At 45.2% G+C, this 57,529-nt stretch carries 60 protein-coding genes, 1 tRNA gene and 3 pseudogenes (1 of these 64 cut by a window edge); 37 read left to right on the top strand and 27 right to left on the bottom strand.

Annotated features, from left to right (window positions below; genetic code table 11):
• A partial coding sequence (locus DXE44_RS00005) for a porin (protein WP_114651631.1) occupies positions 1-468 on the top strand: 468 nt, incomplete at its 5' end.
• An 80-nt stretch (positions 469-548) separates the two neighbouring features.
• Here the strand turns inward: DXE44_RS00005 and DXE44_RS00010 are convergent.
• From DXE44_RS00010 to DXE44_RS00025, 4 genes are all read right to left on the bottom strand, one after another.
• Positions 549-1,172, bottom strand: coding sequence for a site-specific integrase (locus tag DXE44_RS00010; protein WP_114651633.1), 624 nt, complete (start codon positions 1,170-1,172; stop codon positions 549-551).
• A gap of 40 nt (positions 1,173-1,212) precedes the next feature.
• Positions 1,213-1,647: a phage integrase SAM-like domain-containing protein gene (locus tag DXE44_RS00015; RefSeq protein WP_231970503.1), complete on the bottom strand. Its 435-nt coding sequence runs from the start codon at positions 1,645-1,647 to the stop codon at positions 1,213-1,215.
• 239 nt (positions 1,648-1,886) lie between these two features.
• Complete coding sequence (locus DXE44_RS00020) at positions 1,887-3,317, bottom strand: porin (protein WP_114651637.1); 1,431 nt, start codon at positions 3,315-3,317, stop codon at positions 1,887-1,889.
• Between the two features lie 70 nt (positions 3,318-3,387).
• Positions 3,388-3,927, bottom strand: coding sequence for a hypothetical protein (locus DXE44_RS00025; RefSeq protein ID WP_114651639.1), 540 nt, complete (start codon positions 3,925-3,927; stop codon positions 3,388-3,390).
• A gap of 149 nt (positions 3,928-4,076) precedes the next feature.
• Here DXE44_RS00025 and DXE44_RS00030 point away from each other — a divergent pair, with 149 nt between their 5' ends.
• Positions 4,077-4,436, top strand: coding sequence for a hypothetical protein (locus DXE44_RS00030; protein WP_114651641.1), 360 nt, complete (start codon positions 4,077-4,079; stop codon positions 4,434-4,436).
• 19 nt (positions 4,437-4,455) lie between these two features.
• Here the strand turns inward: DXE44_RS00030 and mscL are convergent, their stop codons facing one another.
• Positions 4,456-4,878: a large conductance mechanosensitive channel protein MscL gene (gene mscL / locus DXE44_RS00035; protein WP_114654275.1), complete on the bottom strand. Its 423-nt coding sequence runs from the start codon at positions 4,876-4,878 to the stop codon at positions 4,456-4,458.
• A 137-nt stretch (positions 4,879-5,015) separates the two neighbouring features.
• Here mscL and petA point away from each other — a divergent pair, with 137 nt between their 5' ends.
• The 12 genes from petA (at position 5,016) to DXE44_RS00100 (ending at position 13,817) form a co-directional block, all read left to right on the top strand.
• The gene (gene petA / locus DXE44_RS00040; RefSeq protein WP_114651644.1) at positions 5,016-5,618 is read left to right on the top strand and encodes a ubiquinol-cytochrome c reductase iron-sulfur subunit; all 603 of its coding nucleotides are present in this window, start codon (positions 5,016-5,018) and stop codon (positions 5,616-5,618) included.
• Positions 5,619-5,628: 10 nt separating this feature from the next.
• Positions 5,629-7,029, top strand: coding sequence for a cytochrome b (locus tag DXE44_RS00045; protein WP_114651646.1), 1,401 nt, complete (start codon positions 5,629-5,631; stop codon positions 7,027-7,029).
• Positions 7,030-7,058: 29 nt separating this feature from the next.
• Positions 7,059-7,832, top strand: a complete 774-nt coding sequence (locus tag DXE44_RS00050) for a cytochrome c1 (RefSeq protein ID WP_114651648.1) — start codon at positions 7,059-7,061, stop codon at positions 7,830-7,832.
• Positions 7,833-7,910: 78 nt separating this feature from the next.
• Positions 7,911-8,522, top strand: a complete 612-nt coding sequence (locus tag DXE44_RS00055; protein WP_114651650.1) for a glutathione S-transferase N-terminal domain-containing protein — start codon at positions 7,911-7,913, stop codon at positions 8,520-8,522.
• Between the two features lie 31 nt (positions 8,523-8,553).
• Positions 8,554-8,955 (top strand): ClpXP protease specificity-enhancing factor, encoded by a 402-nt coding sequence (locus DXE44_RS00060; RefSeq protein ID WP_114651652.1) that lies wholly within the window; start codon positions 8,554-8,556, stop codon positions 8,953-8,955.
• An 18-nt stretch (positions 8,956-8,973) separates the two neighbouring features.
• A tRNA-Thr gene (locus DXE44_RS00065) sits at positions 8,974-9,049 on the top strand.
• Between the two features lie 80 nt (positions 9,050-9,129).
• Positions 9,130-10,611, top strand: a complete 1,482-nt coding sequence (locus DXE44_RS00070) for a tetratricopeptide repeat protein (RefSeq protein ID WP_162785819.1) — start codon at positions 9,130-9,132, stop codon at positions 10,609-10,611.
• Positions 10,601-11,281 carry a glycosyltransferase gene (locus DXE44_RS00075; protein WP_114651656.1) on the top strand — a complete coding sequence of 227 codons (681 nt, stop codon included), beginning with the start codon at positions 10,601-10,603 and terminating at the stop codon, positions 11,279-11,281. Before DXE44_RS00070 ends, DXE44_RS00075 begins: the two co-directional genes overlap by 11 nt.
• Positions 11,282-11,313: 32 nt before the next feature.
• Positions 11,314-11,613, top strand: coding sequence for a hypothetical protein (locus DXE44_RS10440; protein WP_114651658.1), 300 nt, complete (start codon positions 11,314-11,316; stop codon positions 11,611-11,613).
• Between the two features lie 2 nt (positions 11,614-11,615).
• Positions 11,616-12,041 carry a methyltransferase domain-containing protein gene (locus tag DXE44_RS11260; protein WP_415065498.1) on the top strand — a complete coding sequence of 142 codons (426 nt, stop codon included), beginning with the start codon at positions 11,616-11,618 and terminating at the stop codon, positions 12,039-12,041.
• A complete protein-coding gene (locus DXE44_RS00090; protein ID WP_114651662.1) occupies positions 12,034-12,723 on the top strand; it encodes a hypothetical protein in 690 nt (229 codons plus the stop codon). Before DXE44_RS11260 ends, DXE44_RS00090 begins: the two co-directional genes overlap by 8 nt.
• A gap of 455 nt (positions 12,724-13,178) precedes the next feature.
• Positions 13,179-13,817 (top strand): hypothetical protein, encoded by a 639-nt coding sequence (locus DXE44_RS00100; RefSeq protein WP_114651666.1) that lies wholly within the window; start codon positions 13,179-13,181, stop codon positions 13,815-13,817.
• Here DXE44_RS00100 and DXE44_RS00105 read toward each other — a convergent pair.
• The 6 genes from DXE44_RS00105 to hemA all read right to left on the bottom strand — a co-directional run bounded on the left by DXE44_RS00105 (position 13,741) and on the right by hemA (position 20,042).
• Complete coding sequence (locus DXE44_RS00105) at positions 13,741-15,057, bottom strand: MFS transporter (RefSeq protein ID WP_114651668.1); 1,317 nt, start codon at positions 15,055-15,057, stop codon at positions 13,741-13,743. The genes DXE44_RS00100 and DXE44_RS00105 overlap by 77 nt on opposite strands.
• A gap of 14 nt (positions 15,058-15,071) precedes the next feature.
• A complete protein-coding gene (locus DXE44_RS00110) occupies positions 15,072-16,346 on the bottom strand; it encodes a DNA recombination protein RmuC (protein ID WP_114651670.1) in 1,275 nt (424 codons plus the stop codon).
• Between the two features lie 27 nt (positions 16,347-16,373).
• On the bottom strand, positions 16,374-16,682 hold the full coding sequence (gene grxD / locus DXE44_RS00115) for a Grx4 family monothiol glutaredoxin (RefSeq protein WP_114651672.1): 309 nt from the start codon (positions 16,680-16,682) through the stop codon (positions 16,374-16,376).
• A 104-nt stretch (positions 16,683-16,786) separates the two neighbouring features.
• Positions 16,787-17,635: a peptide chain release factor N(5)-glutamine methyltransferase gene (gene prmC / locus DXE44_RS00120; RefSeq protein WP_114651674.1), complete on the bottom strand. Its 849-nt coding sequence runs from the start codon at positions 17,633-17,635 to the stop codon at positions 16,787-16,789.
• Between the two features lie 10 nt (positions 17,636-17,645).
• On the bottom strand, positions 17,646-18,725 hold the full coding sequence (prfA, locus tag DXE44_RS00125) for a peptide chain release factor 1 (RefSeq protein WP_114651676.1): 1,080 nt from the start codon (positions 18,723-18,725) through the stop codon (positions 17,646-17,648).
• Positions 18,726-20,042 (bottom strand): glutamyl-tRNA reductase, encoded by a 1,317-nt coding sequence (gene hemA / locus DXE44_RS00130; protein WP_114651678.1) that lies wholly within the window; start codon positions 20,040-20,042, stop codon positions 18,726-18,728.
• Here hemA and DXE44_RS00135 point away from each other — a divergent pair.
• Positions 20,013-20,342, top strand: a complete 330-nt coding sequence (locus DXE44_RS00135; RefSeq protein WP_231970504.1) for a hypothetical protein — start codon at positions 20,013-20,015, stop codon at positions 20,340-20,342. The genes hemA and DXE44_RS00135 overlap by 30 nt on opposite strands.
• Before the next feature lie 44 nt (positions 20,343-20,386).
• Here DXE44_RS00135 and DXE44_RS00140 read toward each other — a convergent pair whose 3' ends face one another.
• From DXE44_RS00140 to DXE44_RS00155, 5 genes and pseudogenes are all read right to left on the bottom strand, one after another.
• Complete coding sequence (locus DXE44_RS00140) at positions 20,387-21,115, bottom strand: uracil-DNA glycosylase (protein ID WP_114651682.1); 729 nt, start codon at positions 21,113-21,115, stop codon at positions 20,387-20,389.
• Positions 21,115-22,899, bottom strand: coding sequence for a M61 family metallopeptidase (locus DXE44_RS00145; RefSeq protein ID WP_114651684.1), 1,785 nt, complete (start codon positions 22,897-22,899; stop codon positions 21,115-21,117). Before DXE44_RS00145 ends, DXE44_RS00140 begins: the two co-directional genes overlap by 1 nt.
• A gap of 18 nt (positions 22,900-22,917) precedes the next feature.
• Complete coding sequence (locus DXE44_RS10860; RefSeq protein ID WP_269460658.1) at positions 22,918-23,043, bottom strand: thioredoxin fold domain-containing protein; 126 nt, start codon at positions 23,041-23,043, stop codon at positions 22,918-22,920.
• A 131-nt stretch (positions 23,044-23,174) separates the two neighbouring features.
• Positions 23,175-23,648: pseudogene (locus DXE44_RS10865) on the bottom strand (DsbC family protein); the annotation flags it as partial.
• Complete coding sequence (locus tag DXE44_RS00155; protein WP_114651686.1) at positions 23,632-24,906, bottom strand: FAD-dependent monooxygenase; 1,275 nt, start codon at positions 24,904-24,906, stop codon at positions 23,632-23,634. The pseudogene DXE44_RS10865 and the gene DXE44_RS00155, both read right to left, overlap by 17 nt.
• 39 nt (positions 24,907-24,945) lie before the next feature.
• Here DXE44_RS00155 and ychF point away from each other — a divergent pair, with 39 nt between their 5' ends.
• Positions 24,946-26,040 (top strand): redox-regulated ATPase YchF, encoded by a 1,095-nt coding sequence (ychF, locus tag DXE44_RS00160; protein WP_114651688.1) that lies wholly within the window; start codon positions 24,946-24,948, stop codon positions 26,038-26,040.
• Positions 26,041-26,105: 65 nt separating this feature from the next.
• Here the strand turns inward: ychF and DXE44_RS00165 are convergent, their stop codons facing one another.
• Entirely contained in the window at positions 26,106-26,456 is a 351-nt protein-coding gene (locus DXE44_RS00165) for a hypothetical protein (protein WP_114651690.1), read from the bottom strand.
• Positions 26,457-26,587: 131 nt separating this feature from the next.
• On the opposite strand from DXE44_RS00165, the gene DXE44_RS00170 reads away from it, so the two are divergent.
• Complete coding sequence (locus tag DXE44_RS00170; RefSeq protein ID WP_114654276.1) at positions 26,588-27,142, top strand: hypothetical protein; 555 nt, start codon at positions 26,588-26,590, stop codon at positions 27,140-27,142.
• On the opposite strand, the gene trpC is transcribed toward DXE44_RS00170, so the two are convergent.
• The 5 genes from trpC to rpe are packed head-to-tail and all read right to left on the bottom strand — an operon-like array spanning position 27,139 to position 31,781.
• The gene (gene trpC / locus DXE44_RS00175; RefSeq protein ID WP_114651692.1) at positions 27,139-27,942 is read right to left on the bottom strand and encodes an indole-3-glycerol phosphate synthase TrpC; all 804 of its coding nucleotides are present in this window, start codon (positions 27,940-27,942) and stop codon (positions 27,139-27,141) included. The two genes, DXE44_RS00170 and trpC, sit on opposite strands and share 4 nt — an antisense overlap.
• Before the next feature lie 11 nt (positions 27,943-27,953).
• Complete coding sequence (gene trpD, locus DXE44_RS00180) at positions 27,954-28,976, bottom strand: anthranilate phosphoribosyltransferase (protein ID WP_114651694.1); 1,023 nt, start codon at positions 28,974-28,976, stop codon at positions 27,954-27,956.
• A gap of 24 nt (positions 28,977-29,000) precedes the next feature.
• Positions 29,001-29,567, bottom strand: coding sequence for an aminodeoxychorismate/anthranilate synthase component II (locus DXE44_RS00185; RefSeq protein WP_114651696.1), 567 nt, complete (start codon positions 29,565-29,567; stop codon positions 29,001-29,003).
• Positions 29,551-31,056, bottom strand: a complete 1,506-nt coding sequence (trpE, locus tag DXE44_RS00190; RefSeq protein WP_114651698.1) for an anthranilate synthase component I — start codon at positions 31,054-31,056, stop codon at positions 29,551-29,553. Before trpE ends, DXE44_RS00185 begins: the two co-directional genes overlap by 17 nt.
• Positions 31,056-31,781: a ribulose-phosphate 3-epimerase gene (gene rpe, locus DXE44_RS00195; protein ID WP_114651700.1), complete on the bottom strand. Its 726-nt coding sequence runs from the start codon at positions 31,779-31,781 to the stop codon at positions 31,056-31,058. The genes trpE and rpe overlap by 1 nt, the downstream gene beginning before the upstream one ends.
• A gap of 49 nt (positions 31,782-31,830) precedes the next feature.
• Here rpe and apaG point away from each other — a divergent pair, with 49 nt between their 5' ends.
• From apaG to DXE44_RS00210, 3 genes are all read left to right on the top strand, one after another.
• Positions 31,831-32,205 (top strand): Co2+/Mg2+ efflux protein ApaG, encoded by a 375-nt coding sequence (gene apaG, locus DXE44_RS00200; protein WP_114654277.1) that lies wholly within the window; start codon positions 31,831-31,833, stop codon positions 32,203-32,205.
• A 126-nt stretch (positions 32,206-32,331) separates the two neighbouring features.
• Complete coding sequence (mltA, locus tag DXE44_RS00205) at positions 32,332-33,486, top strand: murein transglycosylase A (protein ID WP_114651702.1); 1,155 nt, start codon at positions 32,332-32,334, stop codon at positions 33,484-33,486.
• Between the two features lie 24 nt (positions 33,487-33,510).
• A complete protein-coding gene (locus DXE44_RS00210; RefSeq protein ID WP_114651704.1) occupies positions 33,511-34,287 on the top strand; it encodes an enoyl-CoA hydratase in 777 nt (258 codons plus the stop codon).
• Positions 34,288-34,309: 22 nt separating this feature from the next.
• Here the strand turns inward: DXE44_RS00210 and DXE44_RS00215 are convergent, their stop codons facing one another.
• From DXE44_RS00215 to bioA, 5 genes and pseudogenes are all read right to left on the bottom strand, one after another.
• Positions 34,310-35,503: a M20 aminoacylase family protein gene (locus DXE44_RS00215; RefSeq protein ID WP_114651706.1), complete on the bottom strand. Its 1,194-nt coding sequence runs from the start codon at positions 35,501-35,503 to the stop codon at positions 34,310-34,312.
• Between the two features lie 19 nt (positions 35,504-35,522).
• Complete coding sequence (bioD, locus tag DXE44_RS00220) at positions 35,523-36,245, bottom strand: dethiobiotin synthase (protein WP_114651708.1); 723 nt, start codon at positions 36,243-36,245, stop codon at positions 35,523-35,525.
• Complete coding sequence (locus DXE44_RS00225; protein ID WP_331851849.1) at positions 36,242-37,057, bottom strand: aminotransferase class I/II-fold pyridoxal phosphate-dependent enzyme; 816 nt, start codon at positions 37,055-37,057, stop codon at positions 36,242-36,244. The genes bioD and DXE44_RS00225 overlap by 4 nt, the downstream gene beginning before the upstream one ends.
• 20 nt (positions 37,058-37,077) lie before the next feature.
• Entirely contained in the window at positions 37,078-37,368 is a 291-nt protein-coding gene (locus DXE44_RS11115; RefSeq protein ID WP_331851818.1) for a hypothetical protein, read from the bottom strand.
• Positions 37,365-38,702 (bottom strand): annotated as a pseudogene (bioA, locus tag DXE44_RS11265) (adenosylmethionine--8-amino-7-oxononanoate transaminase). The gene DXE44_RS11115 and the pseudogene bioA overlap by 4 nt, the downstream one beginning before the upstream one ends.
• A gap of 89 nt (positions 38,703-38,791) precedes the next feature.
• On the opposite strand from bioA, the gene bioB reads away from it, so the two are divergent.
• The 17 genes and pseudogenes from bioB to ftsZ form a co-directional block, all read left to right on the top strand.
• Positions 38,792-39,829 (top strand): biotin synthase BioB, encoded by a 1,038-nt coding sequence (gene bioB / locus DXE44_RS00235; protein WP_114651710.1) that lies wholly within the window; start codon positions 38,792-38,794, stop codon positions 39,827-39,829.
• 14 nt (positions 39,830-39,843) lie between these two features.
• Positions 39,844-40,473 (top strand): 2-polyprenyl-3-methyl-6-methoxy-1,4-benzoquinone monooxygenase, encoded by a 630-nt coding sequence (gene coq7 / locus DXE44_RS00240; protein WP_114651712.1) that lies wholly within the window; start codon positions 39,844-39,846, stop codon positions 40,471-40,473.
• Positions 40,474-40,747: 274 nt separating this feature from the next.
• On the top strand, positions 40,748-41,176 hold the full coding sequence (mraZ, locus tag DXE44_RS00245; RefSeq protein WP_114654278.1) for a division/cell wall cluster transcriptional repressor MraZ: 429 nt from the start codon (positions 40,748-40,750) through the stop codon (positions 41,174-41,176).
• Between the two features lie 12 nt (positions 41,177-41,188).
• A complete protein-coding gene (gene rsmH, locus DXE44_RS00250; RefSeq protein ID WP_114651714.1) occupies positions 41,189-42,139 on the top strand; it encodes a 16S rRNA (cytosine(1402)-N(4))-methyltransferase RsmH in 951 nt (316 codons plus the stop codon).
• Positions 42,136-42,402, top strand: a complete 267-nt coding sequence (ftsL, locus tag DXE44_RS00255) for a cell division protein FtsL (RefSeq protein WP_114651716.1) — start codon at positions 42,136-42,138, stop codon at positions 42,400-42,402. The genes rsmH and ftsL overlap by 4 nt, the downstream gene beginning before the upstream one ends.
• Positions 42,399-44,172: pseudogene (locus DXE44_RS00260) on the top strand (peptidoglycan D,D-transpeptidase FtsI family protein). The gene ftsL and the pseudogene DXE44_RS00260 overlap by 4 nt, the downstream one beginning before the upstream one ends.
• Positions 44,169-45,722: a UDP-N-acetylmuramoyl-L-alanyl-D-glutamate--2,6-diaminopimelate ligase gene (locus tag DXE44_RS00265; RefSeq protein ID WP_197712778.1), complete on the top strand. Its 1,554-nt coding sequence runs from the start codon at positions 44,169-44,171 to the stop codon at positions 45,720-45,722. The pseudogene DXE44_RS00260 and the gene DXE44_RS00265 overlap by 4 nt, the downstream one beginning before the upstream one ends.
• The gene (locus tag DXE44_RS00270) at positions 45,719-47,167 is read left to right on the top strand and encodes a UDP-N-acetylmuramoyl-tripeptide--D-alanyl-D-alanine ligase (protein WP_231970506.1); all 1,449 of its coding nucleotides are present in this window, start codon (positions 45,719-45,721) and stop codon (positions 47,165-47,167) included. The genes DXE44_RS00265 and DXE44_RS00270 overlap by 4 nt, the downstream gene beginning before the upstream one ends.
• Positions 47,158-48,327 carry a phospho-N-acetylmuramoyl-pentapeptide-transferase gene (gene mraY / locus DXE44_RS00275; RefSeq protein WP_114651718.1) on the top strand — a complete coding sequence of 390 codons (1,170 nt, stop codon included), beginning with the start codon at positions 47,158-47,160 and terminating at the stop codon, positions 48,325-48,327. Before DXE44_RS00270 ends, mraY begins: the two co-directional genes overlap by 10 nt.
• 10 nt (positions 48,328-48,337) lie before the next feature.
• A complete protein-coding gene (gene murD, locus DXE44_RS00280; RefSeq protein ID WP_114651720.1) occupies positions 48,338-49,957 on the top strand; it encodes a UDP-N-acetylmuramoyl-L-alanine--D-glutamate ligase in 1,620 nt (539 codons plus the stop codon).
• Positions 49,954-51,225: a putative lipid II flippase FtsW gene (gene ftsW, locus DXE44_RS00285; RefSeq protein WP_114651722.1), complete on the top strand. Its 1,272-nt coding sequence runs from the start codon at positions 49,954-49,956 to the stop codon at positions 51,223-51,225. Before murD ends, ftsW begins: the two co-directional genes overlap by 4 nt.
• Complete coding sequence (murG, locus tag DXE44_RS00290; RefSeq protein ID WP_114651724.1) at positions 51,222-52,295, top strand: undecaprenyldiphospho-muramoylpentapeptide beta-N-acetylglucosaminyltransferase; 1,074 nt, start codon at positions 51,222-51,224, stop codon at positions 52,293-52,295. The genes ftsW and murG overlap by 4 nt, the downstream gene beginning before the upstream one ends.
• Positions 52,292-53,728: a UDP-N-acetylmuramate--L-alanine ligase gene (gene murC, locus DXE44_RS00295; RefSeq protein WP_114651726.1), complete on the top strand. Its 1,437-nt coding sequence runs from the start codon at positions 52,292-52,294 to the stop codon at positions 53,726-53,728. The genes murG and murC overlap by 4 nt, the downstream gene beginning before the upstream one ends.
• Positions 53,721-54,734: a D-alanine--D-alanine ligase gene (locus DXE44_RS00300; RefSeq protein ID WP_114651728.1), complete on the top strand. Its 1,014-nt coding sequence runs from the start codon at positions 53,721-53,723 to the stop codon at positions 54,732-54,734. The genes murC and DXE44_RS00300 overlap by 8 nt, the downstream gene beginning before the upstream one ends.
• A 5-nt stretch (positions 54,735-54,739) precedes the next feature.
• Complete coding sequence (locus DXE44_RS00305) at positions 54,740-55,597, top strand: cell division protein FtsQ/DivIB (RefSeq protein WP_197712779.1); 858 nt, start codon at positions 54,740-54,742, stop codon at positions 55,595-55,597.
• Between the two features lie 9 nt (positions 55,598-55,606).
• A complete protein-coding gene (gene ftsA, locus DXE44_RS00310) occupies positions 55,607-56,836 on the top strand; it encodes a cell division protein FtsA (RefSeq protein ID WP_114651732.1) in 1,230 nt (409 codons plus the stop codon).
• A 45-nt stretch (positions 56,837-56,881) separates the two neighbouring features.
• A protein-coding gene (gene ftsZ, locus DXE44_RS00315) for a cell division protein FtsZ (protein WP_114651734.1) crosses the window boundary here: on the top strand, positions 56,882-57,529 show its start. 693 nt of this gene lie beyond the right edge of the window; the window shows 648 of its 1,341 coding nt (coding positions 1-648); its start codon is at positions 56,882-56,884; the stop codon falls past the right edge of the window.

Raw genomic sequence — 57,529 nt, forward strand, 5'->3', positions numbered from 1 at the left:
TCATTCAAGAATGAAACTGACTCTGTATTAACTGCTTCAGCAACTTCATCACAGACAGCGGGCTCTGTAAATTCAACAGATAACCAAATGTATTTTGGTGCTACCTATGATTTTGGCATTCTCAAAGCATACGCTCAGTACATAAACAAAAAAGTAACAAGCAACTTGAACAGCAATCAATACCTCAGCCGCTCTGCACAGCAGATTGGTGTWCGTAGCTTCATTACACCAAAAATCGAAGGTTGGGCAAGTGCTGGTACAGGTCGTTACCAAGCTTTTGGTACAGGCCAGCCAACAGCAAATATCGTTGGCTTCCAACTTGGTTCTAACTACTGGCTGAGCAAGCGTACTAACCTGTACGCAATTTATGGCCAAAATGCAACAAGCAGTACAACTACATCTGTAGGTGGTGTGAATCCTTCATACAACGCCAATAACTACGGTGTGGGCGTACGTCACACCTTCTAATTTAATGCTAGCGTAAGCTAGTTAAGAATTAGTTTGGCTTTAAATTAACCCACTGTGGCAACATGGTGGGTTTTTCTTGCCTACTGTTTATATGTAGCTATGGCTCTTTTGGATTGCAGCATCTCAATATTCATTTCAGCAGTTAAGTTGGATGAATAAAAGCGCTCAATCATTTCAACAGAAGTTCTTGAATTTCTTGCAAGGGTAAGTAAATCAATTCCTTTGCCATACAGCAATCGAAATGTAATAGCCGTATGTCTAAGGCTATATAAAGTCCTAGTTTGACCTTCTTGCCCTATTGAAAGACCAGCCTTCTTAAGGATTTTTCGGAAGTGTGTAGTGATCAGCTGAATTGCCCCAAACCTATCTTTTGCCTCTGGCAAGAAAAGATAATCCTCTTGGCCTCCATAACCCCTGGAGGTCTGATAGCTTGTTAAGCATTCGTAGACGTATTTTGCTGCCCGAAGCGTAACAATTTGTCCTGTGTGCCCTTTTGTCTTTGGTAGGTTGAGCCTCAAATAAGTGTTTGACCCGGAAATACATTCAACATGCTTATGCTTAATTAGCTTTATGTCTACGGGGCGCACAAATGAGTTAACCATAAATTGAATTAACCAGGTCATTTCGATTGGAACGTCATCTCTTACGATATAGGCGCCACCAGCGGTGACCCTGTGATTCTTCGGGATATATTGATGAGGCAACGACAATTGCTTGCTTGCTCTGAGTAGCTCTCTGTACTCTCTACATGTAAAACTCCCCCCTTGGAATACTTTTAGCTTTAATTTTTGGGAATAGTGGAATTTTATAAATTAGCTCAGCCTCTAAGGCGACTGTGAGTATTCTTTTTAGCAGTCCAAGGTACTGCTTAATGGTTACTGGCTTAATGCCATGATCATGTAAATAGCTTACAAAATCCGCTATTTGCTCATAACCTATCTTGCCAATCTCTAACTCACCAAAACAGGGGATTAATCTCGAGTTCAAGCGACTTTTAAACATCCCCAATGTTTGTTTGGTAATCTCACCTTGGGCGTATTTTGATATTTCTCTTTTGAGAGCCTTAAAAGCAATTCTGTGAAATTTAACGATTTCATAACCATCTGACTCTACAGACCTCGCCTCCAAAGTGCTGGTCTGTATTGAATTATTAGATGAAATTTGGACGACATGATCCAACCCACCAATCTTGTCATCATTCGCGGCGACCCAATAATTGGGAGGTGGATTGTAAATACATTTCATTTTTATATATAAATTTGATGTATTTATGCCACTTTGTTATAAAAACTACTATGGGTATTTGTAATAATTTTCACTATTAGGAATAAGATTGATACTAAAAAATTTCATAAAAAAACCACCCCTAAGGGTGGTTTTTTAGTTCCAAGAAGCAACTAGCTTACGCTAGCATYAAATTAGAAAGTGTGACGCACACCAACTGCATAGTTATTAGCGTTGTAGTTATTAGTTAAACCAGCAACGTTAGATGTGGTTGAAGTGCCAGTTGCACCGTAAATTGCATACAAGTTTGTGCGCTTGCTTAACCAGTAGTTTGAACCTAACTGGTAGCCAACAAAGTTAGCTGTAGGCTCGCCGGCACCAAATGATTGAAAACGGCCATTACCAACAGAAGCCCAACCTTCAATTTTTGGCGTGATAAAGCTACGAACACCAATCTGCTGTGCAGAACGGCTAGCGTAGTTGTTTGAATCATTTACGCCAGTTGCCTTACGATTTAACCACTGTGCATAAGCTTTCAAGATGCCGAAGTCATATGTCGCACCAACGAATGCTTGGTTGTCAGTAGTATTGGCAATGTTTGTTGTGCCAGAGAATGCGATAGTTGAACGAGTTGTTGTAGCAGTGATCTCGCTCTTAAATGACTGATAAGCCGCTGTCAAATAGAATTTCTTGTAAGTGTAGTCAGCACTAACACCCCAGCTGCTAAAGTTATTTGTACCRCCAGTAACTGTTGTAGTTGAACCAACACCTTGATTTTCATTTCTATTATTCAAGCTGTAGAAAGCATTTACACCAAAACCTGCAAACTTATCAGAGTTAAATTTCAATGCATTTGCGGCACGTAAGATATAGCCAATAGTATTACCGTTTGCATTACTATCCACACCACCCAAGTTGGTATTCTTTGGATAAATAACGTCACCAATGATGTTATTGTTTTGGCCGGCAGAAGTTGCGCCAGTTGCATCATGCATCAAAGTGTACTGGGTACCAATAGNTTGATTTTCATTTCTATTATTCAAGCTGTAGAAAGCATTTACACCAAAACCTGCAAACTTATCAGAGTTAAATTTCAATGCATTTGCGGCACGTAAGATATAGCCAATAGTATTACCGTTTGCATTACTATCCACACCACCCAAGTTGGTATTCTTTGGATAAATAACGTCACCAATGATGTTATTGTTTTGGCCGGCAGAAGTTGCGCCAGTTGCATCATGCATCAAAGTGTACTGGGTACCAATAGCGCCTTTACCAACACCTTTTTTGGCTAAACCAACAAAAATTTGGCGGTTACCACCAATTAATGTACTGCTAGTAGTTCCAGCATTACCGCTTGGTGCTAGATTAACTTCAGCAGTGAAGAATGCAGACATACCGCCACCTAAATCTTCAGTACCTTTGAAACCCAAACGGCTTGATGATTCAGCTGAGGATGCAAATGCATTAGTAGTTTCAGCGGACTTAGCGCTTCCGAGGGTAGCTTTTTCATTGCCACCAACATAACCAACATCCAAAATACCGTAAACAGTCACTGATGACTGAGCTTGAGCTGCGCCAGCAAATGCTGTCATTGCTGCAACTGCTAATAGCGATTTTTTCATTCTTTAAATCTCCATAAACTAAGTAATGAAGATTTAAGAATTCTTTGTGGCCCGACCTTTATGTTTTAAGCTAATCGATAAGTCTTCGATAAAAATAACTACAGACCTTAATAAGGTATAAGACTAAAAGTGATTCAGAGATATTAGCCGCCAGGGTTCCATACAAAAGAAATAATGAAATTTCGTTATTCTGTAATAGATATGTAAATCTGAAAATCGCCACAAATCCCGCATTTAAAACTACAAGATAAAAGAGCTGAAGTGGGCTAATGTCGAGAAAGGAGTCCGTCTTGCCAAATAAAAACTGCCATAGCTTATAAGCAATTAGGGTTGCGGATGAGGATAGAAGGGCCAGCCAAATAGCTTCATTTGGCTCGAAGCCTCTCATTAAAGAGCTGGAAATCGCATGGCCAATGAAGATGCCGAAAAATCCTACATAACCAAACAGGATAATTGCTAATAATCTTAGGCCGGCTAACAAGTATATTGAGTAGAGATATTTATCTGTCTTTAGATAATAAAATATCTCAACGTTGATAAAGTCACAAACGATCCAAATAACGGCAATAAATATAGCCGTGAAAAATTGAATAATTTGTTTGTTTGCCATTAGCCCATTCTCTTGTCTTAATTGTATTAAAATAAGTTTTACTTTTGAGAGTGTTAACCCTTAAGTCTCTTGAAAATATTTCCGACGAAAATTTTTTTGGTATAGAGGAGTAGGGGTATAAAAAATTAAAAAAGTAATCGGAGATAGGCATGCAATCTAATTTAATGGTCGAGGCGTACCTGAGGTTTGTGCGCTTAATGGAAACTCTAGGGGCCGCCCCATCTTTTCCTAGGCTGGATCATATCGAAAAGAAGCTTCTAGAGTTCATTGCTCTTAATGAGGCGGCTGGTAAAACACTGCTAGTGAGTGATGTGATTTACGCTAATGACATAGGCTCGCCTGCAACATTACGCAGGCGTAGTTCTAACCTAGAAAAACAGGATTTAATTCGATTCGGTGCTGATATTGACGGTAGAAAAAAATGTATCGAGCTAACCCCAAAATCCCGTGACTACTGGTCAAAGATGGGAAAATGTATAGTCAAGGCGGCTAGTGGGGTAGCGACCTAAGTTTTTTGTTTAATTGCGCTTATTTGTTTAAGCTGTCGCGGATCTCTCTCAAAAGAACAATATCCTCAGGAGTTGGGGGTGGAGGAGGTGCATCTATGGTGCGGACTCTATTTACGACTTTCACCATCTGGAAGATCACAAAAGCTAGCAAGATAAAGTTGATAGATATGGTAATAAAGTTGCCATAGGCAAATATGGGCACTCCTGCCTTTTTGAGGGCATCAAATGTTCTTGGAACGCCTTCTGGAATTTTCCCTAAGACTAGGAAGAGGTTGGTGAAGTCAATATGACCCCCCAGCATGGTTGAAGTCACGGGCATGACGATGTCGTTGACCAGGGAATCTACTATCTTCCCAAACGCCCCACCGATAATCACACCAACCGCCAAATCGATGACGTTGCCCTTGACCGCAAAGTCCCGAAATTCCTTTAAAACAGTCATAAATCCCTCTCTTTTCAAATTCATTGGGATTATCTCAAGATTAACCCCATAACTTTCTTGCATACCCCACTTTTTACTTTAAAATCTTACCTTTAAGCAATTTCCACCTATAAATGCTCTTCCGAGGAATTTTGTAAATGAGTGACAAGCCCTGTATGGACAAGGATCGCCGCAATTGGTTGATCGCTACTTCAGCGGTTGGCGGCGTTGGTGCAGCCGCAGCTCTTTACCCTTTTGTTGATAGTTTTGAGCCTTCTGAGCGTGCTAAGGCCGTTGGAGCTGCTGTTGAGATCGATATCGCTGGCATGCAGCCCGACGAGATGCGCATGGTTGAGTGGCGCGGTAAGCCGGTCTGGGTAGTGCGTCGAACACCTGAGCAAGTTGCAGAACTCTCAAAAATTGACTCTGAACTTGCAGACCCTGATTCTTTAAGGGATCCAGCCCAATTTACACCTCCTTATGCTCAAAACCAATGGCGCTCGATTAAGTCTGAGTACCTCGTTGTTGTGGGTATTTGCACTCATTTAGGATGCTCTCCAACCGCTAAATTTGAGGCGGGTCCTCAACCATCTTTACCGAATACTTGGCCAGGTGGCTTTCTATGCCCATGCCATGGCTCCACATTCGATATGGCAGGCCGTGTATTTAAAAATAAACCAGCCCCAGACAATATGGAAGTACCGCCACACATGTATTTGAGCGATACCAAGATTCTGGTTGGCGAAGATAAGAAGGCCTAAGGAGAGATAAATGGCATTTCACGAAAAAGAAGTCCCGGCAGATGCTCCTGTAGCCCAGAAGGTATTGGCTTGGGTTGACTCCCGTTTCCCTCTGACGTCCTCGATTAAGGCTCACTTAACCGAGTATTACGCCCCTAAAAATCTAAACTTTTGGTACTTCTTTGGCTCCTTAGCCATTGTTGTACTGGCATTGCAGATCATCACTGGTATTTTCTTGGTGATGAACTACAAGCCTGATGCAGCTAAGGCTTTTGAATCTGTTGAGTACATCATGCGCGAAGTGCCATGGGGTTGGTTGATTCGGTATCTGCATTCAACTGGTGCTTCGATGTTCTTCGTAGTGGTCTATTTGCACATGTTCCGTGGATTGATCTATGGTTCATATCGCAAGCCACGTGAATTAATTTGGGTTTTTGGTTGCGCAATTTTCTTGTGCTTAATGGGTGAAGCTTTCTTCGGTTACTTGCTCCCATGGGGTCAAATGTCCTATTGGGGCGCTCAAGTGATTGTGTATTTGTTCTCTGCTATTCCATTGATTGGCCCAGACCTTTCTTTATGGCTACGTGGTGACTACGTCGTTGGCGATGCTACTTTGAATCGCTTCTTCGCATTCCACGTTATTGCAATTCCACTGGTACTTATTGGTTTAGTTGCTGCCCACATCATTGCATTGCATGAAGTCGGCTCCAACAATCCAGACGGCGTTGAAATCAAAGAAACACTAGATGAAAAAGGCATCCCATTAGACGGCATTCCTTTCCATCCTTACTACACCGTTCATGATGTATTTGGCTTGGGCGTGTTCTTGATGGTATTTGCTTGCATTGTGTTCTTTGCTCCAGAGATGGGCGGTTACTTCCTCGAGGCAAATAACTTCATCCCTGCAAACCCATTTGTTACTCCAACACACATTGCACCAGTTTGGTATTTCACGCCGTTCTACTCGATGTTGCGTGCAACTACTTCAAACTTCTTATTGCCATTGTGGATTTTCTTGGCGGTGATTTTGGGTATGTTCGCGCTCAAATCTAAGGACATCAAAGTCAAAGGTGCTTGTGCAGCAATCGCACTCGTATTGGCTGCTGGGTTCTATGCATTTGATGCGAAGTTTTGGGGTGTTGTGATCATGGGCGGTTCTGTTGTGATCATGTTCTTCTTGCCTTGGTTGGATCATTCACCAGTGAAGTCCATTCGCTATCGCCCACAGTTTCATAAATATATTTATGGCGTGTTTGTAGTGAGTTTTGTGGTCTTGGGTTATTTAGGTATCGAACCACCATCACCAGTGTTTGAAAAGATTTCTCAGATTTGCACTATTTATTATCTGGGCTTCTTCTTGGCAATGCCGTTCTGGAGCAAGCTTGGTACGTTTAAGCCAGTTCCAAAGCGCGTTACTTTTAAGTCCCATTAATTCAGACACCCGAGAAATTAGGAACTGGTATGAAACGAATTCTGCAAACTTTGATGGGCGTCTGCCAAGCAACTGTTTTAGTTGCTGCCCTAGGCATTAGCGTGAGCGCTAATGCCAATGAAGGTGGCTTTCCATTGGATACCGCACCAAACCGCGTAAGCAATAACGCTTCATTACAAAACGGTGCCAAGTTATTTGTAAACTATTGCTTGAACTGTCATGCAGCTTCAAGCATGCGCTACAACCGCATGCGTGATATCGGTCTAACGGATCAGCAAATCAAAGACAACCTCATTTTGACCGACACTAAAGTGGGCGATCTCATGACGATCTCCATGACGCCAAAAGAAGGTAAGGCATTCTTTGGCAAGACTCCTCCTGACCTATCGGTTGAGGCTCGTGCACGCGGTACGGATTGGCTTTACACCTATTTCCGTACTTTCTACAAAGACGATACTACTCAGACCGGCTGGAATAATTTGGTTTATCCAAACGTTGGAATGCCACATGTTCTCTGGGAGTTACAAGGTGAGCGCGCAGCAAAGTTTGAAGAGCGCAAAGATCCGCATGACGAGAGCCGTACTGAGAAGGTATTCGTGGGCTTCGAGCAATTGACGTCTGGAACGATGAAGCCACAAGAGTATGACGACAATATTGCTGATTTAGTTGCGTTCATGTCTTGGATGGCTGAGCCAGTTCAACTTGAGCGTAAGCGTCTAGGTGTTGTTGTGCTGATCTTCTTGGCAATCTTCACTCTATTGGCATGGCGTTTGAACAAGGCTTATTGGAAAGATATTCATTAATCCAAGCGCTTAGAAATTTAAAGTCGCAGTTGTATGTGCGTTTGTTGTATTGAAGTAGATATTTAAGGAAATAAATTTATGATGGTGTTGTACTCGGGTACTAATTGCCCATTCTCGCAACGCTGCCGTTTGGTGCTTTTTGAAAAAGGCATGGACTTTGAGATCCGTGATGTCGACTTGTTTAACAAGCCAGAAGACATTTCGGCGATGAATCCTTATGGCCAAGTTCCAATCTTGGTTGAACGCGATTTGATTTTGTATGAGTCAAACATCATCAATGAATATATTGATGAGCGTTTTCCACATCCACAGTTGATGCCGCCCGATCCAGTTGCTCGCGCACGTGCACGCCTCTTCCTTTTCAATTTTGAGAAAGAGTTATTTGTACACGTCGCAGCCTTGGAGAACGAAAAAGGCAAAGCTGCTGAAAAGGTTCATGAAAAAGCGCGTTTAGCTATTCGTGACCGTTTGACTCAGTTAGCCCCAATTTTCGTGAAGAATAAGTACATGCTGGGCGAAGGGTTTTCCATGCTTGACGTTGCTATTGCGCCCTTGTTGTGGCGTTTAGAGCATTACGGTATTGACCTCTCTCGTAATGCAGCAGCCTTATTGAAGTACGCAGAGCGTATTTTCAGTAGACCTGCTTATATCGAGGCATTAACTCCTTCAGAAAAGGTAATGCGTCGCTAAGAGGCTTATTACCTATGCTGGCAAGATAAGCATGTCAGATATTCCAAGCAATAAACCTTATCTAATCCGTGCGCTACATCAGTGGTGTACGGATTTTGGTTTTACGCCCTTTATGGCGGTATTTGTGGACTCCAGCGTTGAAGTGCCGATGGAGTTTGTAAAGAAGGATGAGATAGTTTTAAATCTCTCTCTTGAGGCTTGCCATCAATTGAACCTAGACAATGACTGGATCAGCTTTCAGGCTAGATTTGGTGGGGTTCCAAGAAAAATCATGGTTCCGGTGAGTCATGTTTTGGCAATCTATGCCCGAGAAAATGGCCAGGGAATGTTTTTTCCTTTTGATGTCAGCCAATCCGATAAACCCAAAGAAATCGATCCCGAGAACGCTGAAAAGCCAAAGGTCAGCAGACCTTCCTTGACGATTGTGAAATAGGTTAAAATATTATCCGTTGCCCCTTTAGCTCATCTGGTAGAGCAACTGATTTGTAATCAGTAGGTGGTCTGTTCGAGTCGGACAAGGGGCACCATCAATATCTAGCACCTTTGTTGCAAGCAAGGTGCGGGCCATCAAGATTGAGTAATGCCATGGGCATACAGGGCGAGAAGAGTGAGCAATCAAATTAATTTTCTTCTCGATCAAGCGCTTAACTATCTGCGAAGTGGAAACTTAAGCGGTGCTGAGTTACTTCTAAAGCAGATTATTAAGGTAAAGCCGAATAACTCTGAAGCCCTAAGACTTTACTCGGTCATCTGTGCTCAAAAAGGTGAAAACAATATTGCTTTACAGGTTATCCAAAAGTCAATTGCTGCCGATAGGCGAAATGGAATCGCGTATAGCAACCAAGGGAATATTCAACTGAATCTTGGGTTGACATTGGAGGCGGTTGCTTCTTATGAAAAGTCAATTCAGTTGGTGCCGAATTATGCTGAAGCTTACAGCAATCTTGGCAATGCATTTCAGGCGCTGGGTGAATCAACTAAGGCAATTGAATTTTATAAGGAAGCTATTTCGATTGATGGTGGTAACCCAGAGTTTCATTGCAATCTGGGAAACGCCTATTGGAAGTTAGATTTAATTAAAGATGCTCGAAAATTTTATGAAAGTACCATTTCCCTCGCTCCAGGCCATGTAAATGCTTTGCATAATCTTGCGCATTTAGATTTGCGTGAATTCAATTTCATGGAAGGCTGGCCCCGTTATGAATCCCGCTGGCACATAACTGAAGACAAACCCATTGCGCTAAGTACCTCTAAACCCAGATGGGATGGCGTGCCAAGAAATAACAGATTATTTGTCTGGGCCGAGCAGGGCATTGGAGATCAAATTTTGCATGGATCTATGCTCAGAGATCTTGAGAAATATCCTCAAACTAAAATTATTTCCATAGATAAAAAATTAGTTTCAATTTTTCAGCGATCATTCCCAAATTTCCAGGTTGTGGACAAGAGCGAGGAATTTCCAGACTCACTTTATGATGAACAAATTCCGATAGCTAGTCTTGGGCAATTCCTTAGGCCTAATATACAGTCCTTCAATCTACCCAATTCAGGATACTTTCCTCCATTGGATAAGAGTCCTTTGGATTCACATTTAGTCAAGTATTTTGGTGGAAGAATTAATTGTGGAATTTCTTGGAAAAGTAATCGAGCTAAGCTCGGTCAGAGTAAAAGTATTTCACTTGATGAGTTGGCCCCCATTCTTAAGATGAGTTCTCTAAATTTCATTAATCTTCAATATGGGGATGTCAAAAGCGAAATTATGACTGCTAACACTCAATTGGACACCTCTATTCAGGTAGTTGAAGAGGTCGATCTATATGAGGATATTGTGGGGCTGCAGTCTATCATCGAGGCATGCGATATCGTAGTTACAACAAGCAATACTACAGCCCATCTTGCTGGTATGTCTGGTAAAGAAACCTTGTTATTCTTGCCCATGGGAAACAGTAGATTTTGGTACTGGCATGACGTTGATGGAGCTAGCTTATGGTATCCATCTATAAGGATATTTAAGCAAGAAAAACAAGGAGATTGGTCTCAACCAATCGAGGCAGCTAAAGCATACTTGGAGAGTAGATTTGCGATCTAATATTTCAATTGTGGTGGGCTTTGATCAACGCGAGGCCGTTGCTTATCATGTTTTTTGTCAAAGCGTGATTGATAAATCATCGCAGCCGGTGCAATTTTTACCTCTAGCAGAAAACAATTTGCGTGAGTACAAAGAGGTGCACACGGACGGAAGCAACAAATTCATTTACTCTCGATTCTTAACGCCATTTTTAATGAATTATTCAGGCTGGGCAATTTTTGCGGATGGGGACATGGTTTGCCGGGCTGATGTTTCTGAGTTGTGGGCTTTGCGCGATGAATCAAAAGCTGTTCAGGTTGTTAAGCATGACTATCAAACAAAAGCCAACAAAAAATATCTGGGCAATAAAAATGAAAACTACCCAAGAAAAAATTGGTCTAGTGTTATTTTGTGGAGCTGCGCACATCCAGTAAATAAAATACTAAATCCTGAATTTATTCAAGCCCAGCCAGGGTCATATCTTCATAGATTTTCATGGTTAAGTGACGATTTAATTGGTGAGCTTCCAATTGAGTGGAATTGGTTGGCAATTGAGTATCCTGAAAATCTCAATGCAAAGTTAATTCATTACACGCTTGGAACGCCTTGCTTTAAAGATTATGCTGAGGAATCAATGTCAGAATATTGGAAAGAGGTCTATGGAAGAAGTAACGAGGGGTTTGACCAGTAGCATTTTTTATTTTATGTATATTGAGTTCTATCGTGAACGGTAATTTTGGAAATTATGGAGAGCCTTTTTATGCAGATGGTAAATATACCGTCAAAGAAAGGTTAGACCTACTTTCGTTACTTCCGCAACACGTTTTATGTAACTCGATATTGGAGATTGGTTGCGCTGACAGGACAAATTTAAAATTTTTCGCTCATCATTTGAAGGTGCCGCCCTCTAAGTGTGAGGGGGTGGATATTTGTATGCCAAGCAATCAGGCAGAAGATGAAATCAAATTTACTCATTCATCTGTCGAGGCTTTATCCTTAACTCTTCAAAAAAATTCGATTTGATATTGCTATCCGATGTACTAGAGCACTTATATAACCCCTGGAGGGTGCTTTCTCAATTAAAGGATTTATTAACCCAATCTGGCCATCTTCTTATAAGTGTGCCCAATATTCAAAATTTACAGTATCTAAACGCCGTTAATTCTAGAAACTTTTACTATCAAAAGACGGGTCTATTTGACGAGACTCATATCAGATTTTTTTCATTTACAGCCCTTAAGAATTATCTTGCTGAGATTGATTTTAGGGTTTTAAAAAATGGATGGAGGCCAGATTTGAGTTTGCAATCTATCAGGAGCGGTATCGAGACGGAAATTAGAGAAAACAATTATGCCAATTTACAAATTGGTAATTTAGAAATAAATATATCTGATGCGACGCTAGATGAATATTTCGGACAGCAGATCTTAATATGCGCTACACATGAATAATGACTTATTAATAGTAATTTCTTATTACTCGGAAAGATCTGACTCACATTTAAAAAAACTATTATCAAGCGTTTCTAACATCAATCAAAATATAGTTGTAGTTATCAATTCCGATGAATGTATTGATGAGGTTACAGGGATTTTCAATGGATACAAGGCAATAACTCGGCCAAATACTGGAATGAACATTGGAGCATGGGATTCGGTCTACAGGCATTATCCAAATTTTAAATACTATATATTTTTACAGGATGAATGCGTCATGACTAACGCAGAATTTATGTCAGCATATGTTAGTAAATTAGAAATTCAGAGCGTTGGAATGATAGGGGAGTCCATTAATCATAAATGGGATAAGCCATGGTTGGAGATGATGAAGAGTCCTTTAAATTATCCTGTCAATATTTTTGAGCATGGAAAAATACTTTCACGTGTTGAGTATTATTTGAGTTTAATGAGCGCTTGGAATGCTAATCCTGGATTAAATGGACGTCACTTGCGAGCATTAGTATGGGGTTTTTCTGGTGATGTTTTACGCCGTATTGGAGGCTTCCCCATAGGCAAAACCAAAGAGGAATGTATTGCGTCTGAAATTGCTATTTCGAAGAAAACTGAGCAGTTGGGTTTGAAAGTAGTTCAAATAGCCGAAGAGTCATTTAAATACTTTAGACATGATGAGTGACGTCAGGACGGAGCTCAAAAGAAATAAAGTATGCTGCACCTTCATTATTTAGTTCCTTATGCCTCTGATGATGACTTTACCACCCTAGCTCGATCTGATCTAGCAAGCGTTAGGTTGAGGTCTGCCCCCGTACTTAGAGTAGCCCGTGAACTAGGATGGCGAGTAACCTTTGGCGAAGTAATTTTGGAAAACCCATCAATAGTCTTGATTGGGAAGATTGGCTCTCAAAGATTGAGATTCGCCAAAAACTTTGGCTGGAGGAAATCCAGCGGGTTAAGAAAAATTCTCAAATATTCCTAGACTATACCGATCACCACCTTGGATTTGATTCTTCAATGTCACATTTCTATGAGTCAGCCATAAAAGAAGTCGATGGTTGTATCGTTCCATCTCAAAGTATGGCTGCACTACTATCCAGCAGCTGAAGTGGTCTAATCTCTATTATTGAAGATCCTGTGGAGATTGATGCTTTCGCCCCCAAGGAATTTGTAGGACATCCTGTTATTTTGTTATGGTTTGGCCATTCATCAAATATTGACTTTTTAATCAACTTTTTGTCGGCAAGCTTTAATGCTGGTGATCATATTCGATTAATTGTCTTGTCTAACGAGGCTGGTTTGAATCACTTCGCAAACTCAAATTTAGTCTCTCCAGCAAAAATTGAATTTAATTTGGCATTGTGGTCTTTAGAGAATATGGTGGAAGTTGCAAAAATTGCTGATATGTGTATTATTCCGAGCGATTTAAGCAACCCCAAAATGATGGGGGCTAGCTCCAATAGACTCATAACTGCTTTGACATTAGGGCTACTTACAGCCGCAGATAATTTACCAAGCTATAGAGAGTTCGAAAACTACTACTGTAACTTGCAATCCAATGGCTTTAGGGAGATGTTAGCCAATCCCTTGCAATTTAATCACATTGTAAATATTGCTCAGACTGAACTTAGCCCTAGATTCAGAATGGAAATATTGAACAAGATTGGGAATCTTTTTTACTGGATACGACCTCTTAAAGTTATTCATTCAACTTGCTTTGCCTGGTTTCGGGTAGGTATAGAAGTGCCACTACTGTACCACTCGCTAAAAAAATAGTCGGATACCATAAGCCTGCAACATTACTTTCCCAGTGTTGATTGAGCCAAGTCACAATAAGCGGTAGTAGTCCGCCAATCCAGCCTGCTGCCAAGTTGTGCGGAAGAGTTGCTGCGCTATTTCTGGTTTTTGCGGGAAAGAGCTCTGCAAGCAGTGCGGTTTGTGGACCAACAACTAGTGCCAGAATTCCTGACAAGCCAATAAGAACCATTGCTATTAATGCTGTTGAGTTGCCATCGCTTTGCAGGAGCTGAAATGCCGGCAATATCAATATTGCCCCCAGAGCTAGACCACTGACAACCACAGGCTTTCTACCAACCTTATCTGAGAGCCATCCGGCAAATATTGTGAGAGGTAGAAGAGCAACTGTTGCATAAACACTCAGTTGGTCTACTAATTGCGGTGCAAGCTTGACCGATGTTTTAAGAAAGATTGAGGTATATACCTGCACACAGAAAAATAATACTGCTCCTCCTGCAGAAATGCAGAAGAAAAGCAGGAACATTCTTTTTCTGGTTTCCGGATCTTTGAAGTTGTCTCGAAGTGGGCTCTTTGATTGGGTCTCTGTTTGGCTCAGTTTTAGATAGATTGGCGTTTCTTCTAAGGCCATGCGAGCTTTAAATGCGATTAACAGCAGTATTAAAGAGATCCAAAATGGCACTCGCCATCCCCATGATAGAAATTCTTCTGGAGTGAGGTAGCTTTGAAGTACGGCAATTTGTAATGTAGATACTAAGATTCCTAGTGGTCCCATGAGTTGCAGGAAGCTAGTCTTAAAGCCGCGATTGGAGTCACCAGCATGCTCGGTTAGGTAGACTGCGCTACCGCCAATCTCACCGCCTGCTGAGAGGCCCTGCAGCAATCTGAGGCCCACAAGCATGAGGGGCGCCCAGATCCCAGCCTGGGCATAGGTCGGCAAAAATCCTACGCATACGGTGGCAATTCCCATGAGGGTAATGGTGATCATGAAAACAGGCCTTCTTCCAATGCGGTCACCAATGCTGCCAAATATGGCCGCACCAATGGGTCTTACCACCATACCTACACCAAAGGTTGCTAGGCTAGCCAAAAGCGCTGTGCTGGGATCGCTAGAGGGAAAGAAGAGGGGGGCAAATACAACTGCAAGAGTTGCAAAGGTCAAAAAGTCATACCACTCTAGAAATGTTCCAAAGCAGGCAGCAATAGCAACTTTTCTATAGGAATGCGAGGAGGCTTGAGAGTCTGATGCGGTAGCAGTCAATTTTAATTCTGCGTTTATTCTGTATCAGCTGAGGATTCAATCAGGGGTGCAGAGATATTCTTGCTAGGCTTAACGCCCAGTTCGCGCACCTTCTCGGCAGCCCGAATGAGATTACCTTTACCTGATTTCAACTTATTAAAGGCATCGTGATAACTTGTTTGTGCTTGATCTAGGCGTTGGCCTAGTTTTTCAAGATCATCCACAAAGCCAACAAACTTATCGTAGAGCGTGCCACATTGCTTAGCAATTTCCAGTGCATTGCGATTTTGTGAGTCTTGACGCCACAGGTGCGCAACAGTTCTCAGGGTTGCCATCAAAGTACTTGGGCATACCAACACAATATTTTTAGCTAAAGCTTCTTGATAGAGATTTGGTGCAGTTTTCAGCGCCAGTAGGAAAGCGGGCTCAATTGGTACAAACATCAGCACAAAGTCTACCGAGCCAATGCCATATAAAGAGCTGTAGTTCTTGCTCGAAAGCCCCTGAATATGTTGCCTTAGAGACTGAATATGGGCCGCCAACTCTTGTTCCGAGACAATCGGATCAGTTGCTTCAGCATGGCGTGAATACGCAGTGATAGAAACCTTACTATCGACTACCAGGTTTCTGCCCTCTGGAAGTTTTACGACAACGTCAGGCTGAAGACGTGAGCCATCAGTCTGAGTGTGACTATCTTGTACAAGGTATTCTTCGCCTTTTCGAAGGCCTGACGACTCTAAAATAGATTCGAGCACTAACTCACCCCAATTACCCTGTACCTTAGAGTCGCCTTTGAGTGCTTGGGTGAGTGAGCGGGTCTCATCTGACATGCGCAAATTTAGATTGGCAAGACGTTCGATCTCGCTCTTGAGTGCAAAGCGCTCACGAGCTTCATTGCCGTAAGAGGTATTTACCTGCTCTTTAAATTCTGAAAGCTTGGTTTGGAGTGGTTTCAGTAGGGCATCTAGATTGGCGACATTCTGCTCGGTAAAGCGCTTAGACTTATCTTCCAGAATTTCATTGGCTAAATTTTTGAATTGATGAGTTAGAACCTCTTTAGCCTCATTGAGAGATTCAATTCTCCCCAGGCCCTGCTTGCGCTCGGAATCTAGCTCTGCTTCAAGTCGAATTGCATTTTGTAAGGCTTGGTCTTTTTCAGTGCGCAAGCTGATAGTGAGGGCGGCTTCTGTCTGCGCTTGTTGTTCGCTACGTTGAAGCGCAGATCTCAGATTAAGCGCATAAACCAAAAGGCCTGCGCATAAACCCAATGGCAGGCCAAACAGGAGAAGAGAGCTTAAATCAAAAGTCACAAATGCAGTCTATGCAAGCTATTGAACTTAGCCTTGAACTAACTTTTGTAATTCACCGCTTTGGAACATCTCAGTCATGATGTCTGAGCCGCCAATGAATTCACCATTGATGTAGAGCTGAGGAATAGTTGGCCAGTTGGCAAATTCTTTAATGCCCTGACGAATTTCTGCATCCTCCAATACGTTCACTGTATGCAATTTATCTACGCCACAAGTGCGCAAAATATTGACTGCATTTCGAGAAAATCCGCATTGTGGAAATTGGGCATTGCCCTTCATAAACAACACAACGGGATGGCTGCTAACGATTTCTTGAATTCTTGCTTGGGTATTCATAATTTTCTTCCTGAATTGACGCTATAAGATGATCTTGAATTGCAGCTAACAATAGCGTAATTTTAAGGCTATCTGCAGAAAAGGGTTAATTCCCTTTGTGGGTTTTAGAGTCTTTTTCGCCCAGAAGCTGCTCGGTGGTGGCCCGCTAAATCGAGGTGAGCTTGCACATCGATTAGGCCCGCCTCTTTTATTAGCTCTAGCACTGCTTCGGATTGATCAAAGCCATGCTCTACAGCAATCAGCCCACCAGCTTTCAGATATTGATCTGCCCCGGCAATAATGATCTCTAGGCAGCTCAGCCCACCAGCGTAATCCGTCAGGGCGGATTCAGGCTCAAATCGAAGATCCCCTTCGGTGAGATGGGGGTCTTGGTTAGCGATATAGGGTGGGTTGCTAACAATCACATCAAACTGGGTTTGTGGGCTCAATGCGTCATACCAATTGCCTTGAGAAAACTGGACTTGCTCTGTCAGATGCAGAAATTGGGCATTGTGCTTAGAGATTGCTAGGGCCTCAGCTGATCGATCTGTTGCAAGCAGTGACGCCAGAGGTGCGGCACTAGCAATCGAAAGGGCGATGGCGCCGGAGCCAGTGCCTAGATCTAACACTTTGGTGGGCTTATTGAGTTTGGCGATTTCACTAAGGGCAATCTCTACAAGAAGCTCAGTTTCTGGGCGAGGAATCAGTACCCCAGGCCCAACCTGTAACTCAATATTATGAAAATCCTTCTTACCCAAGATATAGGCGATGGGCTCGCCATTCACTCTTCTTGAAACTAGGCTTTCCCATTCCTGAAAAGCTTGCTCATCTAGACTCATATCATCGCGCGATAGGAGGGCAGAGCGTGAGAGTTGGTAGTGCTTCTCTAATAGGTGAGCTAGCAATATTCGCGTTTCATTGGCTGGCAATGCGCACTTGCTAATTAATTCTCGTAAAGACTGGTTGATACTCATCCTGCTTGTGTTAACTATCACCAAGTGCCGCTAAAAGCTCTGCCTGATGTTCTGATGCCAAAGCATTGCACAGATCATCTAAATCACCATCCATCATGGCATCAATCTTATAGAGCGTGAGGTTAATGCGGTGATCGGTAATGCGACCTTGTGGAAAGTTATAGGTCCGAATACGATCGCTACGATCACCAGAGCCAATAAGAGACTTTCTGGTTTGAGCTTCGAGCTGATGTTTCTCACGTTCACGAGCATCCATGATTCGAGAAACGAGAACCTTCATCGCTTGCTCGCGATTGCGGTGTTGGCTACGGTCATCCTGACACTCAACCACTGTGCCTGTAGGTAAGTGCGTTATACGCACCGCTGAATCTGTTTTATTAATATGTTGCCCACCGGCACCAGAAGCTCTAAAAGTATCAATACGCAGTTCAGCGGGATTAATCTTTACAGCCTCTAATTCATCAGCTTCGGGCATAACCGCCACTGTGCAAGCTGATGTGTGTATACGACCCTGTGTTTCTGTTTGGGGGACACGTTGTACGCGATGTCCACCAGATTCAAACTTAAGTCGTGAGTAAACGGATTGACCCACTAAGCGCAGAACAACTTCTTTATACCCACCAAGATCGGATTCAGCAGCATTCACGACTTCAACCTTCCAACCTTGGCGCTCAGCAAAGCGCGTATACATTCGAAGTAAGTCACCAGCAAAGAGTGCGCTCTCATCACCACCCGTACCCGCACGAATTTCTAAGAAGACATTGCGTTCATCATTGACATCTTTGGGTAGCAAGAGTTTTTGTAGGACGCCCTCAAGCTCCTCCATAGTAGCTTGTGCTTGTTTTTGTTCTTCGTCGGCAAAGTCCTTCATCTCGGGATCTTTGCGCATCTCTTCTGCGGCTTGTGCGTCGGCCTCAGCTTGTTTGTATAAGCCAAATTGCTCAACTACCATTGCAATATCAGAATGCTCGCGTGTGAGCTTCCGATAGTTGTCCATGTCTTTCGTGGACTCTTCGGTAGTTAATAGGGAATTGAGTTCGGCTAAGCGCGTGTCTAGGTGGTCTAGCTTAGCCCGCATGCTGGGCTTCATCTAATGGTCCTCTGGCTTGGAGTGCGAGGCGAATAATTTGGGAAGCAACTTAATCAGGGCGTCACGCTCAGCGCCATTGGAATGTTGTAAAGCATGTAATGAGCCATGCAAAAACCTATTGGTTAAACCTTGAGCCATCGCATTAAGAACTTCTTGAGGATCTTCGCCACGCATCAATCGTTTCATCGCGCGGTCGAGCTCAAGTTGTCTGAGGTGTTCACCTTGTTGCTGAATATCCTGAATCAACGGCACAGTCTTACGACCTTGCATCCAGTGCATAAAGTTGCCAACGCGATCTTCAATAATCGCTTCGGCTTGACTTACTGCGGCCTGACGAAGAGAGGTACCTGTTTGAATCATCACGCCTAAATCATCTACCGTATAAAGATAGATGTCATTTAAACGAGCAATCTCAGGTTCAAAGTCGCGAGGTACCGCTAAGTCAATCATCACCATCGGTTTATGGCGACGTTGCTTCAAAGCGCTCTCTACCATGCCCAAGCCAATAATCGGAAGTGAGGATGCTGTACTTGAAACAATGATGTCAAATTCATGCAATCGTGAGGGGAGTTCTGAAAGCTTGAATGATTCAGCTTCAATATCTTGAATCGAAATCGAGTCTGCTAATTCTTGACCGCGTTCAATTGTTCGGTTGGCGATTGCAACTGTTTTAGGTTTACGCGCCACAAAATGCGTTGCGCATAAGGTGATCATGTCGCCAGCACCGATAAACAGAACACGTTGATCAGCAATGCTTTCAAAAATGCGTTCGGCTAATCGAACTGAGGCGGCTGCCATCGAGATTGAGTGAGCGCCAATTTCTGTAGAGCCACGGACTTCCTTTGCGACGGCAAAGGTTTTTTGAAATAGTTGGTTGAGATAAGTGCCAAGGACACCTGCATCATTTGCAGTGCGTACAGCATCTTTCATCTGACCCAAGATTTGGGTTTCACCAATCACCATTGAATCTAATCCACAGGCAACTCTAAAGGTGTGACGAACTGCATCAGATTGCGGTAGTGAATAAATATGCGGCTCTAAGCTGCTTGGAGCAAGTTGTTGAGTTTTTGCCAACCAATCAAAAGTGGCTTCATGCAAAAGGCTAGCTGCATCTGCATCATTAGCGGCGCAATACACCTCAGTGCGATTGCAGGTCGACAAAATTGTGGCTTCAGGTAGCCCGGCCTGATTCGCACCAACGAGATGTTGGCGAAGATCGTGCAACGCTTCTTGAAGAAACTCAGGGTCGAAGGCGACCTTCTCCCGAATGGCGACCGGCGCTGTGTGATGATTGATGCCGAGTGTCAACAACTTCATAATGGTGATTATAGATTTGATAGCAGCAACAATGGGGTGGTAATGGGGTTTTTAGCTTTTCTGGTGATCGGCGGCTTAACGGGCGTATTTGCCCTGCTTTTTTATCCGGGGCAACGCCGTATTAAGCCCAAAGCTAAGAAATTTCTTATTGCAGCCTTAATTGGCTTCTCGGCCGCTCTAGCCAGCTCCTACGTAGGGCAATTTACAGGCTTATTTCAATCGGGTCAGATGCTGGAATGGCTGAGCGCCATAGTGGCTTCTTGCCTTGCAGGTTGCCTCTATGCGACAGTAAATAGTTAGTTAAATAGGTTGATCTGAGGGCTAGTGCTGATGTTTTCCTCATCTCAGGCAGTCCAGTGAATCGGGGTTTCATGGTGCTCTACCAGCCATTCATTCGTTTTGGTGAAATGCCCGCAACTTGCCTTTGCACCAGGCTGTAGAAATGGCTGGTCTGTTTTGTAGACCCCCAGCTCAGAAGGGTGAGAGGATTGCAGAATCAATTGGTCTGGGGCTGTCTCAATCAGGGGCAACTTAGATTGAGCATGCCCACCCCAAAGCATCCAGACTAGATTTGGCTTTTGGAGCGCTAAATTCTTGATAAGTCGATCAATAAGGGATTTCCACCCAAGATTGGCATGACTGCCTGCCTCACCCAATTTCACGCTAAGAGCCGTATTGAGTAGTAGCACGCCTTGCTCAGCCCAGCCGTGGAGATCTCCATTGGGAAGGGTGCCAAAACCCTCGAGCGCTAGGGCTTTTCTGATATTGCGTAAGGAGCTGGGAAATTGCCTGGAATTGGTCGGAATATTGGCGGGAATCGAAAAAGCCAAGCCCTGGGCCAGTCCAGGGGAGTGATACGGATCCTGCCCCAAGATGACGACCTTGACCTTAGTAAGTGGGGTTAATGTCAGCGTTTTAAAGAAATTCTGGGGCTCAGGACAAATTTTTTCTACATCTTTATTTAGCTCAAACCGTAGATTAGTCCGCAGTGTTTGCCACTCTAAAGACTCAAAATAATCCCCGAGTAGGGTGCGCCAGTCCTCTGGAATGTCAGCCGCAGAAAACGAATGCATTACTCAGCAGGCGTCAGGGTGTATTGAGTTGGAATTTGATCATCCTCAAGAACAGTCATGCACTCATGCTCTAAATCATCTCGGTAAAAGCAAATCTGGATGACTTGCCCTGTGATCAAGCTAGATAACACCTTATCCCAGCGGGCGGCAGTAATGCGTTCACCATTGATGCTGGCTAGCAGATCTCCAGGGGCTAGACCCGCTAACTGTGCAGCTCCACCATCAAGTACATGCGTCACCTTGAGCCAACCATTGCTATCACTATGACGCAATCCCAATTGCAGTTTGATCTTCTCAAGCTTGGAATGGGTTTTCTGTTTAACCGAAATCGATTTTGAATCAATCCATTTTTGAATTGGAATATCTTGAGCGCCATAAATATAGCGCGACTTAAATTCATTCCAAGTTTTGGAGAATTTTTTGCCAAGCAATTTCAATATCAAGTCATCCAAACCATTTTCAGCAATGCCATCTAGCGTGACTCCATGGGTTTGCCAGATGAGGCGCATCAAATCATCTAAGGATTGACGATTGCCTGTAAATGCGCGGATCTTGAGATCTAATCCCAGGGCGAGCAAGGCGCCCTTGCCGTAATAACTTACGACCGCATTTGGTGTGTTTTCATCAGCTTGATAGTATTTAGTCCAAGCATCAAAAGAGCTATCTGCAAGGCTTTGCTTTAGCCTTCCTGGGCCACGCAAAATGCCATTCCAATTATTCGCGACTAGCTTGAGGTAAGCCTTCAGATCAATACGTTTGCTGCGGAATAATTGCAAGTCATCGTAGTAACTCGTAAAACCTTCAAATAACCAGAGTAAGCGAGTATGGTTTCTACGATCAAGTTGATAGGGTTGGAATGCTTTAGGCAGAATGCGTTTGACTACCCAAGCATGAAAATACTCATGACTGCAGAGACCTAGAAACTCACGATAGGATGCTTCATCTAAGGGTGTATTCACTTGAGGAATCTGATCCCGACGGCATAGCAGGGCGGTACTATTGCGATGCTCAAGTCCACCGTATCCAGAAAGAACGGCATTGACTAAAAATAAATAACTTTCAAACGGTGCTTGTTTTATTTTTGGTTCAAATAAATTAATCGTGCTGGTGCAAATTGCTTGCAGATCTTTGGCAAGGCGCTCAAGATCAATTTCATGAATACATCCTTGAATCGCCATAGCATGTGTAGTGCCATTCGATTGCCAATGCGCAATCTGAAACTCGCCCATGGCAATTGGATGATCAAGTAAGTCATCATAGTTTTTAGCGAGATAAAAGCCGTAGCCCTGACTGTCAACTTTGACGGTCTGTAGTCCTGTCTGAACGGTCCATGAGTTTGCGCAAGCATCTTTTGGTGGAATCAACACTAAAGCGCAGGGTAAAGATTCTTGCCCCTTCACTGATATACACAGACTACTTGGGTTAATAAAAGCCCACTCAGTATCCAGATAGGCTGCGCGTACTGATGAGTCAAATGTATACACCGTTGTGAGAATTTCTACTGCGCCAGCCACTTTGGGCAAACGCCATTGATCGTTGTCAATCCTTTCTAACGGTAGCGCTTCAATTGGGTTATCTAGTGCGAATGCTTCAATCGTTTCAATTTGTTTGCTGAAATCTCGAATCAAATAGCTACCCGGAATCCAGGCGGGCATTTGCAGAATTTGCCCATTGGGTAATGGGTTCTCAATGCGCAACTTCACATGAAAGCGGTGGCCATGCAGATCGGCCGACCAAATGGTGTATTGGATTGAGGGTAGATCGGAGGTATTGATTTTGTTCATCAGTATTGCCTATTACGCCTATTGCTTCAGGCTGCTAAATTTCTTTTCAATATCGGTGATTTGAACGGCACCCGGAAAGCGACTGCCATCAGTAAAGAAAATAGTCGGTGTCCCTGTAATGCCGTAGGTCTTGGCAAAGGCCATATTTTTGTCCAAAGGAGTGTGGCGCAGTCACTTTTCCCGCTGGGTGCAATGCTATTAATCATCCAATCAATATAGGCTTTTTGGGGGTCAGCAGAGCACCAAATTTGTTTAGATTTCTGTGCAGAGTCAGCTGACAGAATCGGAATTAAGTAGGTATAAACAGTAACGTTATCCAGCTGCTGTAAAGATTTTTCTAAACGCTTGCAGTAGCCGCAATTGGGGTCGGAAAAAATAGCAAGCTGTCGACTGCCATTGCCACGAACTGCTTTTAATGCATTTGATAAATTGAGTTCAGACCACTTAATGCGATTCAGATCTGCCTGTTTTTGTTCGGTAATATTTTTTCCTGTAGCGATCTCAATGATTTCACCTTGGATTAAATATTTGCTATTCGCATCGGTGTAAAACACATTATTTCCAACCAAGATCTCGTAAATGCCGGGAATAGGCGATTGAGAGACGCCTTTAATTTTCGTGTTTGGCCCAATCTTTTTTTGCAGCTCAGATCGGACTTGTTGTTCCGACTGCGCATTAGCCAGTCCTGCTAATAGGCTGAGAGAGCAGGCGAATGCGAGAGTAAGAAATAGTTTATTCAAAATCAGCATCTCCAAGGGCGCGTTCAATCAGGCGTCGTTTAATAAAGTGACTACGATTGACCATGCCCAGTCCCCAGTTGCGCAGTTGCTTCTCTGAACCGCTGCTTGCGGAGAATAGTTTCTTCAGTTTGTCGGTCACCCAGAGTAGAGCGCCGGTATCGCCTTGACGTTGGCGCTCGTAGCGACGTAATAAAACTCTATCGTTTGGCAGTCGGAAGGATTCACGTTGACTCAAGATATTGAGTAGAGTTGCCACATCCCTTAATCCCAGGTTCAAGCCTTGACCGGCCAAGGGATGCATCACATGAGCAGCATCACCAATTAGTGCAACCTTAGGATTATCTTCAGGACCAATAAAGCGATTGGCACGAATTCTTCTGAGTGGGAAAGCAGCTGGCGTTGAATTGAGAATCAGCTCTCCAAGTTGAGAGACTACTGCACCAGTAGCGATCGAGCAAAGCTTGTCAGTCCACATCGCTTGATCAAGCTTTAAAAGTTCCGCCGCATTTTCTGGTGAGGTAGACCACACCATCGAAACTTGTTTATTCGGTAATGGCAGCATAGCCACAATATCGCCCCCTGGCAAAAACCATTGGTAGGCAGTTTCGAGATGTGCGTTACTGCAAATCCAATTGGCCACCATGGCACTTTGTGAATAACTTTCTTCTTTTGTGGAAATACCCAGCTCAGTGCGAATGGGTGAGTTGGCACCATCTGCAGCAATGACGAGTTGAGTACGTAGGGTGGATCCATTTGAGAGATGCAGGGTTACCCCATCCGGATCTACTTCAATACTGTCAACTGCATCGCTGATGCGCTCTAATTTATTTTGGAAGCGTGAGGCTTGATCTAGAGTGTGCTCGATCACATTCGATTCACCAATCCAGGCTAACTGGGGTGTGCCCGCCTCAAAAGCGGATAGATGGAGTTGATCCCGTTTTTCTCCGCGATCACCATAAATCCGCATGTCTCTTACAGGCTGCAAGCGATTGTGATCTATGGCATCCCAAACCTGAAGATGGGCAAGTAATTTTTGGGTGCTAGGAGAAAAGGCGTAAATGCGTTGTCCCCATTGATTACCCTGGGGTGCGGGAACTGCTTGCCCTAGGTCGGGGGCAATTTGAATGGTTTGAAGTCCAAGCTGGGCTAGACCCAATGCGCAAGCCTTGCCTGCTATGCCTCCACCCACCACGACGACATCAACCCCCCGGATTTGGGAGGCATTTTTAGGCAGCTTAGCGGAGGAATTTTGTTGAACTTCTGACATATCTCGATGATATCGAAACTAGCCCTTTACAATACGGCTATGTCTTTGAAATGTGGCATCGTCGGCCTGCCTAACGTCGGCAAATCTACCCTCTTTAACGCGCTTACCAAGGCTGGAATCGCGGCGGAAAACTATCCTTTCTGCACGATCGAGCCTAATGTGGGTGTGGTTGAGATTCCCGACCCCCGTCTTGCCGCTTTGGCTGAGATCGTCAAGCCCGAGCGCATCCTGCCTGCGGCTGTCGAATTTGTCGACATTGCGGGCTTGGTTGCTGGAGCCTCCAAAGGTGAGGGTCTGGGAAACCAATTCTTAGCCAATATTCGTGAAACTGACGCCATTACCCATGTGGTTCGTTGTTTTGAGGATGCCAACGTGATCCACGTGGCCGGCAAGATTGACCCGATTTCGGATATCGCAGTTATCGACACTGAGCTAGCCTTATCTGACTTAACGACCGTTGAAAAAACCCTTCAACGCTCCAGTAAAGCTGCTAAGTCAGGGAATGACAAAGAGGCGGCAGCTCTCGTGGCTGTACTGACTAAGGTACAAGCCCATTTAGATCAAGCTCAGCCTGTCCGCAGCTTGAAACTGACTGACGAAGAAAATTTGCTTTTAAAGCCACTATGCTTAATTACCGCAAAGCCTGCGATGTATATCGCTAACGTCAAAGAAGACGGCTTTGACAATAATCCGCATTTAGAGGCAGTGATTCAGCATGCAGCTAAAGAGGGTGCGCCAGTGGTTGCGGTATGTGCCGCAATCGAAGCCGAGATTGCTGATTTGGATGATGCTGACAAAGCTGAGTTCTTGGCGGACCTCGGTATGGAAGAGTCTGGATTGGATCGCGTGATTCGTGCAGGCTATAAGTTGTTAGGACTACAGACCTACTTTACAGCTGGCGTTAAAGAAGTTCGCGCCTGGACAATTCACCAAGGCGATACTGCTCCGCAGGCTGCCGGAGTCATTCATACAGATTTTGAGCGCGGCTTTATTCGTGCGCAAACCATTGCTTTTGAGGGCTTTATTCAATTCAAGGGTGAGTCTGGTGCCAAGGAGGCTGGAAAGATGCGTGCTGAGGGTAAAGAGTATGTAGTTAAAGACGGTGATGTTTTAAATTTCCTGTTTAACGTCTAAAAACAGCACCTCCAAAGGTAAAAAGCCCTTAGTGATAAGGGCTTTTTTATTTTCTTGAGCTTGAATTAGTTTTCTTTAACAGCCTTTGCAAGACACTTAGAAATTTCTTCATAGCGTTTGATAGCCATCTTGCTGGGAACCACTTCTTTTTTGCGCCCATCTTCATTCGCTGCCATCTTGATATAGCCCATAGCGCTCAGATTCTTGAGTCGTCCATGTAGGGTCGCCTGGGATTCCAAATCAGAGAGAGAAATCAGGCCACCAACCAAAATCGATTGCTTGGCATGAAAGCTCAAAATAATTTTGTCTAAAAGACTTTCTTCAATAGAGTCGAGTTTTTTCCCAGGATTGATACGGTCAAGAACGTCAATTAGATTTAAGAAACGGATGTAGCAGGAGGATTTGGTGGTCGACATTTCTTTTTCAGTTAGTTTAAAAGGTACTAAAACCTAATAAGCTATTGGCTTAAGGGTTAATGTGAGTATATTCCCAAATTAATTGGCTGGTAGTATGACTTAATATTTTAAAAATAACCATGCCAGTAGTCATGAAAAGAATACTCTCTGAGCAGATGACTGGGTTTTTGGTGAGCGCGATCACCTACTCAAGCCTCTTTTATGTAAATGCTTGGCTTACAGCACACCTTGAATATGGTCTTGGGGTGAATTGGATCTACCTTCCAGCTGGCTTACGATTATTTCTGACACTTATCTTTGGCTTATCAGGCGCCATTGGAATTGCGCTCGCATCTTTCATGATTTGTTATTTTGGGCAATTTCCACCCGATCTCACTACTTGTATTGGGGTGGGGTTGATTTCAGGATTTTCGCCTTACCTCGCAAAACTATTTGTTGCGAGCAATATCAAAATTTCACCAGATCTCAGTGATTTGAGTTTACCTAAATTGGCTGTTTGTATTTTGATTTATGCGCTCTTAAGTGCTGGCCTGCATCAATGGTGGTTTGCGCTGAGAGGGCTTGATGGGGCCGGAAGCTTTAATCACTTTGTTGTCATGTTCCTAGGTGATGTACTTGGAACGGTGTTGCTTATTGCTTTAATTAAGTACAGCCTAGATCTCTTAAAGACCTCAAGAGCAGTCTAATTAAATAATTCACTTAAAGCTGCGCCCGGATCATTGGCTCGCATGAACGCCTCGCCTACTAAGAATGCATTGATCTGATGATCGCGCATGAGTTGCACATCAGCGCGAGTCATGATTCCAGACTCGGTAACCAAAGTTTTACCTGTTGGTACCATTGATAGTAAAGATAAGGTGGTTTGCAGGGTAACTTCAAAGGTTTTCAGATTGCGATTATTAATACCGAGTAGCGGTGTCTTTAATTCAAGGGCTTGCTCTAGTTCAGGTGCGTTATGTACCTCAACAAGCACATCTAGGCCCAGCTCATGTGCACAAGCTTCCAACTCTTTCATTTGATTGAGTTCAAGGCAGGCCACAATTAATAAAATCGCATCAGCACCAATCGCCCTTGCTTCATAGACTTGGTATGGATCAATCGTAAAGTCTTTGCGTAATACAGGAATGCTACAAGCAGCTCTTGCAGCCTGAAGATAGGCATTCGCCCCCTGGAAATAATCTCTATCGGTGAGAACGGATAGACAGGCCGCACCATTTTTTTCATAGGACTGAGCAATTTCAGCTGGCTGAAAATTTTCGCGCAAGATTCCTTTGCTGGGACTCGCTTTCTTAATCTCGGTAATCACACCCGCTTTACCTACTGCAATTTTTTGTTCGATAGACCGAATAAAACCACGTGGCTTTAAAAGGGCGTCACGATTATTTTCTTCCGCCTGATCACGTTGATTGCCTAAAGAGATTTTTTTTGAATCAGCAGCTACCTCAATCTTCTTGGTGGCAACAATTTTGTCGAGGATATCGCTCATGAAGATCTTAATTAGTTTTGGGTTGCGGCTACAAATTGGTCCAGCTTGTGACGGGCAGCGCCAGATGCAATGGCTGCTTGGGCCATCTGAATGCCGCTAGCAATACTCGGGGCTACATCCGCTACATACAGCACTGCTCCAGCATTGAGGCAAACAATGTCGCTCGCTGGGCCAGGAGTTTTATTGAGTACATCTAAAACAACGGCCTTAGATTCTTCAGCATCAGCCACCTTAAAGCTATTGGTCGGCGCAGTGTTCAAGCCAAAGTCTTTTGGATGAATCTCATATTCACGGACCTGACCATCTTTTAATTCGCCTACGAGGGTAGGACCTTCAAGAGAAATCTCATCCAAACCATCGCGGCCATATACAACGAGTGCGTGGTCCATGCTCATGGCTTGCAATACATGCGCCTGGATGCCGACTAAGTCAGCATGAAATACGCCCATCAGAATGCGTTTAGCATCTGCCGGGTTAGTAAGCGGTCCTAAGATATTGAATATCGTGCGCACGCCCAAATCTTTACGAATCGGCACAACATTCTTCATGGCAGGGTGATGATTGGGCGCAAACATAAAGCCTGCCCCCACTTCTGAAATACATTTCGCTACTTGCTCTGGGGAAAGTGATAGTTTTACGCCTAGAGACTCCAGAATATCTGCGCTTCCGGATTTGCTGCTGACACTACGATTGCCGTGCTTAGCAATTTTGGCTCCGGCAGCTGCCGCCACAAACATGGCAGCAGTAGAAATGTTGAAGGTGTGAGCTCCGTCGCCGCCAGTGCCCACCACATCCACTAAGTTTTTTCTATCCTCAACGATTACTGGAGTGGCAAATTCCCGCATGACTTGAGCGGCTGCGGCAATTTCACCAACAGTTTCTTTTTTCGTCCGCAGGGCAACTAGTAGTCCTGCAACCAAGGTCGGCGGCATCTCACCGCTCATGATTAGACGCATCATTGCAGTCATCTCATCATGAAAGAGCTCGCGATGTTCAATGCAACGTTGCAATGCTTGCTGTGGAGTAATGGACATGTGGGTCGACTTATTGCTATTAAGTTATTTGGCTTGGAGAAAATTCTTCAACAGCGCATGGCCATGCTCCGAAAGAATGGACTCAGGATGAAATTGCACACCTTCTACTGCGAGTTCTTTATGTCGGACACCCATGATCTCGCCATCCGAGGATGTGGCTGTTACTTCAAGAACTGCGGGCAGCGAGCTCTTCTCAATGGCGAGAGAGTGATAACGCGTCACCTTAAATGGGTTTGGTAAGTCTTTGAAAACGCCAACACCAGTGTGATGAATACCATCTGTTTTGCCATGCATGACTTTTTGGGCGCGAATAATCTTGCCGCCGAATGCTTCACCAATCGCTTGGTGTCCAAGACAGACGCCTAGGATAGGCATCTGTCCAGCATAGCGTTGGATCGTCGCTACAGAAATCCCTGCCTCTGCCGGACTACAAGGCCCTGGTGAAATACAAATGCGTGCAGGATTGATTTTGGCAATTTCATCAACGGAAATTTCATCATTGCGGAAGACTTTGACCTCTTCACCCAGTTCTGCAAAATACTGAACGAGGTTGTAGGTAAATGAATCGTAGTTATCAATCATGAGGAGCATCGAGTCCTCCCCGTACTAAGTCTGCAGCCATTAATACCGCGCGTGCTTTGGCTTCTGTTTCTTTCCACTCGGCAGTGGGGTCGGAGTCTGCAACTACACCAGCACCAGCCTGGGAGTGCAATACACCATCACGAATCACGCCAGTGCGAATGGCAATTGCTACATCCATATCGCCAGAGAAAGAAAGATAGCCAACTGCGCCTCCATAGACGCCGCGTTTCACAATTTCCATCTCATCAATAATTTCCATTGCCCGAATCTTTGGGGCACCCGATAAAGTGCCAGCAGGGAAGGTTGCGCGTAGAACATCCATATTGCTCATATTGTCTAGCAATTCACCTTCAACCGAGCTAACGATGTGCTGTACATGGGAATATTTTTCGATCGACATCGAATCAGTCACTTTGACTGTGCCTGTTTTTGCGATACGACCCACATCGTTACGAGCTAAGTCAATCAACATGACATGCTCGGCAATCTCTTTTGGATCTGCAAGTAGCTCTTTAGCAAGACGCTCATCTTCTTCAGGATTTACGCCGCGAGGGCGTGTGCCCGCTAGAGGGCGAATTGTCACAATCTTCTGACTCTCGCGTTGCTCTTGGCGCACCAAGATTTCTGGTGATGAACCCACGACCTGCAAATCACCAAAGTCATAGAAGTACATATACGGTGATGGATTCAGAGAGCGTAATGCGCGATAGAGGGCAAGCGGTGAATCTGTGAATGGCTTGCTAATACGCTGGCCAATGACGACCTGCATGCAATCGCCAGCCAAAATATATTCTTTGGTTTTGAGAACAGCATTTTCAAAATCAGCCGCCCTGAACTTACGGATCAACTCTGTTTTGGTGTTCGGTAATGAAGCAGGCATGCTTACAGGTTTGCTTAAGCACGCAAGCAATTCTTTTAATCGAGCTTGACCCTTTTCATAACTATCGGTAACGCTTGGGTCTGCATAGACAATTAAATAAATACGACCTGCAACATTATCAATCACTGCCAACTCTTCTGTGAGCATTAGTTGAATATCAGGCACATCCAATTCATCTGGCAACTTATGTTTTGCTAAGCGAGATTCAATATAGCGAACCGTGTCGTAACCAAAGTAGCCTGCAAGTCCGCCACAGAAGCGTGGGAGACCAGGTTGAACCGCCACCTTGAAGCGCTTGAAATAAGCATCAACAAAGTCGAGTGGATTGTCGCGATTGGTTTCAATGACTTTGTCATTGAATAAAACTTCAGTCAGTGGTGCCGTTGGTGTGCCAACCGTTCTTAAAACAGTTTTAGCAGGAAGACCAATAAAGGAGAAGCGACCAAAGCGCTCGCCACCTAAAACAGACTCAAGTAGGTAAGTATTCTTTTGTCCAAATGCTTGGGTAAGTTTGACGTACAGCGAGAGCGGTGTCTCTAGGTCGGCTAAAACTTCTTTCACCAATGGAATGCGATTGAAACCCTGTTTAGTTAGGGCAAGAAATTCTTCGTGCTGCATTACGCTTTTCCTGGCGTGGCTAGTTCTGCGCGCATCGCTTTAATTACGTCAGCATAATTTTCTTTGCCAAAGATTGCGGAGCCAGCAACAAATGTATCTGCACCAGCCTTAGCTACCTCTGCAATGTTATCGACTTTAATGCCGCCATCTACCTCTAGGCGAATGTGTCGACCAGTTTCTTGTTGATAGCGATCTAGTCGTGCACGAACTTGAGCAATCTTACTCAGAGTGCTTGGAATAAATGATTGCCCACCAAAGCCTGGATTCACAGACATTAGCAAAACGAGATCGAGTAGTTCTAGGGTGTGATCTAAGTGATGTAGTGGTGATGCAGGATTTAACACTAGCCCTGCCTGACATCCTTGATCACGAATTAAATTAATAGTGCGATCCACATGAGGGCTCGCCTCTGGGTGAAAGCTAATGAGGTTTGCTCCTGCTTTTGCAAAATCAGGAATGAGGCGGTCGACCGGTTCAACCATTAAGTGGACGTCGATCATGGCTGGTTTGCCATTTTTTGTCGCGTGTGGACGAATTGCCTCGCACACCAAGGGTCCAATAGTGAGGTTTGGAACGTAATGGTTGTCCATCACATCAAAGTGAATCCAGTCGGCGCCCGCCAAGAGAACATCTTGAACTTCTTTGCCCAGGCAGGCAAAGTCAGCCGACAAAATAGAGGGGGCGATGACAAACTGGCTATTTGAGGGTGATTTCTGGCTATCCATCCCTGGATTCTAGCTTGCAGTTGGCCTTAGGATGGAGCAGAATTCGAGCATGAATCCTCATGAAATCAGCATTACGGTCAAAACCCAGTATTTGCCCGACCAGTCTGACCCCGATAACCGCCAGTTTGCGTTCGCGTATACCGTCACCATTCGAAATACTGGCACGGCCAGTATTCAGCTCATTGCCCGCCATTGGTTCATTACTGATGGGGATAATGATGTTCAGGAAGTCCGTGGCCTGGGGGTTGTAGGGCAACAGCCGCTTCTGCGGGCGGGTGAGCAGTTTGAATACACCAGCTGGGCAACTTTACCGACGCCGACTGGCACGATGCGCGGAGAATACTTCTGCGTGACTGAGGAGGCTCAGTTTTTCCAGGCCCCCATCCCCGAATTTGCCCTAGTGATGCCCAGAACCTTGCACTAGGCTCTCAAAAAACATTATTTTTTGCCCTTACCAGTCCAAAGGACAATAAAGAGCAGGAGGGCTAAAGCAATGCCACCCTCCACGGCAAATAAGATCATGGGGTATTCATCGAGTAAGTTGGCAATCATGATTTCTATATTCAAATTAATAAGTCGCAAGAAAACCCCGCGAATCCTTGCTTGCAGTGTATTCGTTCTAGCAATTGCTGGCTTATTGACAGCTTGCTCTACACCTCCTACCCGAGGATTTGGCTACCGCTCTGGCGGTGGCGCCCCATCCTCCTATAGCTCCTCAATTGCTAGCTTTCGATCAGCTTCGTGGCAAGACTTGCCTGGTTGGCAAGGGGATGATTTAACGCAGGCTTGGCCGGCTTGGCTCAAGAGTTGTGATGCCTTGCGTAAGCGTAATAGTGAAGTTAACTGGCGTCAGGTATGCGCTCAAGCCAGTAGCGTTTCAGGTCGAGATGGACGTGCGATTCGCGAATATTTTGAGGGGAATTTTCAAGTATATGAAGTAAGCAACAGCGCTACTGGCAAAGATTCTGGGTTGATAACGGGTTATTACGAGCCTGTCATGAGTGGCTCGCAGACTCGAACTGCCACTTATACCGTTCCCTTGTACGGTCTTCCAAAGGCTTGGAGAGGTTCTAAGTCAAATCCTGCACCAGTGCGTGCAGAACTGATGAGCTCTGGAGTGCTGAAGGGTTCTGAAATTGCCTGGGTACAGGATCCTGTCGCTGCCGCATTTATGCAAATCCAAGGCTCTGGAAAAATTCGTTTAGAAGATGGGCGCGTATTGCGACTTGGTTATGCCGGCACCAATAACCAACCCTTTAAGTCATTTGCGCAGTGGTTGCTAGACCGTAAAGAAATTAATCGCAGTCAGGCCACTATGCAGGGTATTAGTGCGTGGGCTAAACGTAACCCAGGCCAGGTAGAGGAGATGCTCAATGTCAATCCTCGCTTTGTATTCTTTAAAGAGTTGCCAGGTAATGTTAGCGCTGATCTGGGTCCTAATGGTGCATTGGGTGTGCCTTTAACAGCAGAGCGCAGCATTGCTATTGATTTGAAGGCTATGCCTTTGGGCGCCCCGGTATTTTTGAGTACGACTAGACCTTTGAGTAGTCAAACCTTACAAAAATTAGTGATGGCGCAAGATACAGGTAAAGCCATTGTGGGTGGGGTGCGAGCGGATTACTATTGGGGATCAGGGGATGCTGCAGGTGAATTAGCTGGACGTATGAAGCAAGCTGGCAAGATGTGGTTATTGTTGCCGCGCTGAACAAATCATTTTTGAAAGAGATCGATGACTTACAACACCATATTGACTGAAGTGGATGGCAGGGTTGCCATCATTACCCTTAATCGCCCGCAAGTATTAAACGCCCTGAACGATGAGTTGATGGATGAGTTAGGTGTAGCGTTATTGAGTTTTGATGCGGATGACAATATTGGATGCATTATTGTGACTGGTAGTGAAAAAGCATTTGCCGCTGGTGCTGATATCGCCACAATGGCGAAGTATGGATTTGCGGACGTCTATCGCGGCGACTTTATCTCTCGTAATTGGGAAGAGATTAGAAAAGTACGTAAGCCAGTGATTGCAGCGGTATCTGGTTATGCCCTAGGGGGTGGATGTGAGTTAGCGATGATGTGCGACACCATCATGGCCGCTGACAGCGCTAAGTTTGCACAACCGGAAGTGAAGTTAGGAATCATCCCTGGTGCTGGTGGTACTCAGCGTTTGCCGCGTGCAGTTTCAAAAGCAAAAGCGATGGATTTGGCTTTAACGGGTCGTATGATGGATGCTGCTGAGGCTGAGCGCTCTGGCCTGGTTGCCCGCATTTTCCCTCAAGCGGATTTGCTAAAAAAAGTCAAAGCAATTGCCAAGACAATTGCAGACATGCCATTACTGACTGCAATGATGGTGAAAGAAGCAATTAATACTGCTTATGAAACAACGCTTTCAGAAGGAATTCATATTGAGCGCCGTTTGTTCCACACTTGCTTTGCAACAAACGATCAAAAAGAAGGTATGGCAGCTTTCATAGAAAAGCGCCCAGCAAAATTTACAAACTCATAAAAAGTTTACTTCTCAGGCTGAATTATTTTTCTAAGTAGCGTTGCGCTAGCTTGACCCAGTAGCTGACGCCTACTGGGATCAGTACGTCATTGAAGTCATAAGAAGGATTGTGAAGATGGCATGGGCCCATGCCATGACCTACTGCACGGTGATCACCATCACCATTACCTAAGAATACATAGCAGCCAGGCTTCTCCAGCAACATGAATGCAAAGTCCTCTGCGCCCATCGTGGGATCGATTGAGGTATTGACGTTTTGTGCTCCAACTAATTCGCTTATCACTTCACTGGCAAATTCAACTTCCTTGTCATGGTTAATGAGCGGAGGGTAGTTTCGAGCAAAGCTAATTTCTGCTTGGCAATCAAAGGCACTTGCTACGTTATGAGAAATTTCTCGTAAACGTTGCTCAATTAAATCTAGCACCTCGATGGTGAATGTGCGAACGGTTCCGCCGATAAAAGCGCTATCCGGAATGACGTTACTAGTCTCACCCGCATGGAACTGTGTGACTGATAATACTGCGGCATCCACTGGACGTTTATTGCGCGTAATGATGCTTTGTAGGGCTTGTACAACTTGAGCGCCTGTAAGCACTGGATCAGCGCTGTTATGTGGCAAAGCAGCGTGACCGCCTTTGCCACGAATGGTGATTTCAAAGATATTGCTGGAAGCCATCATCGGGCCAGAGGTCACGCCAAAATGTCCTTCAGCAAGCCCTGGCCAGTTGTGTAGACCAAAAACAGCATCACAAGGAAATTGTTTAAATAGCCCATCGTTAATCATTTCTTGCGCGCCAGCACCACCTTCTTCAGCTGGCTGAAAAATGAAAATGACTGTGCCTTTGAATTCGCGATGATTGGACAGATATTGAGCGGCACCCAAGAGCATTGCTGTATGGCCATCATGCCCACAGGCATGCATCTTCCCAGGATTCTTTGAAGCATGTTCAAAGGTATTGTGTTCTTGTAATGGCAGCGCATCCATATCAGCACGCAAACCAATCATCTTGCCTGGACCTAAGTCACCATCAAGTTTGCCGACGACCCCGGTTTTGCCAAGGCCACGATAAACCGTGATCCCCCAACTCGAAAGTGCTTCAGCTACAAGATCAGAGGTGCGGTTTTCTTCAAAGCGTAATTCTGGATGCGCATGAATATTGCGACGAATCTCTTGAATGGCTGATGCGGAGTCGATGATTTCTGGAAGTAATCGCATAACTTCATCTTATCTGAATTTACTCTGGCAGATTTATATGCCCTGCAGCAAATTCTAAGGTCTCTATGGAGTAGGGGGCATTATTTGGTTTATGAAGCTGTTGAGGAAGGGTGGGAATGATGCCTAAAAATGGTGCAAAAACTCGGTCTTTTAGGGTTTGAATATTTTCTTCCAGCAGAGACATCTCCTCTGAAAGCGTATTCGCTACCCAGCCGGCAATCGTTAACTGGCGAGACTGAATTGCTTCACAAGTGAGTAGGGCGTGATTAATGCAGCCCAAACGCATGCCTACAACGAGGATGACTGGTAAATCGATTGCCTGAGCGAGATCGCCTAAATCTTCTTGTTCATTTAAAGGAACTAAAAATCCACCAGCCCCCTCAACAACAACCGCCTCAAATTTTTGATTTAGTGAATGCAAATCACCCAAAATGATGGAGGAGTCTAGGTAAACACCATTCTTTTTGGCAACAAGGTGGGGTGCTGCTGCTTGATCGAGAACGTAAGGACAAAGACTTTGTTCTTGAGAATTTAATCCTGAAGCAATGCGTAATGTCTCTAAATCCTCGTTGAATTTTTGACCGCTAGTATCAATATAGGTTCCAGCAACGACAGGTTTAAAGCCGACTGCGCTGATACCTGTTTCTCTCAGTTTCAGAATGAGCGCGCCGGCAACTAAAGTTTTACCAACCTCAGTATCGGTGCCTGTTACAAAAAAGCTAGTAGAGGTATTGATCGTCATAAATTACTTTCTACGTGTTTCTCAATAGACTTCAATGTCTTAATCAGTTCACGTAAATCATCAGCGCTATGGTTTGCGGAAAAGGTAATACGCAACCGAGAGTTACCAACTGGTACCGTGGGTGGGCGGATTGCGGGGATCCAATAACCTGCTTCATCTAAGAGTTTGGCTGCCGCTAATGCATTAGCGTTACTTCCTAAAATTACTGGCTGAATGGGGGTAGATGAAGGGGTTTTTTCCCACCTTGAGAAATTCATCTCCTCATTCCAAATCTGAATCAACTTATAAGGGCGCCCCTTTTGGATGAGCCACTCAATAAACGGTGCAGCTGCACAAATAAAAGCACCGCTCACACCAGCTGCCTTGCCAAGTGTGCCGACATAAATAATTCTTTCTGAATGTACGTCTGCTTGCTCCAAAATACCGTGGCCTTGTTCGCCAAGCACGCCAAATCCGTGGGCATCATCGACCATTAAGAGTGCATCATATTGTTCGGCGATATGGAGTAGTTTTTCTACGGGTGCAATATCCCCATCCATGCTGAAGACACCATCAACCACAATTAATTTCAGTGGCAGAGTGTCTTGCTTTAATGCTTCTTCTAGCAAGTCAAGATTTTGGTGATCAAATAAATTTATCTTGGCTTTCGTTTGTGCGCTAGTTAGGCGTACGCCATCAATCAAAGAGGCATGATTGAGTTTGGCAGAATAAATGCTGGCTTGACCTTGCTCAGCAAGCCTAGAAATTCCAGTAATGGCGTTGATGTTTGCAAGATAGCCGGTGCTAAAGAACAGCGCTCTTGCATCGGGAATATGCTTGCCTTCACAGGCGGCTAATTTTTTTCAAGCAAGTCATGCGCAATGCTGTGACCGCTAATTAAGTGGGATGCGCCGCTACCAACCCCGTATAATTTTGCGCCTTCTGCAAGCGCAGAAACCAATCCAGGATGATTTGCTAGTCCCAAATAGTCATTGCTACAAACTGCTTTCAGTTCTCGCTGACCAACGCGAGCCTTGGTGTCACAGGGTGACTCGGTAGTGCGCAGTTTGCGTCTCAGCAATTGCTCATCTAGATCGGCAATCTGTTGAGTCGCCATCTCTCGAGCGGCAAATTTTGTACTCATGCCAGCACCTGATTGAGAGCTTTTTGTACAGAAGTGCCCATTTGAATTGCTTCCTCAGTGGTGAGGATGTACGGTGGCATCACATAAATCGTGTTGCCAATGGGTCTGATGAGTAAGCCCTCTTTAAGACATGCTGAAAACATCTCTCGTGAAAACGTAGCAGGATTTTTTAGTGATTCAGGTTTGATATCAAAGGCTAAGACCATTCCCTGCTGGCGCCAATGTTCAATTCGAGGATCTGCTTTTGCCCAGGCAAATGCCTTGGTAAGATCTTTACTGCGTTCAAGATTTTTTTCGAGAGCAGATTCAGTTTCAAAAATCTCTAGACACGCAAGCGCTGCAGCGCATGCCAATGGATTGCCTGTATAGGAGTGTGAGTGCAAGAAACCTTGTTGCATTTGATCGCCATAAAAAGCGCGATAAATTTTGTCAGTCGTCATGGAGAGTGACAACGGCAGGTAGCCGCCACTAATACCTTTGGACAACGTTAAGAACGTCTGGCCAAATCCCCGCATGTTCGCAAGCAAAAAACTTTCTTGATCGACCGCAGCCCACTGCAATTTCATCGGCGATCAAATGAATGTTGTAGCGATCACAAAGTGATCTGACTAGGCGTAAATATTCTGGAGAGTACATCGCCATCTGCCCGGCACATTGAACGAGTGGTTCCACAATGATGGCGGCAATATGGCGATGCTCCGCTTCCAGTAGCCCCTCTAATTTTTTAGCAGCTTGTCTAGCAACGTCTTCGGCACTTTCATCAGGCTTTGCTTTACGCGCATCAGGTGAGGGCGCAGTGAAAACATCTTGTAAGAGTGAACCGTATGCTTCGCGAAAGATTGCAACATCCGTTACTGCAAAGGCGCCTAAAGTTTCTCCGTGGTAACCATTTTCTAGACAGACAAATTTTTTCTTTTGAGGCTGATTATTCAATCGCCAGTAGTGATGACTCATCTTTAAGGCAATCTCTACTGCTGAGGCGCCATCAGATGCAAAAAACACATGACCCAAATGGCCTTGAGTTAAAGCGGACAATTTCTCGGAGAGAGCAACTACTGGCGGATGGGTGAATCCGGCGAGCATGACATGCTCAATTTTCTCCAGTTGACTCGTAAGGGCTTGGTTAATGCGTGGATTGGAGTGACCAAAAAGATTGGTCCACCATGAGCTGATGCAATCGAGTAGTGTATTTTCCTTGTCATCAAACAACCAAGCACCCTTACCTTTTGTAATGGCAATGATTCGTGATGCTTCATCTGAGTGCAGGGATGCCATACGGCATCTAGGCTGCGATCAACCAGCGAGGTTTGATTTGGATCAGAAATAAGCTTCATGTTTGGTATTTGACCACTAGTTTTTCCTAATTTAGGCCTGTATCTGTTATGTTTATGCCTTGAATTGATCTATTTTCTGGAATTCGACCATGCAGGCCACCCAAACTACCGAAAAACCCCTCACTCAAGTCAAGTCTCAAAAAGATTTGCATAAAGAGGTCGACGCTTCGGGTGCTAGGTCTGTAGCCCAGATTGAGGCTTTATTTGTCCTCCCATTTAGTGAATTAATGTTCAGGGCGCAAGAAACCCATCGCGCCAACTTCCCTGATGGCGATGTGGAGCTGGCTACGCTTTTGTCAATCAAGACCGGTGGCTGCCCTGAGGATTGTGGCTATTGCCCACAGGCAGCTCGTTATGACACCGACGTCAAAGCGAATAAGCTGGTGGATCTGGATGAGGTTCTGGAGGCCGCTAAGGCTGCTAAAGCCGCAGGATCGAACCGTTTCTGTATGGGCGCTGCTTGGCGAGAGCCTAAAGACCGTGATATTGAAAAAGTCACCGCCATGATTAAGGGTGTAAAGGCCTTGGGCTTAGAAACCTGCGCCACACTGGGGATGTTGGAGGCTAATCAGGCTCAAGCGCTTCAGGAGGCCGGTTTGGACTTTTATAACCACAATTTGGATACCAGCGAGGACTTCTATTGCTCAGTCATTTCCACCCGTGGATACCAAGACCGTTTAGATACGATTTCTAATGTACGTGCTGCAGGCATGTCAGTGTGTTGTGGCGGCATTGTGGGTATGGGCGAGTCTCGTGAACAGCGCGCAGCATTTCTGGCCCGTCTGGCCAATTTAAGCCCATATCCAGAGTCAGTGCCGATTAATCACTTGGTTCCAGTTGCTGGAACCCCTTTGGCAGATCAGAAACCTTTGGACCCATTGGAGTTTGTGAGAACTATTGCAGTGGCCCGAATCACCATGCCGCGTGCACGCGTGCGTTTGTCAGCTGGTCGCCAAGAGCTCGGCAGGGCAGTGCAGGCAATGTGCTTCCAAGCCGGTGCGAATTCTATCTTCTATGGTGAGCAACTACTCACTACCGGTAATCCCGAGGCAGAGCAAGACCGTGAGCTATTGGCCGAGTTGGGTTTAAAGACCAAGCAAAGCTGCAAAGCTGAGGTTCTAGTCTAGTCTTTAAAACCCCCATGGCCTTGATTGATCGCTTCATTATTGAGTTTGATACAGCTTTACGCTCTGTAGTAGGGGGTGCTCATGCCCATCGTCCAACCCCGGGTTCAGATAAGCAATCTACTGCTTTATTAGATGCAAAAGATCGGGAGCATGCCGCAGGTTTAATGCGCGTCAATCATGTGGGTGAAGTCTGCGCCCAAGCCCTCTATCAATCGCAAAAATTAGTGGCCTGCAATCCTCAAATTCGGCAGATGCTGGATCACTCTGGCCAAGAGGAAATGGACCATTTAGCTTGGTGCGAAACACGCCTCCAAGAGCTAGGTTCACACACTAGTTATCTCAACCCACTTTGGTATGCAGGATCCTTTGCAATCGGCTTGGCTGCGGGCTTAGCGGGCGATAAGTGGAGCCTGGGATTTGTTGCTGAAACTGAAAAGCAAGTAGAGAATCACCTGGAGAGTCATCTCGAAAAATTGCCCGTTGAAGATGAGCGTTCTCGTGCCATAGTTGATCAAATGCGCATCGACGAAATCGAGCATGGACAGGCTGCAATTTTAGTGGGTGGAGAAGTCTTACCGGGGCCGATTCAGAAGTTGATGTGGGCGATGTCTAAAGTCATGACAAGAACTGCTTACAAAATCTAGTCCTAAATTATTTATTTTGTATATTTTTATTTAGAATACTGTTTATTAATACAGTATATTTATCCATTATTGGACTAAATAGCTAAGACCTATTCTTAAGTATATTTTCCAAGCCGTTGTTTCAAGTAGCATTTTTATACGCACCATTTTATCAACACATGACGCTAAGTGTTTGTAATCACTAGGAAAATTGCTAAAAAATTACCCAAAAACACTTGACCCTCTTATTGCGATCCTCTAAAGTGGGAGGAAGTGTGAAAAAGTGGGGTAAATGGTGTTTCAAGGTGCGTCAGCTCTCAATTTAGATGCAAAAGGCCGCATGTCTGTGCCGGCAAAGCATCGTAATGCCTTGTTAGTTCAAGGTGAGGGCCGCATTACGCTCACAAAACACCCTGATGGATGCCTCCTGTTGTTTCCTCGTCCTGAGTGGGAAACCTTCCATTCACGTGTAGCGCAATTGCCGATGGATGCCCATTGGTGGCGTCGAATCTTCCTTGGTAATGCTGCGGAAGTGGATTTAGACAGCGCAGGAAGAATTTTGGTGAGCCCAGAGTTGCGATCAGCTGCTGGCATTGAAAAAGAAGTGATGCTACTCGGCATGGGTAGTCATCTCGAGTTGTGGGACGCCGCTACTTACGCTGCAAAAGAACAGGCTGCCATTGCACAAGGTATGCCTGAAGCTCTGAAGCAATTTAATTTTTGATGACAGGGTGCCATGAACATAACTCATCGCCCAGTATTACTGGCCGAGGCGGTGACGGCGCTGATCAGTGGCCCACGCATCACCTCTCCCGAAGCATCAAAAAATCTACTCTTGATCGATGGAACCTTTGGGCGTGGCGGTCATACGCAAGCGCTGCTTTCACAATTGCCTCCGAGCGCGCGAATGATTTCCTTCGACAAGGATTTGGATGCGATCGCAGTCGCGGAAAAAATCAACGATCCACGTTTACGAATCGTGCACGACAGTTTTGCGCAGATGGATCAGTACGCGGAGCCAGAGTCCGTCGATGGAATTTTGTTGGATCTGGGAATCAGCTCTCCACAAGTGGACGAAGCACATCGCGGGTTTTCCTTTCGCAAAGATGGCCCACTCGATATGCGCATGAATACCGATCATGGTTTGACGGCGGCAGAATGGTTAGAGCAAGCATCACAAGAGGACATCACGCGTGTGATTAAGACTTATGGTGAAGAGCGTTTTGCATTTCAGATCGCAAAAGCTATCGTAGCTAAGCGAGAGGAAGGTTTGTCGCCTAAAACAACTTTGCAATTGGCGAGCTTGGTTGCCAGCGTCGTTCGCACAAGAGAGGTTGGACAAGATCCAGCTACTAGAACTTTCCAGGCACTCCGAATTTTTATTAATCGTGAATTAGAAGATTTAGAGCTTGGATTAAAAGCGGCGCTAAGTTTGTTAAAGCCAGGCGCACGTTTGGCGGTCATTAGTTTCCACTCGCTAGAAGACCGCATTGTGAAGCAGTTTCTGCAGTCCCACGCCAAAGTTGAAGTGCCACGTGGCTTGCCTGTTCGCGATCGAGATTTGCCGCAAAGTGCCCTAGAGATTATTGGGCGCGTTAAACCAAGTGATGAGGAGGCTCAAGAGAACCCTCGCGCTCGTTCTGCCATCATGCGTGTCGCAGAAAAACGCGCAGGAGAATTCGCTTGAATCGCGCCACGTTGACATTACTCGTTTTGTTGTTAGTCTGCGCCCTGTCTTTGGTTGCAGCACAGCAGCGTGCACGTAAATTATTTATCTCCTTGGAGCGCGCACAAATTGAAGAGCGCAAGCTCAATCAAGATTGGTTGCGTTTAGAGTATGAGCAGCGCAACCTTTCAAAGTCTGCACGGATTCGCGATGTTGCTCGCAATCAGTTGCATATGGTCCCGATATCTCCTGAACGTACTTTGTATTTGAAGGAGACTAGATGAGGCCGGTAGGTTTTTCAACTACGCCAAATTTAGTATTGCGTCTGCCAATGTGGCGGTCACGCCTGATGCTGTTTATGTTGTTCTTCGTATTTATGTTGTTGCTGATACGTGCCTTCTGGATTCAGGGTCCAGGAAATGCTTTCTATGAAGCCAAAGGTGTTCGCGGTACACAACGTGAGTTGGAGTTGCCTGCTTCCCGAGGAAAAATCTTAGATCGCAATGGTCAAGTGATTGCTACGAGTTTGGAGGCGAAGTCAGTTATAGCCTATAACGATACGGTGCCTGATGATTTGGCTGCCGAAAAAGTGAAGAAGTTAGCAAGCCTATTGCAGATTAGCGAATCCCAGTTACGAAGAAAGCTAAAGGAAGAGCGTAAGCAGATTTTCTTGAAGCGTCAAGTGGATCCAGAAGTGGCGCAGAAGATTAAGCAATTAGAAATTCCGGGTATTGGTTTGAACAACGAATATCGCCGCTTTTATCCAGAGGGTGAAGCAATGGCGCACGTCGTTGGCTTTACTAATGTAGAGGATCGTGGCCAAGAAGGCATGGAACTCTCTAGAGAAAAAGACTTAGCTGGACATCCAGGTGCTCGTCGCGTAGTGGTAGATCGCCTTGGTCGTGTGGTCGAAGACGTTGCAATTTTGCAGTTGCCACAAAACGGTAAAGATTTACAGCTCTCGATTGATAGCAAGATTCAGTTTCTGGCCTATAACGCTGTCAAGAATGCAGTCGAGCAATACCGTGCAAGCGCTGGTGGTGCGGTAGTCCTAGATACGCATACCGGGGAGATCTTGGCATTAGCAAATTACCCAAGCTATAACCCAAATGATCGTAAAAAGTTAACAGGTGAGCAGTTACGTAATCGTGTTTTGACTGATATCTTTGAGCCAGGCTCAACCATGAAGCCATTGACTGTTGCAATTGCCTTGGAAAAAGGTGTCATTGCCCCGAATACCAATATGACGATTGGCGCTAAATATTTGGTCGGACCAAAGCCAGTTACAGATACCCATCCATATGGCAATTTAACTGTTTCTCAAATCATTCAAAAATCAAGCAATATTGGAACGGCTAAAATTGCGATGAATAATTTAACCGCAGAAGAGATGTGGAATTTCTATACATCTGTTGGTTTGGGTCAAGCTCCGAAGATCGGTTTCCCCTGGCGCTGTTGCTGGCACGGTTCATCCTTATAAAAAGTGGATGCCAACGGATCAGGCGCGGATTGCATTTGGTTACGGGATTTCAGGTTCACTCTTTCAGATAGCTCGTGCTTACACCATCTTTGCTCGTGATGGCGAATTGGTCCCTCTTACGATTGAACGTAGTCCAGATTTCAAGCCTGGTACGCATATTATTTCTGCGAAAACTGCGATTGAAATGCGCAACATGATGGAGTCAGTAACAGAGCCTGGCGGTACAGCCATTAAGGCGCAAGCTGAAGGTTATCGAGTTGGCGGAAAAACAGGGACAGCACATAAAGTAGTAGGCAAGAGCTACGCTAATAAATACCGTGCCTACTTTGCAGGTCTTGCACCAATTAGTGCGCCACGCATTGTGGTCGCCGTCATGATTGATGAGCCAACTGGTGGTAGTCACTACGGTGGTGATGTTGCAGCACCAGTGTTTTCTACTATCGTGAGCGAAACTCTTCGTGCTTTGAATGTATTACCAGATAGCAATCTTAAGCAGGTGGCACTTCAGGATAAAAATCCTGGAGAAGTTCAGAGTGCTGCAGTTAAATCAAATGCAGTGGTTTTAAAAAGATGATGGCAATGGTGAACATCGAACCCCATCTCTTGATCTCGCATTTACGTGATCTCACATCGGCAGATGCAAAAGTCACTGCTGATAGTCGTCAAATTCAATCTGGCGATATATTCTTTGCATATCCTGTTGGTCATGGCAATGCCTTGCGAGATGGCCGTGAATACATTGCAGCTGCTTTAGCAAATGGAGCTGCAGCAGTGGTATTTGATCCTGCTGATGGCGTTGCTAATGAGTACTTGGATCGACCAGAGTGTTTTGCGATTGAAGGCTTATCCAGCTTAGCTGGAGAACTCTGTGCTGAGTGGTATGACTACCCAAGTAAACAGCTCAACGTTATTGGCGTTACTGGCACTAATGGCAAAACTAGTATTACACAATGGCTGGCGCAAGCTTTAGATGAAGCCAATCATCGGGCGGCCGTACTGGGCACCTTGGGAGCTGGATTTCCAGGGGCATTAATTCAGACCGGCTACACCACCCCAGATGCACCACGTTTACAAACTCAATTGAAAGAATTGCTTGACAAAGGTGCTCAGCAAGTCGCTATAGAAATTTCCTCTCATGCGCTTGATCAAGATCGGGTTACTGGTTTGGATGTACGTGCGGCTGTGTTTACCAATTTGACTCAAGATCACTTGGATTATCACGGCACGATGGGTGAGTACGCAGAGGCAAAAGCTAAGCTGTTTCAGCTACCTGAGCTTAAAAATGTCATCATCAATTTTGACGATGCATTTGGGCGCGAATTAGCAATGAAACTGCTTGCTGTTGGCGGTCCTGAAGTATGGGGCTACGCATTAAGCGGCAATGCATTTGCTGGATTTGAAAAATTTGGCGATCGTCTGAAGCGTACTCATGCAGAAAACACCTTGTTTACAACTGCCGGCTATGAATCACAATTCAACTGTGATGCCTTAGGCTCAAGCGCTGTCCAGCTTGCAGTATTAGGTGAATTCAATTTAAGTAATTGCCTTGCTGTTTGGACGGTTCTGTTGTCTCAAGGCTTGAGTCCGAGCGAGGCCTCTAAGCGCATGAGCAAACTGAGTGCTGTTCCTGGTCGCATGGAATTGATTCGTTTGAATAAAGCGCAAAGAACTGAGGGCCCATTAATTGTTGTGGACTATGCACATACATTGGATGCCCTTACTAAAGCATTAACTGCATTACGCCCCATTGCAAATCAACGAGGTGGAAAAGTATGGTGTGTCTTTGGTTGCGGTGGTGATCGAGATATTGGTAAGCGCCCCCAAATGGGTCGTGCAGCGCAAGAGTTTGCTGATCATGTTGTGATTACGAGTGATAACCCCCGATCTGAAGATCCGGGTTCTATTATTGCCATGATTGAAGCTGGTATGTCAGGCGACCTATCAAATGTGCAAGCGCTGCCTGATAGAGCGGCAGCCATCATGGCCGCGGTAAGACATGCCGATATCAGAGATATTGTTCTGGTTGCTGGCAAAGGACATGAGTCCACTCAAGAAATTAGTGGCAAAAAATTTGATTTTTCAGATCAAGAGCATATTCGTTTGGCGGCAGGAGGTAGTCTATGACTACGCCCATGACTACGCTTGCTCAAGTGCATGCCATGTTGCCAGGCAGCCAGTTGATTCATGCTGATGCAAAGTCTGCTGAAGGAATTTCTATTTCTCATATTGGCAGCGATAGCCGTCAGATTCAGCCCGGCGAATTATTCATTGCTTTGTCGGGCGATCGTTTCGATGCACATGATTTCTTGGGCGATGTGGCAACATCAGGAGCAAGTGCGGCGCTGATTAGTGATAAAACAGCATGCCCAGAAAGCTTATCTGCGGTATGTGTCCAGGATGTTAAACAGGGTTTGGGTGCGTTGGCAAAGGCGTGGCGTGCCCAGTTTTCTATTCCAGTGGCTTTAGTAACTGGATCTAATGGTAAGACTACTGTGAAAGAGATGATTGCTTCAATCTTCAAGGCGGCCGCGGGTGAAGAGCGCACTCTGGTCACTAAAGGTAACTTCAATAACGATATTGGCCTGCCTTTAACTTTGCTACGCATGCGAGCAACTGATCGCTTGGCAGTAATTGAGCTAGGCATGAATTATCCTGGGGAAACAGCTGAATTAGCTGTTATTGCTCAAGCTAATATTGCCCTGATTAACAATGCGCAACGCGAGCATCAGGAATTTATGTCGACCGTGGAAGCAGTTGCAAAAGAACATGCGACTACCTTGAGCACACTTTCTGCGGATGGTGTTGCGGTATTTCCGGCAGACTCTGAATTTTCTGTTGTTTGGCATCAAGCCGCGGCAGGACGCAAGGTGATTGATTTTGCTTTGTCTACAGATTCTGCTTCAACCAAAGCCTCTGTAGTTGGTAAGTTATTGACCAGTGGGCGAATTGAGATTTCAACTGATCTTGGCAAGCTTGAGGTTCAACTGAATACATTGGGAAACCACAATGTTCGCAATGCATTAGCAGCCAGCGCAGTCGCATTGGGTGCTGGTTTAAGTTTGGAGCAGATTAAGGCTGGCCTGGAATCTTTTGTTCCAGTAAATGGACGCATGCAGTCAAAGCCTTTAAATGCTGGACGCACTTTGATTGATGATAGTTACAACGCCAATCCAGATTCAGTTAGGGCTGCTATTGATGCACTCAAACAGTCTGCAAATAATTCTTGGTTGGTACTGGGCGATATGGGTGAGGTAGGCGATCAAGGCCCCGCGTTTCATGAGGAAGTCGGTGTCTACGCTGCTGAGCAAGGCATCTCTAAGTTATTTGCTATCGGCGAGCAGTGCAAATTCGCGGTGCAAGGATTTAATGAATCAGAGAAGGCTCTAGCTACTAGCGGGGCTACTCATTTCACAACTTTGGATCGCTTGCTCGCAGAACTCAATTCAGCACTGGCAGATCAAGAGTTAGACAAGCAGTTGCACTTAGATATTTTGGTTAAGGGATCTCGTTTTATGCGTATGGAGCGTGTAGTACAGGCCTTATTAGAGGAGGCTAAAGCATGCTCTTGATATTGGCGCAATGGTTGCAGGATGAATTTGGATTTTTCCGAGTCTTTAACTACATTACCTTTAGAGCGGTAATGGCAACAGTGACTGCTTTGCTGATTGGCTTAGCGGCTGGTCCATGGGTTATTCGGAAGTTGACTGCCTTGAAGATGGGTCAAGCTGTTCGTGCAGACGGCCCACAAACCCATTTAGTGAAATCAGGCGCCCCAACAATGGGTGGTGTATTGATTCTCTTGGGTATTTTTATCTCCTGCATGTTGTGGGCTGATCTGAGTAATCGCTTTATTTGGATTGTGATGATTGTGACTTTTGGATTTGGCCTGGTGGGTTGGGTGGACGACTACCGCAAAGTAGCGCGCAAAGATCCTAAGGGCATGGCTTCAAGAGAAAAATTCTTTTGGCAAACATTGATTGGATTATTTGCCGCAATTTATTTGGCTTTCTCTGTATCAGAAGTAAATAACCTTAAAGTCTTGCAGTTGTTCTTTGATTGGCTCAAAAGCGGCTTCGCTTTAGATTTACCTGCTAAATCAAACTTGCTTATTCCTTTCATGAAAGAGATGAGCTATCCATTAGGTGTAATGGGCTTCATCATTCTGAGCTACTTGGTGATTGTTGGCAGCAGCAACGCTGTGAATCTCACAGATGGACTCGATGGTCTAGTGATTATGCCGGTGATACTAGTTGGTGCCGCTCTAGGCGCTTTTGCTTATGTAATGGGTAATGCAATTTACGCAAAGTATTTGTTATTTCCATACATTCCTGGTGCAGGTGAGCTTATGATCTTCTGTGGTGCCATGGGTGGTGCGGGATTAGCATTCCTTTGGTACAACACACATCCTGCTCAAGTATTTATGGGTGATGTTGGCGCACTTGCTTTGGGTGGCGCACTTGGAACTATTGCAGTGATTGTTCGACAAGAAATCGTGCTCTTTGTGATGGGCGGCATTTTCGTAGCAGAAACACTCTCAGTGATGCTGCAAGTGTTCTGGTTCAAATTGACCAAGAAGCGTTTTGGCGAAGGCCGTCGCATTTTTAGGATGGCCCCACTGCATCACCATTTTGAATTGGGTGGCTGGCGCGAAACACAGGTAGTGGTTCGCTTCTGGATCATCACGATTTTATTAGTTCTCATTGGCCTCTCCAGCCTGAAATTAAGGTAAGCCAAAGAATATGCATAACTTAGACCAAGTCTTCGCTAACCCAGCTCTCATCGCAGATGAGGGCTATCAAGCACCTCAGCATTTCTTAATCTTGGGATTGGGAGAGTCTGGCTATGCCATGGCCAAGTGGTGTTTACGGAATGCTGCAAAGGTTAGCTTGGCAGATACGCGTGATCGCGAACAGTTAAGTGAGCGACAAAAAGCCTGGTTGGCTGATCTTGAATTTGCAGGACTTCAAGCAGCATTCTTTGGACCTCTGGATGACATTAATTTAAAGAATGTAGATGTTATTGGAATTAGCCCTGGGCTATCACCTCTGCAAGAGCCAATTGCTTCATTCTTGGCTAAGGCGCAAGAATCTAATATTGATATCTGGGGAGAGTTGGAGTTCTTTGCGAGAGCGATTGCTGCATTGGATCGTATGGCTCAGGTTGAAGAAACCCAATGTAAGCCAGCTCTATTGGCTATCACCGGAACCAATGGAAAGACAACAACGACTGCTCTAACGGGGCAGTTGTGTGAGCGTGCTGGTAAGCGTGTTGCTGTTGCTGGCAATATTAGCCCGGCCGCTTTAGATGAGTTGATGTCTTGCTTAGATGAGTCCGATCAGGTTGCCGATATGCCAGAGATTTGGGTGTTGGAACTCTCTAGCTTCCAATTGGTTTATACAAGCACTTTCAATGCAACGGCAGTTACTGTTTTAAATATTACTCAAGATCATTTGGACTGGCATGGTGATATGCAGGCCTACGTTGATGCAAAAGCCAATATCTTTGGACAAGACACTATCTGCATCTTGAATCGCGACGATTCACTAGTAATGAATTTACTGACTGATGAGCAAAAGGCAAATAAATCAGTTATTACTTTTGGCGCAAGTCGCCCTGATGAGCAGGGTGCTTTTGGTATTGAACATGATTTGCGTGCCGGTGGAATTGATTGGCTGGTCTGGGCTGAGGTAGATGAAGATCTTGAGCCTCAACCTAAGCGTCGTCGTAAAGCCGCTGCCGTAGAGGAAGAGCCATTAAGATTCAAGCGTTTAATACCTGCTGATGCTTTACGCATTCGCGGTCGCCACAATGCCTTAAATGCACTAGCCGCGTTAGCTTTGGCACGATCAGCTGGTTTGCCGATGAATATGCTTTTGCATGGCTTACGTGATTACCATGGTGAACCTCATCGTGTTCAAAGTGTATCAATTATCTCCAATGTTGAGTATGTGGACGATAGCAAGGGTACCAATGTAGGCGCCACAGTAGCCGCTTTGAATGGCCTAAGTGCCAATGAGTCTGGCAAACGGATCTGGTTAATTGCTGGTGGTGCAGGCAAGGGCCAAGACTTTAGCCCCTTACGTGATCCTGCACTACGTTTTGTAAAAGGTGTTTTCCTCATTGGTAAAGATGCCCCAATTATTGCTGAGACTTTGGCTGATTCAGTGCCATGTGTCATGAGTGAGACTCTCCAAAACGCGGTGGCCGAAGCTGCAAAGCAGGCTCAGTCTGGCGATATCGTTTTGCTCTCGCCAGCTTGTGCCAGCTTTGACCAATTTAGTGATTACGTAGCGCGTGCTGAAGCGTTTGTGGCTGAAGTTCAGGAATTGGGAATGCAATTCGAAGGAGCAGATGCATGAGTTTGAAGGAAAAGCTCTTTCCTGAGAATAGATTGGGCCTTGGCCGCTTCTGGAATTTTTCCAGAGGTGGGTTAGACAATTTCCGCAGTGGCTTGAGGGATGCAGTTTCTGGTGTTGAGCAAACTCGCTCACGCATGATGGATTATGACCAATTATTAGTTTGGGCAGTATTGTCTTTAGCCTTGATCGGTTTGGTCATGGTCTACTCCGCATCCATCACTTTGGCAGATGGCCCTAAGTATGCAAACTACAGCAGTAATTATTTCTTGATTCGTCATTGCATTTCATTGGCTATTGCCATTGGTGTTGCTATTTGGGTATTCAAAATACCAACCCATGTTTGGGATCGCTATTCACCAATCATTTTCGGCTTTACGGTTCTGCTATTAATCGCGGTACTGATTCCTGGTGTTGGAAAAGGGGTAAATGGTGCCAAGCGTTGGATTCCATTGGGCCTCATGAATTTCCAGCCATCTGAATTAATGAAATTTGCTGCAGTGATTTTTGCCGCAAGTTACACGGTTCAGCGCCAAGAGTATCTCCACTCATTTGTGAAGGGCATGTTGCCCATGGGTATTGCAGTTGCATTGGTTGGTGGCCTATTAATGGCTGAGCCCGATATGGGTGCATTTGTTGTGGTTGCCTTAATTGCATTTGGGATTTTGTTCTTGGGCGGCATCAACGCAAAATTGTTTGGTGGACTAGTGTTCGTAGGCCTATTGAGTGGTTCCATCATGATTGCGCTCTCACCATTTCGTCGTGGTCGCATGCTGGCATTTATGGACCCATGGCAAGTTGATAATGCGGCAAACAAAGGTTATCAATTAACCCACTCACTAATGGCGTTTGGTCGTGGCGAATGGTTTGGTTTAGGCTTGGGTGGCAGCGTTGAAAAATTACATTACCTTCCTGAAGCCCATACTGACTTCATCATGGCGGTCATTGGTGAAGAGCTTGGGTTTATAGGTGTAGTTGTGATGATCTTCTTGTTTTATTGGATCGTACGCCGTGCATTCATTATTGGCCGCACTGCTTTGCAGTTAGATCGCAGTTTTGCTGGCCTGGCCGCTAAAGGTGTAGCGATCTGGATTGGCTGGCAAGCCTTTATTAATATGGGCGTGAATTTAGGATTGCTACCAACTAAAGGCTTAACTCTTCCAATGGTCAGTTATGGCGGCTCAGGAATTTTAATGAATGCCGTTGCGATTGCAATGCTGCTCCGCATTGATTATGAAAATCGAATCTTGATGCGGGGAGGTAAGTTATGAGCAAGCCTTCAATCTTGATTATGGCTGGGGGTACTGGCGGACATATTTTCCCAGGGCTAGCAGTGGCAGAATATTTACGCGTTTGTGGCTGGAACGTATCCTGGCTTGGCAATCAGAGCGGTATGGAATATCGACTGGTTAAAGCTCGAGACTTCCTATTTGAGGCGGTTGAGTTTAGCGGCTTGCGTGGAAAGGGCATCAAAGCAAAACTGATGCTGCCATTTAATCTTGCAAGAGCCAGTCTTCAGAGTTTGAAGATCATGCGCCGTATTAAACCAAATGTAGTTTTAGGTATGGGTGGTTACATTACCTTCCCGGGTGGCTTGATGGCTAAGTTTTTGAAGAAGCCGTTGGTTTTGCATGAGGCTAATTCTGTAGCAGGAAGTGCTAATCGTGCTTTAGCCAAAATTGCTATGCGTACCTTAACTGGTTTCCCGGATACGATGGCTCATGCTGAGTGGGTTGGCAATCCAATCTGTGAAGAATTCGAAACTCTAGGCACACCATCTAAGCGATATGAAACGCGCACTGGACCTTTGTCGATTCTCGTAGTTGGTGGGAGCTTGGGGGCAGCTGCTTTAAATGAAGCAATTCCATCAGCCTTGGCGCTAATGGAAAAAGATGCGCGTCCATCTGTGATTCACCAGGCGGGAGATAAGCATCTTGCAGATCTACAGCAGCGCTATGCTGACTTAGGTGTTGCCGCTGATATTCGCTCTTTTATTGATGACATGCCAACCGCTTACGCTCAAGCAGATCTTGTTATTTGTCGCTCGGGTGCAATGACTGTTTCAGAAATCGCAGCATGTGGTGTTGCATCCTGCTTAATCCCATTTCCATATGCGATTGATGATCACCAAACTGCAAACGCACGTTTTTTGTCGGATGCAGATGCAGCCATTCTGTTGCCACAACAAGATCTCAATCCACAGGATCTGGCGTCCATGATTCAAAACTTTAATCGCCAAGATTTACAAGTGATGGCTGAGCGTGCTCATGCTTTAGCAAAGCCTCATGCAACTCAGCGTGTGGCTGAAGTATGTGCAGATTGTGCGGGAGTGGGTATATGAAACATATCGTTCAGCAAATACATTTTGTTGGTATCGGCGGCGCAGGCATGAGCGGTATTGCCGAAGTGCTGCTGAATCTGGGTTATCAGGTATCAGGGTCTGATTTGGCAGAAGGTGCCGCCACTAAGCGCTTAAAAGATTTGAGTGCAGTAATTCATATTGGGCATGACCCTAAAAATATTGGTACTGCAGAGGCGGTAGTGATTTCTACCGCAGTTGCAGGAAATAACCCTGAAGTGCTAGCTGCTCGCGCAGCTAAGGTTCCCGTCATTCAGCGTGCTGTCATGCTGGGTGAGCTCATGCGTTTAAAGCAGGGTATTGCGATTGCAGGAACTCATGGCAAAACAACGACAACCAGTTTGGTTGCCTCAGTCTTGGCTGAAGGCGGTTTAGATCCAACCTTTGTGATTGGTGGGAAGTTAAATTCTGCTGGCGCCAATGCACGATTAGGTCAGGGTGATTTCATTGTGGTCGAGGCGGATGAGTCCGATGCTTCTTTCTTGCAATTATTTCCAGCGATGGAGGTAGTTACTAATATCGATGCTGATCATATGGATACATATCAGCATGACATGGCGAGATTGAAGCAGGCTTTTGTCCAGTTTATTCAGCGTATGCCATTTTATGGTGTGGCAGTGCTCTGTATTGATGATGCCAACGTTCGAGACATTATTCCGTTTGTATCTCAACCAGTACTACGTTACGGCTTATCTGAAGATGCAGATATTCGTGCAAGTAATGTGCGTGCTGAAGGCACGTGTATGCACTTCACGGTGGATCGTAAAACCGTACGACGCCACGGAAATAGGCCTGGACGTCTTGAGGTGCAACTCAATTTACCCGGTTTACACAATGTACGAAATGCCTTGGCAGCAATTGGTATTGCTACTGAATTAGGTGTTGGTGATGAAGCCATAGTGAAGGCTTTATCTGAATTTAGTGGTGTTGGTCGTCGCTTCCAAAGATATGGAGACATTCCTTTGGCATCTGGTGGAAGTTTCACCTTGATAGATGATTACGGCCACCATCCTGTTGAGATGGCAGCTACTTTATCTGCAGCACGTGGCGCTTATCCAGATCGTCGATTGGTATTGGCATTTCAACCCCACCGCTTTACAAGAACTCGGGATTGTTTTGGTGAATTTGTGCAAGTTCTCAAAAACTTTGATGCACTTGTACTTACTGAGGTATATCCAGCTGGTGAAGCGAAGATTCCAGGTGCAGATGGTCAAAGTCTCATGAAGGCGGCGCTCTCTGTTGATAAGACCGTAAATGGCTCCTTAGATAGCGCAGCTGTAGCCTTTACCCCAAGCGTAGGGGAAATGCCAGAAAAACTTAGCACTTTATTGCGTGATGGCGATGTCTTAATCACGATGGGCGCAGGTTCTATCTCTGGATTGCCTCATGTATTAGTGGAGGCAAAACATGCCTAAGCAAAATCAACATTTACTTTCTTGGGGTGAGCGAGTTAAGCAAGAGCTTGCAAACTTAGATGTTCAATCTCTTGGTCAGGTTGGTGTATTGCTTGGCGGTCGTTCTGGCGAACGTGAGATTTCATTAATGTCTGGTGGTGGTGTTTTAGAAGCTTTGCTTTCTAAAGGAGTTGATGCGCACCCATTTGATCCAGGCTTACGTTGCCCAACTGAATTAGCAAATGAAAAATTTGATCGCATCTTTATTTCCTTGCATGGACGCTATGGTGAAGATGGCACGATCCAAGGATTGCTTGAGCTCTTGGGTTTGCCTTATACCGGTAGCGGCGTATTAGCATCCGCATTAGCAATCGACAAAATTGCAACCAAGCTTGTCTGGCTTAGTAGTGGTCTTTCAACACCAGAGTTTCAGGAGCTCAAGACTGATAGTGATTGGAATGCAGTGGTGAAGCATTTGGGCTTGCCATTAATTGTGAAGCCAGCGCATGAAGGCTCCTCACTCGGTTTAACTAAAGTGAAATCTGTCGAGGAATTGCCTGCTGCTTACAAGTTGGCTGCTGGGATGGATAAAAAAGTGATTGCCGAGACTTGTATTGTTGGTGATGAGTTGACTTGCCCATTGGTTGGATTTGGTGCTGATGCTGAGGCTTTGCCCGTGATCAAAATTATTCCGCCAGAAGCTAACTACGATTTTCATAATAAGTATTTTTCTGATGAGACTAAGTACTTGTGCCCAACGGACTTAGCACCGGAGGTAAATCAAGCAGTTCAAGATTTAGCGTTGTCTGCCTATCGTGCGCTTGGTTGTAAAACTTGGGGTCGTGCTGACGTGATGCTAGATAAGCAGACTGGAAAACCCTATCTTTTAGAAATGAATACTTCTCCAGGGATGACCTCGCATTCCTTGGTGCCTATGGCGGCAAAAGCAGCCGGTGTTGAATATGCCGAACTAGTTCTCTGGGTTATTGCTCAGACACTAAATAGTAAAGGGGCTGCGCAAGTATGAGTCGAGTGAGCGCCTTCTTAAACGGCTTCGGTGAAGTATTTGCTTCACTGGCATCTCCGCTTTGGAATCATCCAGAGCGGATGCAAAAGCTGAGCCGTTTCTTAATGCGCTGTTTCGCAGTCATGGTTTGTGTTGGAATTTTGGTGTGGTTAAGTCAGCACCCAGTCTTTGCCTTACGCCAAGTGGTAATAGAGCCGGTGGCTGGAGAAACACTCAAGCATATTAATAAGCCTGTGGTGAAGCAACAGGTTTTGGAAACCGTTCAAGGAAATTTTTTCAGTGTGAGGCTAGAAGATGTGAAGCGTGGCTTCGAGTCCATGCCATGGGTTCGTCATGCCAATGTGCGCAGGGTCTGGCCTAACGGATTGATTGTGAGTATTGAAGAGCAAAAACCATTTGGTACTTGGGGTGGAGCTGATAGTCATACCTTAATGAATACCCACGGTGAGCTTTTTGCAGGCCGTGTTTCTGATGTGGGGGATGGTATTACTTTGATTGATTTCTCTGGGCCAGAAGATGCAAGCAAAGAAGTCATGCGCTTGTACGAAAGAGCAAATGCTTGGTTTAAGCCTTGGAGTGCAGAGGTGAAAAGCTTGGCACTCTCAGAACGCTACGCCTGGCACGTGAAGTTATCCAATGGTATGAAGGTGGAGTTCGGTCGAGATGAAGAGAGTTCGGATAAAACATTAACCGAGGATCGCGTCGCGCGCCTCTTTAAGTATTGGCCACAAGTTCAAGAGAAGTGGGCTAATCGTGTGGATGCAATAGATCTGCGTTATGCAAATGGTTTTGCAGTGCATCTTGCTTCGGCAAGTTTGAAAAAGAATGAAGCAGATGGTAAGAAAAGCGAGCAGAAGCAATGAGGAATGAGAATGAGTAAAGACAACCGTGATTTATTGGTCGGATTAGATATTGGAACTTCCAAGGTAGTTGCTTTGGTTGCTGAATTGGGGGTTGATGGCCAATTTAATGTGGTTGGTGTCGGCCAAACTGCATCTAAAGGTCTGAAGAAGGGTGTGGTTGTCAATATTGAGGCTACTGTCCAATCCATCCAAAAAGCGCTTGAAGAGGCTGAGGTCATGGCCGATCGCCAGATCGTGCAAGTTTTTACCGGCATCGCTGGAAATCATATTGTCAGTTTTAACTCTAGCGGTATGGTTGCCATTCGCGACAAAGAAGTTAGTGCTGGTGATGTCGAGCGTGTTTTAGAAACTGCTAAAGCAATCAATATTCCAACAGATCAGCAAATCCTCCATATTCTCGTCCAAGAATTCATTATTGATGGACAAGAAGATGTTCGCGAGCCCATCGGGATGAGCGGACTTCGTCTTGAAGTAAAGGTGCATATTGTTACTGGCGCCGTTAGTGCTGCACAAAATATTGTGAAGTGTGTCCGTCGTTGTGGTTTAGAGGTCAATGATTTAATTTTGCAACCTCTCGCATCCAGCTTGGCTGTGCTAACAGAAGATGAAAAAGAGTTGGGCGTTGTCTTAGTGGATATTGGTGGCGGTACAACTGATATCGCAATCTATTGCCAAGACTCCATTCGCCATACTGCTGTGATTCCGATTGCGGGCGATCAAATTACCAATGACATTGCAATGGCCTTGCGTACGCCTACGATTGATGCGGAAGATTTAAAAATTCAGTACGGCATCGCTCGTCAAGATATGGCAGACTCGACCACCATGATTGACGTCCCAGGTGTTGGTGATCGCGAGCCGCGACCAATGTCTAAGCAAGCCTTAGCTGCAGTGATCGAGCCACGTGTTGAAGAATTGTTCACTTTAGTGCGAGGTGTGGTGCGTGATTCTGGTTACGAAGATATGGTGTCTTCAGGAATCGTGCTCACTGGTGGAACTGCATTAATGCCGGGAATGGTTGAGCTTGCTGAGCAAGTGTTTTTACGCCCTGCACGTATCGGTACGCCTGAATATCGTGGGCACTTACATGAAGTCTTACGTAGCCCAAGATTTGCTACCAGCATCGGTTTATTAATGGAAGGTCAAGCGCAGTTGTTGCGTGGCCGTCGAGTATCTCAGTCAGGCGCATTACAAAGTGTGATTTCGCGCATGAAGGAATGGTTCGCAGGAAATTTTTAAGTTTTTCGTCGTCGTCAATGTAGTACTTATTACCTAGGAGGGTATATGGAATTTGAAATGTTAGATCAAGAAACAGCCGGCAAAACCATTATTAAAGTGGTTGGAGTTGGCGGTGCGGGTGGTAATGCAGTTCAGCACATGATTCGTCGCGGTGTTAACGGCGTAGAGTTTATTTGTATGAACACCGATGCTGGCGCTCTACAGCGTTCTGAGGCATCTGTGAATTTGCAACTAGGCTCTAGCGGACTCGGTGCTGGCGCAAAACCTGAAATTGGCGCAGCTTCTGCTGAAGAGGCGCGTGCACGTATTGCAGATACATTGCAAGGTGCGCATATGGTATTCATCACGGCTGGTATGGGTGGTGGAACAGGTACTGGTGCAGCCCCAATCGTTGCTCAGGTTGCTAAAGAGATGGGTATCTTGACTGTTGGAGTAATTAGCAAGCCATTTGATTTTGAAGGTGTGAAGCGTCTAAAGGTTGCAGAGAATGGTGCTACCGAACTCGAAGCATATGTGGATTCATTGATCGTAGTTCTCAATGAGAAACTCTTTGAAGTGATGGGTGAGGATGCGGAGTTTGATAAGGCATTCGCCTGCGCCGATGATGTATTGCATAACGCTGTTTCAGGTATTGCAGAAATCATCAATGTTCAAGGTTTGATCAACGTCGACTTCGAAGACGTAAAAACAGCG

This window comes from Polynucleobacter necessarius, assembly GCF_900095175.1.
Lineage (GTDB): Bacteria > Pseudomonadota > Gammaproteobacteria > Burkholderiales > Burkholderiaceae > Polynucleobacter > Polynucleobacter necessarius_I.

Bases quoted from the DNA above. Each gene is read 5' to 3' on its own strand.
- DXE44_RS00030 (WP_114651641.1), top strand. From the start codon at position 4,077: ATGCAATCTAATTTAATGGTCGAGGCGTACCTGAGGTTTGTGCGCTTA.
- prfA (WP_114651676.1), bottom strand. From the start codon at position 18,725: ATGAAGCCCAGCATGCGGGCTAAGCTAGACCACCTAGACACGCGCTTA.
- DXE44_RS00045 (WP_114651646.1), top strand. From the start codon at position 5,629: ATGGCATTTCACGAAAAAGAAGTCCCGGCAGATGCTCCTGTAGCCCAG.
- apaG (WP_114654277.1), top strand. From the start codon at position 31,831: ATGAATCCTCATGAAATCAGCATTACGGTCAAAACCCAGTATTTGCCC.
- DXE44_RS00055 (WP_114651650.1), top strand. From the start codon at position 7,911: ATGATGGTGTTGTACTCGGGTACTAATTGCCCATTCTCGCAACGCTGC.
- DXE44_RS10860 (WP_269460658.1), bottom strand. From the start codon at position 23,043: ATGGCCTTTGCCAAGACCTACGGCATTACAGGGACACCGACTATTTTC.
- DXE44_RS00210 (WP_114651704.1), top strand. From the start codon at position 33,511: ATGACTTACAACACCATATTGACTGAAGTGGATGGCAGGGTTGCCATC.
- DXE44_RS00300 (WP_114651728.1), top strand. From the start codon at position 53,721: ATGCCTAAGCAAAATCAACATTTACTTTCTTGGGGTGAGCGAGTTAAG.
- bioD (WP_114651708.1), bottom strand. From the start codon at position 36,245: ATGACGATCAATACCTCTACTAGCTTTTTTGTAACAGGCACCGATACT.
- DXE44_RS00155 (WP_114651686.1), bottom strand. From the start codon at position 24,906: ATGTCAGAAGTTCAACAAAATTCCTCCGCTAAGCTGCCTAAAAATGCC.
- trpD (WP_114651694.1), bottom strand. From the start codon at position 28,976: ATGTCCATTACTCCACAGCAAGCATTGCAACGTTGCATTGAACATCGC.
- rsmH (WP_114651714.1), top strand. From the start codon at position 41,189: ATGAACATAACTCATCGCCCAGTATTACTGGCCGAGGCGGTGACGGCG.
- murG (WP_114651724.1), top strand. From the start codon at position 51,222: ATGAGCAAGCCTTCAATCTTGATTATGGCTGGGGGTACTGGCGGACAT.
- bioB (WP_114651710.1), top strand. From the start codon at position 38,792: ATGCAGGCCACCCAAACTACCGAAAAACCCCTCACTCAAGTCAAGTCT.
- DXE44_RS00185 (WP_114651696.1), bottom strand. From the start codon at position 29,567: ATGCTCCTCATGATTGATAACTACGATTCATTTACCTACAACCTCGTT.
- prmC (WP_114651674.1), bottom strand. From the start codon at position 17,635: ATGAGTATCAACCAGTCTTTACGAGAATTAATTAGCAAGTGCGCATTG.
- ychF (WP_114651688.1), top strand. From the start codon at position 24,946: ATGTCTTTGAAATGTGGCATCGTCGGCCTGCCTAACGTCGGCAAATCT.
- mltA (WP_114651702.1), top strand. From the start codon at position 32,332: ATGATTTCTATATTCAAATTAATAAGTCGCAAGAAAACCCCGCGAATC.
- petA (WP_114651644.1), top strand. From the start codon at position 5,016: ATGAGTGACAAGCCCTGTATGGACAAGGATCGCCGCAATTGGTTGATC.
- ftsW (WP_114651722.1), top strand. From the start codon at position 49,954: ATGAGTTTGAAGGAAAAGCTCTTTCCTGAGAATAGATTGGGCCTTGGC.
- DXE44_RS00265 (WP_197712778.1), top strand. From the start codon at position 44,169: ATGATGGCAATGGTGAACATCGAACCCCATCTCTTGATCTCGCATTTA.
- DXE44_RS11115 (WP_331851818.1), bottom strand. From the start codon at position 37,368: ATGAGTACAAAATTTGCCGCTCGAGAGATGGCGACTCAACAGATTGCC.
- ftsA (WP_114651732.1), top strand. From the start codon at position 55,607: ATGAGTAAAGACAACCGTGATTTATTGGTCGGATTAGATATTGGAACT.
- mscL (WP_114654275.1), bottom strand. From the start codon at position 4,878: ATGACTGTTTTAAAGGAATTTCGGGACTTTGCGGTCAAGGGCAACGTC.
- murD (WP_114651720.1), top strand. From the start codon at position 48,338: ATGCATAACTTAGACCAAGTCTTCGCTAACCCAGCTCTCATCGCAGAT.
- rpe (WP_114651700.1), bottom strand. From the start codon at position 31,781: ATGGATAGCCAGAAATCACCCTCAAATAGCCAGTTTGTCATCGCCCCC.
- trpC (WP_114651692.1), bottom strand. From the start codon at position 27,942: ATGAGCGATATCCTCGACAAAATTGTTGCCACCAAGAAGATTGAGGTA.
- DXE44_RS00025 (WP_114651639.1), bottom strand. From the start codon at position 3,927: ATGGCAAACAAACAAATTATTCAATTTTTCACGGCTATATTTATTGCC.
- grxD (WP_114651672.1), bottom strand. From the start codon at position 16,682: ATGAATACCCAAGCAAGAATTCAAGAAATCGTTAGCAGCCATCCCGTT.
- DXE44_RS00165 (WP_114651690.1), bottom strand. From the start codon at position 26,456: ATGTCGACCACCAAATCCTCCTGCTACATCCGTTTCTTAAATCTAATT.
- DXE44_RS00170 (WP_114654276.1), top strand. From the start codon at position 26,588: ATGAAAAGAATACTCTCTGAGCAGATGACTGGGTTTTTGGTGAGCGCG.
- coq7 (WP_114651712.1), top strand. From the start codon at position 39,844: ATGGCCTTGATTGATCGCTTCATTATTGAGTTTGATACAGCTTTACGC.
- DXE44_RS00060 (WP_114651652.1), top strand. From the start codon at position 8,554: ATGTCAGATATTCCAAGCAATAAACCTTATCTAATCCGTGCGCTACAT.
- murC (WP_114651726.1), top strand. From the start codon at position 52,292: ATGAAACATATCGTTCAGCAAATACATTTTGTTGGTATCGGCGGCGCA.
- DXE44_RS00145 (WP_114651684.1), bottom strand. From the start codon at position 22,899: ATGAACAAAATCAATACCTCCGATCTACCCTCAATCCAATACACCATT.
- hemA (WP_114651678.1), bottom strand. From the start codon at position 20,042: ATGAAGTTGTTGACACTCGGCATCAATCATCACACAGCGCCGGTCGCC.
- DXE44_RS00140 (WP_114651682.1), bottom strand. From the start codon at position 21,115: ATGCATTCGTTTTCTGCGGCTGACATTCCAGAGGACTGGCGCACCCTA.
- trpE (WP_114651698.1), bottom strand. From the start codon at position 31,056: ATGCAGCACGAAGAATTTCTTGCCCTAACTAAACAGGGTTTCAATCGC.
- DXE44_RS00135 (WP_231970504.1), top strand. From the start codon at position 20,013: ATGATTGATGCCGAGTGTCAACAACTTCATAATGGTGATTATAGATTT.
- DXE44_RS00270 (WP_231970506.1), top strand. From the start codon at position 45,719: ATGACTACGCCCATGACTACGCTTGCTCAAGTGCATGCCATGTTGCCA.
- DXE44_RS00215 (WP_114651706.1), bottom strand. From the start codon at position 35,503: ATGCGATTACTTCCAGAAATCATCGACTCCGCATCAGCCATTCAAGAG.
- mraY (WP_114651718.1), top strand. From the start codon at position 47,158: ATGCTCTTGATATTGGCGCAATGGTTGCAGGATGAATTTGGATTTTTC.
- DXE44_RS00090 (WP_114651662.1), top strand. From the start codon at position 12,034: ATGAATAATGACTTATTAATAGTAATTTCTTATTACTCGGAAAGATCT.
- DXE44_RS00050 (WP_114651648.1), top strand. From the start codon at position 7,059: ATGAAACGAATTCTGCAAACTTTGATGGGCGTCTGCCAAGCAACTGTT.